Below are 55,707 nucleotides of genomic sequence, written 5' to 3'. Positions count from 1 at the left end.
CCGCTGGCCACGCCGCTCATCGCCGGGCCGGGCGCCATCGCGGCGATGATCCTGCTGAGCGGGGCCGCCGAAGACCCGTCGCTCGTCGACCGCCTGATGCCCCAGCTGGTGATGCTGGCCGTCATCGCGCTGGTCTTCGCCATGTTCATGGCCGCTGGGCTGATCGAGCGTCTGCTCGGCGCGACAGGCATCGAGGTCGTGACGCGCCTGCTGGGAATGCTCCTCGCCGCGCTCGCGGTGCAATTCATCCTGGACGGACTGGCCGATTTCGGCTTCGCCGCACCTTTTGCGGGCGCGGTCGAGGTCGCATATGGAAGGCCATGAGCGGATACGATGTCGGCCACGTCGCCTATCTGGTCCTGCTGCTGATCCTCGTCGGCGGCTGGCTGGCGACCCGTCGAACCAACCTTCGGCAGCTCCTCCGCCACGCATCGAGCTGGGCGGTGATCTTCACGCTCGCCATTGTCGGCGCCAGCCTCTGGACTGACATCCGCCGCGACCTGCCGAGCCAGGCGACGGTCACCCAGAGCGGCGCCATCGAGGTGGCGCGCGCCTATGACGGGCACTACTACCTGACGCTTGGCGTGAATGGGACACCCGTGAACTTCATGGTCGACACCGGCGCGACCGACATCGTGCTCAGCCGCCATGACGCCGAACGCGCGGGGATCGACGCCGACCGCCTGATGTTTACCGGACGCGCGGGCACGGCCAACGGCACGGTCGCCACCGCCCCCGTGCGGCTCGACGAGCTGACGCTGGGGCCGCTGGCTGACCACGACGTGCGGGCGCAGGTGAACGCGGGCGAGATGGACTTGTCGCTGCTCGGCATGGCCTACCTCCAGCGCTTCGCCCGCATCGAGATCACCGGCGACCGTCTGGTCCTGGAGCGCTAGCCCGACCCCCTGGTCGGTTCGAGCCAGAGTTCCAGCGTGCCCTCGCGCGGCTTGCCGCCGTAGTAGCCGGTGAAGTCCTCCAGACTGACCTCGTCTCGATAGCCGGCGTCGGCGAGGATGCGGTTCACGTCCGAGACCAGCCGCGCGGCTCGGTCGGCGTCCGAGTCGAAGAAGTAGCGGACCTCGTGCATCCCGGCTGCGACGGACGTCCGCTCCGCGCCCGGCATCGTGTACCCGATCTCGCCGAGCGCAGCCAAGATTTGCTCCGCCACGCCCCGCTCGACGCCCGCAAACTGGAGGTAGACCGTGCCGGACGCGCCGGCAGGCGCTTCACGCTCGGCAGGCGACGGGCTGTCTTGCGTGGAGCTCAGCTCGATATCCTCATAGGAGTAGAGCGCGAGGTCGTTTGGCTCCGAGCCGCCCACGCGGTCTTGCAGGTCACGGACGCTGGCGCTGATCTGGTCCATCCAGTTCGCGACGCGCTGCAGGTCGGCGGCAAGCACGTCGACGCTGCCGGCGCCGGCCACTTCCTGCTGGATCCGCACCCCGAGCGCCTCGAGCTGCGCCTCCGCTTCGCTTAGCGATTGCGTGATGCCTTCGAGTCGCTCATCTGTCGCCTGCGCGACGGCCTCGACCCGGCTCTGGTCCTGCGCAAGCCGGTGCTCCGTGGATACGAGAAGCTGCTGTCTCTGGCGCTGGAACTCTTCGGCGGCCGTCATGCGCGCGACCAGTTCGGATAGCTGCCGCTCGGCATCCGACGCGGCGCGGTTTGCTGCTTCGATTGCCGGTCCGACCTCGTCCCGCGCGATCTCTTCGGCGAGATCGTTGAGGCCCGCGATCACGTTGTAGCCGAAGAAGCCGAGCACGGCGAGGGCGACTGCCCACGCCACGCGGTAGAAGCGAAAGAGCCGGTCGCGCACCTGCCCCTCGACCCGTTCGGACAGCCGGCGCTCGATCAGTTCCAAGGAATTCTGGTCGACATCCATCCGCTCGGCTCCCAGGACACTGTCAGCCGGACCGGCCGGCACGCCCCTGCGCGAGTATACAGGACCGCAGCGAAGCGTCACCTCTCCCCGGTCACGCCCGGCGCCACTTGACGCTCCCTAGGGTCGACCCTCGACTGCCGCCGCCACCCTGCTTCACCCTGCGCCCAGTACTCCGCCGCGAGGCCCGCGGTCGTCAGGGATCGCCACTGTGCCCGCGCCGTCTCTACCGCCGCCTCGTCCGCGCCGTCGAAGAGGATGCACGTCCTCTCCAGCGTCTCCACCTCGTCGGGCGAAACGTCGGCCCCTTCGATCGTCATCAGGCAGGCGGCACGGTTCGCCAAGCCCCCGCCGACGGTCAGAAGCACCGGCTGGTCGTCGTCGTACGGACCGCCCGCCAGCCCGTGCGGTAGAAAGCTGTCCGCCGGATTCTCCCAGAGCATGCGGTCCAGCCGCTCCACCACCGCATCCGTCCGCCCCCTGACGACGACGCGCCACCCCTGACCCCGCGCCTTTTCGATCAGCGCGGGCAGCGTCGCCTCTAGGGGTGAGCGCGTCAGGTGATAGAAGAAGGCGGCGCCCATCAGCCTCCGAACCGGTCGCGCACCAGCCGGTCGAGGGTCATCACGCCCCAGCCGGTCGCGCCCTTGGGGCTGAACGGGCCGTCGGACGACAGACTCGCTGTGCCGGCGATGTCGATGTGGCACCAGGGCGTCTCGTCCTTGACGAAGCGCTTGAGGAACTGCGCCGCGGTGATCGAGCCGGCCGGTCGTCCACCCACGTTCTTCATGTCGGCCACGTTGGACTTCAGCGCCTTGTCGTAACCCTCGCCCAGCGGCAGGCGCCACGCGCCCTCGCCCTCGCCCTTCGCCGCCGCCAGCAGCGCGTCGCAGAGCCCGTCGTCGTTCGAGAAGACGCCCGCGTTTTCGTGACCGAGGCCGATGATGACCGCACCCGTCAACGTGGCGAGATCGATCATCCCAGCCGGCTTGAAGCGCTCCTGCGCGTACCAAAGCACGTCGGCCAGGACGAGGCGGCCTTCGGCATCGGTGTTGATGACCTCAATCGTATCGCCCTTCATCGAGCGCACCACGTCGCCGGGACGCTGCGCCCTGCCGTCCGGCATGTTCTCGACGAGGCCGACGAGTCCTACGACGTTCGCCTTCGCCTTCCTGAGCGCAAGGGTCTTCATGACGCCGGCCACGGTCCCGGCGCCGCCCATGTCCATGGTCATCTCTTCCATGCCCTGCGCCGGCTTGATCGAGATGCCGCCGGTATCGAACACGACGCCCTTGCCGACGAGCGCGAGCGGCGCCGCCTCGCCGCCGCCGTTCCAGCGCATTACGACCACCTTCGACGGGCTCTCGCTGCCCTGCCCGACGGCGAGCAGCGTCCGCATGCCGAGCTCCTCGAGCTGCGGCTCGTCCAGCACCTCTACCTCGAGACCCGTCTCGCGCAGCGCCTCGAGGCGCGTCGCGAACTCGGTGGTGGTCAGCACGTTGGCGGGCTCGGTCACCAGGTCGCGGGCGAAGAACACGCCCTGCGCCACCGCATCGATGTCGCGGCCTGCCTCGCGCACCTCGTCCGGCCTGCTCGCCATGACCGTCACCGCCGTCTCGCGCGGCGCCTCGTCGCCGGTCTTGTGGTCGGTGAAGCTGTAGGCGCGCAGGGCGACCCCCAGCGCGATCTCGTGGGCGTGGCGCGCCGAGCCCGCCAGGACGAGCACCGCCTTGCCTGCGGCGGCCTTGCCGACGGCGGCCCCGGCCTTGCGGGCGGCCTCTGCGCTGCCCTTTGCCTCGAGCCGCGCGACATGCACCGCCTCGGCCGCCATGCCGCCCGGCCAGGACAGGGTCTGCACATCGCCCGGCTTGGCCTTGCCCCAGGCCTCGCTCGCCAGCAGGCGCTCCAGCGCACCGCGCGTCAGGCGGTTGACTCGCCGCCCCGCGGGATCCAGCTTTCCGCCCTCGCCCACCAGGACAACGACGCGGCCCTCCCACCCGGCGAGCGCGTCGAGGTCGGTTTCGGCGTAGTCGATGCGGGCGGGCACGGTCATGCGGAGTCTCCTTCTGTGTCGCGTCGGCGTCTGTCTAGGACGGCCTCGCACCATTGGCCAGAACGCAGTTTTCCCGCCCGACCCGATCGGCTAGGGTCCCGGCCACGACCGATCCCTAAGGGCCCGAGGATGTCGAAGTTCGACCGGTACATGCTGTCGCAGCTGATGGTCGTCTTCGGCTTTTTCTCGCTGGTGATGGTGCTGGTCTACTGGGTCAACCGTGCCGTGCTCCTCTTCGACCAGCTTATCTCGGACGGTCAGACGGCGTGGGTGTTCCTCGAGTTCACGATGCTCAGCCTGCCGAATGTCATCCGCCTCGTCCTGCCGATGTCGGCGTTCGCGGCAGCGGTCTACGTAACGAACCGGCTGGCGTCGGAGAGCGAACTGACGGTGATGCAGGCGACCGGCTACAGCCCGTTCCGTATGGCGCGGCCGGTGCTGATCTTCGGTCTCATCGTCGCGGCGATGGTGGCGGCGCTGGTGAATGTCGTGGTGCCGCGCTCGCTGACGGTGCTGGAGGAACGGCGGGACGAGATCTCGGCCGACGTCACGGCGCGCTTCCTGCGCGACGGTCAGTTCCACCACCCGACCGAGGGCGTGACGCTCTTCGTCCGCGATGTGGCCGCCGGCGGCGAGCTGAGGGACGCGTTCCTCTCGGACACGTCCGACTCGGACCGGCACCAGACCTACAGCGCGAGCTCGGCGCGCCTGATCCGTTCTGGCGGCGAACCGTACCTCTTGATGTTCGACGGGATGATCCAGACGCTTGACGTGTCCGGCCGCACGCTCTCGGTCACCCGCTTCGAAGAGGCGACCTACGCGCTCAGCGCCCTCATGGCCGCGTCGTCCGACGGCAGCCGGCGCATAGGTGAACTCTCGACGCCTGAGCTGCTCTGGCCCTCGCAGGCGGTGATGGACGAGGTCGGGCGCTCGCTCTCGCGGATGCTGGTCGAGGGGCACGAGCGCATCAGCCAGGCGACCCTCACCGTCGTCGCGGCGCTCCTCGGCTTCGCGGTGCTGCTCGTCGGCGGTTTCAGCCGCTTCGGGATCTGGCGGCAGGTGCTCGCCGCGGTGGTCCTGGTGATCCTGGTCAAGACGGCGGATACCGCGCTCGTCGACCTCGCGCTCTCCGACCCTGCGCTCTGGCCTCTGGTCTACGGCGGCAGCGCCGCGGGCCTTACCCTCGCGGCCGCCGTACTCTGGATCGCCGGGCGGCCTCTGCGCCCCCTGGTCACGCGGAGGGCGGCCACCGCATGACGCTGCACTTCTACTTCGCGCGCCGCTTCCTCTTCACGTTCCTCGGTGTGCTCACGGCGTTCGCGGCAGTGCTGACGCTGATCGACCTCGTCGAGCACATCAGGCGGTTCGATGGCGACCAGGTGATGTTCGTCGAGATCCTGTCGCTCACGCTGCTGAACACGCCGGCTGGGCTCTACCGCATCCTGCCGCTCGTGGTGATCCTCTCGACGCTGGCGCTCTTCCTGTCGCTGGCGCGGTCGTCGGAGCTGGTCGTGACGCGGGCGGCGGGTCGGTCGGCGCTCCGCAGCGTGGCCGCGCCCGCGATCGTGGCGCTCCTGTTCGGCGCGGTGGCGGTCGTCGTGATGAACCCGATCGTGGCGGCGACGACCCAGCGCTACGAGACCCTGACGGAGACCTACCGCGGGGAGGACCCGGAAGTCCTCTCGATCAGTCGCGAGGGGCTGTGGCTGCGCCAAGGCGGCGCGGAAGGACAGACCGTCATCCGGGCCTCGCGCTCAAATCTCGACGGCACCGAGCTCGGCGACGTCAGCTTCCTGGGCTTCGGCCCGGGGGGCGTTCCCGACTGGCGCGTCGAGGCGGAGCGCGCCCGCCTCACCGAAGGCGCCTGGGAGCTGACAAACGCCAAGCGATGGAACTTCGGCGAGGGCGCCAACCCGGAAGCGGAGGCGACCGTCGAGGGTGCGATGCGCCTGCCCTCCAACCTGACCGAGGACCAGATCCGCGACAGCTTCGGCACGCCCTCGGCGGTGCCGATCTGGGACCTGCCGTCCTTCATCCGCCAGCTGGAGAATGCGGGCTTCGCTGCGCGCCGACACCGGGTCTGGCTGCAGATGGAACTCGCGACGCCGCTGCTCCTCTCGGCGATGGTGGTGGTGGCGGCCGCCTTCACCTTGCGCCATACCCGGTTCGGACGCACCGGGATCATGGCTCTGATGGCGCTCTTGATGGCATTCACGCTCTACTTCATCAGGAACTTCGCGCAGGTCCTCGGCGAGAATGGGCAGATCCCGATCATGCTCGCCGCTTGGGGTCCACCGGTCGCGACGCTTCTCCTGCCACTCGGCCTGCTGCTGCACCTGGAGGACGGATGATCCGCGTCCTCCTCGCCCTGCTCCTCATCCTGCCGACGTTCGCGGCGGCACAGACCGCGACGCTGGTCGCGGATCGCCTGCGGATCGAAGCCGATCGCACGCTGATTGCCGAGGGCGCGGTCGAGGTCTTCTATGGCGACACCCGCCTGCAGGCATCGCGGATCACCTTCGACGGGGAGACCGAGCGGCTGACGATACAGGGTCCGCTCACCCTGACCGAGGCGGGGCGCGACGTAGTTCTGCTGGCTGACGCCGCGGCGCTCGAGCCCGGGCTGCGCGACGGCATCCTGACCAGCGCCCGGCTCGTGCTCGACCAGCAATTGCAGCTCGCGGCGGACGAGATCGCGCGCGTCGGCGGCCGCTACACCCAGCTTACCCAGGCGGTCGCGTCGAGCTGCCGGGTCTGCAGCACCAGCGCCGTCCCGCTGTGGGAGATCCGCGCCGCCCGCATCCTGCACGACCAGGAGGAGCGGCAGCTCTATTTCGACCGCGCGCAATTCCGCGTGGCCGGCGTGCCGGTCATGTACATCCCGCGGCTGCGCCTGCCCGACCCGACTGTCGAGCGCGCGCGCGGCTTCCTCACGCCCTCACTGCGGCAGTCGAGCGAATACGGAAGCGGCATAAGAGCTCCTTACTTCGTGCCGCTCGGCCGCAGCGCCGACCTCACCTTCGCCCCCTTCGTCGCCACCGAGGCGCGGCTTCTCGAGCTGCGCTACCGGCAGGCCTTCGCCAGCGGCGACATCAGCTTCACCGGATCCGTGGCGGAGGACGGCTTCAGCGGCGAAGGGACCCGCGCCCACCTTTTCGGCGCCGGCGAGTTCGACCTGCCGCGCGGGTTCGAGCTGCAGTTCGGCCTGCAGCTGACATCGGACGACGACTATCTCCTCGACTACGGCTTCAGCAGCGCATCGCGGCTCGAGAGCGGTTTCGAGATCAGCCGCGTCAGGCGCGACGAGCTGATCGCCGGCTCGGTCGTGCACCACGAGATCCTGCGCCGCGGCCTGCTCCAGGGCGGCGACCGCTATCTCGTCGATGTCGGCCAGGCCGAATACGAGCGAAGCATCGGGACGCGCTTCGGCGAAGTGCTGCTGCGCTTCGATGCGACCGCACTCGGCCGCGAGAGCGACGACCCGATAGACGGGCGCGACGTCACCCGCTTCGGCACGTCCCTCGGCTGGCGGACGGATGCGGTGCTTGCCGGCGGACTCGATTTCGAAGCCGAGGCGGCACTGCGCGCCGACCGCTACGACATCAGCCGCGACCCGCGCTTCGACGACAGCGTTACCCGCGTCACGCCGGCCGTCGCCGCGACACTGCGCTGGCCGCTCGTACGTTCCGGCGCCGGCGGGGTGGACCTGATCGAGCCGATGGTCCAACTGGCGTGGGCCGACGTCGACGGCGGTGACGTGCCGAACGAGGACAGCCGCCTCGTTGAGCTCGACGAGGGCAATCTCCTCAGCCTCGATCGCTACCCCGGCCGCGACCGCACCGAAACGGGCGCGCGTCTGAACTTCGGCGTCGCCTATACGCATCTTGCCGCGTCCGGCTGGCACCTCGGCGCCACCGTCGGCCGGGTGATGCGCCTCTCGGACGAGGACCAGTTCGTAGATGGCAGCGGACTCGACGGCCGCTGGTCCGACTGGCTGGTCAGCGGACAGGTCGGGCTGGGCGACCGACTGACGGTCACCAACCGCGCGCTGTTCGACGACGACCTCTCGCCGGCCCGAAACGAACTCCGTCTCGACTATGACGGCGGGCGCGCAGAGTTCGCCACCGCCTATCTCTGGCTCGATGAGGCGGCGAGCGAGAACCGGCCGTTCGACGTGCACGAGCTGACTTTCGACGCCACCTGGCGCCTCGCGCGGCACTGGGTGGGCGCTCTCGACGGCCGCTACGACTTCGAGGCCGAGCGCGCGACGTCGGCCGGCTTCGGCCTGACCTATCGGAGCGAATGCGTAGAGGTCGATCTTTCCCTCTCGCGCCGCTTCGACGGCGCCGATAGTGTCGACCCGACCACTGAATACGGCCTCCAGGTCTCGCTCGTCGGCTTCGGCGAGGGAGGCGACGCCAGCTATCGCCGGACCTGCTCCGGCTGACCGACCGGAAGGAAAGAATGAGCCTCGCCCACCCGATCCGCGCCCTGATCGTCGCGCTCCTGCTCCTGCCGACCGCCGCAGCGGCTCAATCGCCCTTCGAGCCGGTGGCGCAGGTGAATGATCAGGTCATCACCCGCTGGGAGCTGGACCAGCGGACCCGCCTGCTCGAGGCGCTGCGTGCGCCGGGCAACGTGATCGACGAGGCGCTCGACGCGCTCATCAACGACCGCCTCCAGCTCGGCGCGGCGCGAAGTCTCGGCATCGAGGTGACCGAAGAGGAGATAGCCGAGGGCATGGCCGAGTTCGCAGGCCGCGCGAACCTCAGCACCGAGCAGTTCCTGCAGGAGATCGGCCGCGCGGGCGTCGACTCGCAAACCTTCCGCGACTTCGTCCGCGCCGGCCTCGCCTGGCGCGCAGCCGTGCGCGCGCGTTTCGGCCCTCAAGTTCAGGTCGGACCCGACGACATCGCCAAGGCACGCGAGCAGGTTGAACCAGACGCGGGCCTGCGCGTGCTCATCTCCGAGATCGTGCTTCCGGCCAACACGCCCGAAGCGCGGCAGCAGGCCGAGGCCCGTGCGGCGGAGATCCAGCGCATCACCAGCCTCGACGCCTTCGCCGCTGCCGCGCGGCAGTATTCCGCCGCGCCGACGCGCGAGCGCGGCGGCCGCGTCGACTGGCTGGACGTGGCGAACATCCCGGCTCCGGTCGCGAATGCGGTGCTCACGCTCAGGCCCGGCGAAGTGACGCCGCCGCTGCGCCTGCCGAACGCGGTTGCGCTGTTCCAGCTGCGCGCGATCGAGGAGACCGAGACACCGGCGCCGCAGAACGTCACGCTCGACTATGCGCAGTTCTTCATCCCCGGCGGACGCACCGAGAGCGCGTTGGCCGAGGCGCAGCGGCTGCGAGGCCGCGTGGACACGTGCGACGACCTCTACGCCGTGGCCCAAGGCGTGCCGGAGAACCAGCTCCAGCGTGACGAGCTGCCGTTGTCCGAGGTCCCGCAGGACGTTGCGCTGGAGCTCGCCCGGCTCGATCCGGGCGAGGCGTCGACCACCCTCACCCGCGGCAATGCGCTGGTCTTCCTGATGCTCTGCGACCGTGCCACCGCGGGCGCCGAGGCTCCGACCGACGTGGCCCTCGTCAACCGCCTGCGGAGCGAGCAGCTATCTGCGATGGCGGATATCTGGCTGGCCGAGCTGCGGTCGGAGGCCTTCATCGTCGGCGAGGAGTAGGACCGTCTCGGCTCTGCCCCCCATCGCGCTGACCTGCGGCGAGCCCGCCGGCGTCGGCCCCGAGATCGCCGTAAAGGCGTGGCGCGCGCTCGGGCCGCAGCTCCCGTTCTTCTGGATCGGCGATCCGTCGCATCTGCCCGCGGAGGCGCCGCACAAGGTTATCGTTGATCCGGCCGACGCGCTTCATGTCGCGGCGACCGCGATGCCGGTCCTGGCGCACGACTTTCCGGCTCGGGCCTTGCCCGCGTGGCCTGACCCAGCGAACGCGCCCGCGGTCGTTCGGGTCATCGCGCGGGCGGTGGAACTCGTCCAGGCGGGGAAGGCATCGGCGCTCTGCACCGGACCGATCCACAAGAAGGCGCTCATGGACGGCGCCGGCTTCGCGCATCCCGGCCACACCGAGTATCTCGCGGCGCTGGCCGAGGTCGATCGCGTGGTGATGATGCTCGCATCCGATCTGCTCCGCGTCGTGCCCGCGACAATCCACATCCCGATCGCCGGGGTGCCCGCGGCCCTGACGCGGGAGCTACTCTACGATACGCTTCAGATCACCCATGCGGCCCTGAGGCGCGACTTTGGGGTGGACGTTCCGCGCATTGCGATCGCCGGCCTCAACCCCCACGCGGGCGAGGGCGGCGCGATGGGGCGGGAGGAGATCGAGACCGTGATCCCCGTCGTCGAGGCGCTGAAGGCCGAGGGGATGGCGCTTGTCGGGCCGCTCTCGGCGGACACGATGTTCCACGAGGCGGCGCGACAGCGTTACGACGCCGCCGTCGCAATGTATCACGACCAGGCCCTGATCCCGATCAAGACGCTGGACTTCGCGGGCGGCGTCAACGTCACGCTCGGCCTGCCCTTCATCCGTACTTCGCCCGACCACGGGACCGCTTTCGACATCGCCGGGACCGGACGCGCGGACGCGACGTCGCTCATCGCCGCGCTGCGCATGGCCGACGGCATGGCCCGCGCCCGCGCCGCGCGATGAGCGCCATCGACGACCTGCCGCCGCTGCGCGAGGTCATCGCGGCGCACGAGCTCAGGGCGCGCAAGTCGCTGGGTCAGAACTTCATCCTCGACCTCAACCTCACCGCCAAGATCGCCCGACAGGCCGGCGACCTTGCTGGATCGGACGTGCTCGAGATCGGGCCGGGCCCGGGCGGCCTGACGCGCGGACTGCTAGCCGAAGGCGCACGCCGTGTGCTCGCCGTTGAGAAGGACGCACGCTGCCTGCCGGCGCTGGCTGACATCGCCGCGGCCTATCGGGGCCGACTGGAGGTGGTAGAGGGCGACGCGCTCGCGCTCGATCTGGCCGCGCGCCTGAATGCGCCGGTCCGGATCGTGGCGAACCTTCCCTACAACGTCGGCACGGAGCTCCTCACGCGCTGGCTCGACCCGCCCGAATGGCCGCCGTTCTGGACCAGCCTGACGCTCATGTTCCAGCGCGAGGTCGCGCGGCGCATCGTGGCGCAGCCGGGCAGCAAGGCGTACGGGAGACTCGCGATCCTGAGCCAGTGGCGGAGCGAGCCGTGCATCGTCATGGAGGTGCCACCCGACGCCTTCACGCCAGCGCCCAAGGTCTGGTCCTCGGTGGTACATCTGCGGCGGCTCGACGAGCCGCGATTTCCGGCCGACGCGGCGACGCTCTCGCGCCTGACCGCCGCAGCCTTCGGACAGCGGCGCAAGATGCTTCGCTCGTCGCTCAGGGGAATTTCGCCGGACATCGAAGGGCATCTGCGGGCAAGCGGCATCGCACCGACCGATCGCGCCGAAGACGTGCCGCTCGAGCCATTCTGCACGCTCGCCCGCGCGTTGGCGGCCGAGCGCGGCGCGTAGGCCCTACTCCGCCGCTTCCTGCGAATCCTGCGACTGATCTGGCCCGGCGTTACCGCCTTCGTCTTTCGACTGCGCTGTTTTGCGCGAGCGGCGCCGAGGCTTGCTTGGGCGGCTTTCGGGCGTCTCGACGAGACCGCTGTCGCCCTCGCTCGGCACGTCGATCACGTCATCCGATGCCGTCTGGCGCTCGTCATGCTGGCGCTCGCCTTGCGCCTGAGCCTCGGCCGGCTGCCGTTCGTCCCCGCGCGACTCGTCATGGCGGACGTCGTCGTTGCGGGTTTCGTCCGACCGATGATCGTCGTCGCGGCCATTGCGACCCTGCTGGCGGTCGCGGTTCTGCGCCTCTTGCTGCTCGCGCCGCGCCTCCTGCTCGCGCATCGCCTCGCTCAGCATCCGCATGTAATGCTCGGCATGCTGCTGGAAGTTCTCCGCCGCGACGCGATCGTTGCTCAGCTGGGCATCGCGCGCGAGCTGGTTGTACTTGTCGATGATCTGCTGCGGCGTGCCGCGCACCTTCCCCTCGGGGCCCGAGGAGTCGAACACGCGGTTGACGATGTTGCCGACCGCACGGCTGCGGTTCGATTTCGACCGCGATCGTGACTTGGAAGATCTCATGTAAACTCTGGTTCAGCCTTGTCTGGGCATTCGCGTGCACATCCGCCGCTCTGGGCGATCGCAATCCGCGATGTCTGGGCAGTGTCGTGGCGACGCAAGCGGGCGTCCACCAACCGCATTCCGAATATGCACGCGATCGCCCCCGAAGCAAGGCAAAACTGCGATCCGGCACGGCAAATCCCCGCTCAAGCGCCCTTTCTCGCCGTCACCGCGCGGTCCTGTCCGTCGAGATCCGCATGGACCGCGATCTCCGTCAGCCCGCGCTCCTCGAGCAGCGCCGCGACCTCGTCCGCCTGCGTGGTGCCGATCTCAAGGATCAGGCGCGCACCCGGACAAAGGCGCGAGACTGCTCCGATGGCAATGCTGCGATAGGCGTCGAGCCCGTCGCCGCCTGGCGTCAGCGCCAGCCAAGGTTCCCACTGCCTCACTTCGGGCTCGAGCGCGGCAAGCTCGTCGTCTGCGATGTAGGGCGGATTGCTCACGATCAGGTCCCACACGCCGTCCACCCGTTCGAACCAGTTCGACAGGCGCAACTTCGGCGAAAGACGCAGCGCGGCCGCATTCTCCCGTGCCACCGCGAGGGCCTCCCGAGACACGTCTGTCCCGATGCCCCGCGCCTCAGGCCGCTCCGCCAGCAGCGTCAGCAGCAGGCACCCGCTCCCCGTCCCTAGGTCCAGCACGTCACGGAACGGCTCGCGGAGGGCGAGATCGACCAGCAGCTCGGTCTCGGGGCGCGGGTCCAGAACGTCGGGCGTCACGCGGAACCGACGCCCGTAGAAGTCGCGCCAGCCGACGATCTGCGACACCGGCTGGCGGCGGACCCGCGCGGCCAATGCACCTTCGAACCGCGCCGCCGCGTCGTGCCCGACATCCTCGCGCGCCATCAGCGTCAGCCGGTCCGATGGCACGTCGAGCGCATGGGCAAGCAGCCGTCGCGCGTCTCGTGCAGGGTTGGCGACGCCGGCCTCGGCCAGCCGGCGGCTGCCGGCCGCCAGCGCCTCGCTAACCGTCACAGGCCGCTTTCAGCGAGCAGTCGCGCACGGTCATCCGCCGCGAGCGCATCGATGACCTCGTCGATGTCGCCCTGCATGATCTCGCCCAGCCGGTAGAGCGTCAGCCCGATTCGGTGATCGGTCAGCCGTCCCTGCGGGAAGTTGTACGTCCGGATCCGCTCGGACCGGTCGCCGCTGCCGACCTGCGCCTTGCGGTCCGCCGCCCGCGCCTCGGCGGCGCGCCGCCGCTCGGCATCGAATAGCCGCGCCCTCAGCACCTGCATCGCGATCGCCCGGTTCTGGTGCTGCGATTTCTCGGACGATGTCACGACGATTCCCGTCGGGACGTGCGTGATCCTCACCGCGCTGTCGGTCGTGTTCACATGCTGTCCGCCGGCACCCGATGCGCGCATCGTGTCGATCCTGAGGTCCGCCGGGTCGATCTGTACGTCCACCTCCTCGGCCTCCGGAAGCACCGCGACCGTCGCGGTCGAGGTGTGGATGCGTCCGCCCGACTCGGTGGTCGGCACCCGCTGGACGCGGTGCACGCCGGACTCGTATTTCAGCCGCGAGAACACGCCGTCGCCGGTGACGTTTGCCAGCACCTCCTTCACGCCGCCCAGTTCCGTCTCGGCCAGATCGACGATCTGGAACCGCCAGCCCTTCGCCTCGGCATGGCGCTGGTACATCCGCAGGAGGTCGGCGGCGAAAAGGGCCGCCTCCTCACCCCCCGTCCCCGGCCTGATCTCGAGAATGGCAGGCCGCGCGTCTGCGGCATCGCGTGGCAGCATCGCGAGCTTCAGCGCCTCCTCGACCTCCGGCAGCCGCGCCCGCAACGACCTCAGCTCCTCCTGCGCAAGGTCGCGCATTTCGGCATCGCCCAGCATCACCTCGGCCTCGCGGATGCCGTCAGTGATCCGGCGCCACGCCTGAACCTGCTCGACGACCGGACGCAACTCGGCATATTCGCGCCCGAGTGCGGCGAGGTCGCCGCAGCCCTCGGCCATGCGCGCCTCGATGAACTCGAAGCGCTGCGTGATGTCGACCAATCTGTCGCTGAAGCCCATGCGCGCGGTTTCGCCGAAGGGCCGCACTCGGTCAAGGTGCGGCCTCTTGCGCACCAGGCCGGTCGTGGCAGTATAATCTGATCATGGAACGGTTCGCCCTTATCCTCGGGCTCTTCGCGCTCCCTGCCGCGGCGGCGGACGTGCCTCCGCCGAAGCCCATCGAGCTCTACTGTACCGACGGCGACGGCCGGCGTGTCGAGCTCGGCGGCGTGATCTGCATCCGGGCCAGTTGCCAGACCTGGCTGGCGCGATGCGAGATGTCTCTCAACAACGTGATGTGGCGCAAGCTGCAGGACGGCTGCCCCGGCGTCTCACTCCAGTCGGACGAGCCAGCGCTCGATCCGCGCCCGGTTGACGCCGAGATCCGAGCTGCCGAAGCGCGCCCGTCCTAGCAGGACAGGCCGCGCACCCTCGCCGTCGGCGATGGCGGCGACGGTGGTGAAGTCAGGAAAGCCGAAGATGCGCGACCTGCTCTCGTAGGTCATCCGCCCCTCCTCGACCGAGCCTGCAATACGCCGCGTCCGCGGCTCCGCCAGCGCCGCCCTGTCGATCGCTGCAAGAAGTTCGGCTAGCGACACCGGGTAAGCGGGTGAAACCTGGTCTCCGCCCTCAGGCCGCACGAGCCAACCGCGCCCGCCGGGCCGCTCCGCCGTCAGCGGATCCACATGCCATACCGGCGGGTTTGCCGGCGCAAGCCTCACCCACCCGGCCAGCCCCACCGCAACACCGAGCGCCACCAGACCAGTCCACCACATAGCGCCATCACCTAGCGGTGCCGGACGCCGGAACCAGCCCAATCACCGCCGTGTCCAGCACCAGAGGCAGAGGATCTCCATCGCCACGTGTGCCCCGGCAATGGCGGTGGCGCCGGTCGTGTCGTAGGGCGGCGAAACCTCGACCACGTCGCCGCCGACCAGGTTGATCCCGGCGATGCCGCGCAGGATTGCCGCCGCCTGCCAGCTGGCCAGCCCGCCCCAGACCGGCGTCCCCGTTCCAGGCGCGAAGGCCGGATCAAGCGCGTCGATGTCGAAGCTGAGATAGACGGGCCGGTCGCCCACGCGGGCGCGCACCCGCTCCGCCACCGCGTCGGGCCCCAGCCGATGCACCGCCGGCGCATCGATCGCCTCGATCCCGCGCATGTCCGGGTTCTCCGTCCTGATCCCGACCTGGATCGAGGCGGCCGGATCGAGGATCTTCTCCTGTACTGCCTTGTAGAACATCGTGCCGTGATCCAGCCGGCCGGGATCGTCGTCCGTCCAGGTGTCGGAATGCGCGTCAAACTGCACCAGCGCCAGCGGCCCGTGCCGCGCCGCGTGAGCCCGCAGCACCGGCAGGCTCACCGAGTGGTCGCCGCCGAGGATCAGCGCGCCCGCGCCGGCGTCGAGGATGCTCCCGACATGGGCCTCCAGCGCCACCGGAAAGTCCACGAGGCGCCCGTAGTCGAAGGCAAGATCGCCATGATCGGCGATCGCGAACTCCTCCAGCGGATCGAAGCCCCAGCCGTAGGGTGGGTCGTAGGGCTGCAGCGTCGACGCCTCGCGGATGGCGCGCGGACCGAAACGGGCGCCCGGCCGGTTCGTCACCGCCTGGTCAAACGGCACTCCGGTCACCGCCAGGTCAACGCCGGTGAGATCCTTCGCATAGGTCCGCCGAAGGAAAGACGTCGCCCCGCCGAATGCGTTCTCCCACGACCGTCCGCGAAAGCCCGTGCGCGTCAGCGCCGTGTCGACCTGCGTCCTTGCATCTTCCAGTGCCATCGCAACCTCCGTGCGGAGCCGAGGGAACCGCCCCGCCTCTCCCCAGTCAACCGTCTCGCCCCCGCCAGGTATAGGCGCCCGCGCGACAGCGCGACGCGCGCCGAGGCCACCCCCGCGCAGCGGGGGTGTTCGAGGCGTGCGTCCCCCGTTACCGGCCCGAGGACATGGGCAGCGCCCGCTCGACCAGTCGCGCGAAGAAGGTCGCTCCGACCGGCGCCACCGCGTCGTTGAACTCATACCGCGGGTTGTGGAGTCCCGCTCCGTCTCCCTGTCCGAGGAAGAGGTAGGCGCCCGGGCGCGCCCGCAGCATGTAGGAGAAATCCTCGGCCCCCATTTCGCGGCCTGATTCGTCGTCCACCCGCTCGTCCCCGGCAACCTCCCGTGCGACCTCGGCCGCGAAGCGGGTCCGGCCAGGATCGTTGTACGTTGCCGGATAGCCGACCTGGTAGTCGAGCTTCGCCGTCGCGCCGAAGGCCGCGGCCTGTCCGGCGACGATCTCCTCGATCCGCGACATGACCATCCGCTGCACGTCTTCCGAGAAGGTGCGAACGGTGCCGCAGATCCAGGCGCGGTCCGGCACGATGTTGTCGGCCGAGCCGCTGTGGATCTGGGTCACCGAGATCACCAGGTCCTGGTCGTTGCGATGGTTGCGGCTGAGGATCGTCTGGATTGCCTGCACGATCGCCACCGCCGGCATGATCGGGTCCACCGTCTCGTGCGGCATCGCCCCATGGCCGCCGCGTCCGACGACGTCGATCTCGAAGGTGTCCACCGCCGCCATCAGCGGGCCCGGGCTCGTGGCGAAGGTGCCCTCCGCCATCCCCGGCGCATTGTGGAGCGCGTAGACCTGAGCGATGTCAAAGCGATCCAACACCCCTTCGTCGACCATAACGCCGGCGCCGCCGCCGCTCTCTTCCGCCGGCTGGAATATCAGAGCGGCTCGCCCGGCGAACTTCCGCGTCTCCGCCAGGTAGCGCGCCGCGCCGAGCAGCATCGCGGTGTGCCCATCGTGGCCGCAGGCGTGCATCCGGCCGTTCACGCGGCTCGCGTGCGCCAGTCCCGTCTCCTCCTGCATCGGCAGCGCATCCATGTCTGCGCGAAGGCCGATGGTCGGTCCCGACGACCGGCCTTCGACAATGGCCACGATCCCCGTCTGCGCGATTCCCTCGTGCACCTCGTCGACCCCGAACTGTCGCAGGCGCTCCGCGACGAAGGCCGCCGTCGCGTGACAGTCGAACCCGATCTCGGGGTTGCGGTGCAGATGGCGGCGCCATTCCGCCATCTCGGGGGCGAAGTCGGCGATGCGGTTCAAGATGGGCATATGGACGTTCCCTCTCGCGATCGGCTAGCCCGTCCGCAGCAATTGCCGATCCGGAAAGGGGCTGCAATGACCGATCGTTCCGCCGCAAGCGCGATGGCAAGTCTCATCGAGATCATGGCTCGGCTCCGCGATCCCGACGGCGGCTGCCCCTGGGACCTCGAGCAGACCTATGAGACGATAGCCCCCTACACGATCGAGGAGGCCTACGAGGTCGCCGACGCCGTGCAGCGCCGCGACTGGGACGATCTGCGGAGCGAGCTCGGCGACCTTCTCCTGCAGGTCGTCTACTTCGCGCGCATGGCCGAGGAGGACGGGCACTTCGACTTCGAGGCGGTGGCGCGCGGTATCGGCGACAAGATGGTGGCGCGCCACCCGCACGTCTTCGGGAACGAGGGACGCGGCAAGTCCGCCGAGCAGCAGACCCGCGACTGGGAGGCGCAGAAGGCCGCCGAGCGGCGGCGGGCCGGTGCGTCGGGCACGCTCGATGGCGTCGCCTTGGGCCTGCCGGCGCTGACGCGGGCGCTGAAGCTTCAGAACCGCGCCGCGCGCGTGGGCTTCGACTGGGACGAGGACGCCGACGTCGCCGCCAAGGTCGCCGAGGAGGCGGCCGAGTTGGCCCGCGCGCGCGGCAGCGGCAAGGTCGATGACATCGAGGACGAATTCGGCGACCTGCTCTTCACCCTCGTCAACCTCGGCAGACGCCTTGAGCTCGATCCGGAGGCGGCCTTGCGCCGCGCGAATGCCAAGTTCCAGCGTCGGTTCGAGCGGATCGAGCAGGCGCTGGACCGCGAGGAACGGACGCCGGCGGAAGCGACGCTCGCCGAGATGGACGCGCTCTGGAACGCTGCGAAGGTGGAAGAGTAGTCCTTGACAAGGTGTCAATGTGCGGCGGGTACGCGAGACCCCGACGCTGACGACCACGCTCAACCGGCCGGCGGCTTGCCGAGATGCTTGCGCAGGCGCGACGGCGTCGACTTCCTGCGGTTCTTGTAGGGGTTGCGGTCCGCCTGACTGCGGAAGGTCAGGCGGATCGGCGTGCCGGGCATGTCGAAGTCGTCGCGCAAACCGTTGACCAGGTAGCGCGCGTAGCTCTCCGGCAGCTTCTCGGGGTGCGAGGCCATCACAATGAAGCCCGGCGGCCGTGTCTTCACCTGCGTCGCGTAGCGCAGCTTGATACGTCGTCCGCCCGGCGCCGGCGGCGGATGCGCGGCCACCATGTCTGCCAGCCAGCGATTGAGCTGGGCCGTGGTGACGCGGCGGTTCCAGATCTCGTGCGCGCGGATGACCGCCGCCTGCAGCCGGTCCATGCCCCGCCCGGTCAGCGCCGAGACGGTGACGAGTGGCGCGCCTCGAAGCTGCGGCAGCAGCCGTTCGAACTCCTCCTTCAATTCACGCAGCTTTGCTTGCCGGTCGTCCTCGAGGTCCCACTTGTTGACCGCAACCACGACCGCCCGGCCCTCGCGCTCGGCGAGGTCGGCGATGCGCAGGTCCTGCTGCTCGAACGGGATGGCGGCGTCGAGCAGAACGACCACCACCTCGGCGAACTTCACCGCCCTGAGTGCGTCGGCGACCGACAGCTTTTCGAGCTTCTCCTGCACCCGCGCCTTCTTGCGCATTCCCGCGGTGTCGAACATCCGCACGGATACGCCGTCCCAATCCAGAAGAACCGAGATCGCGTCGCGGGTGATGCCGGCCTCCGGCCCCGTCAGCAGCCGCTCCTCGCCCAGCAGGCGGTTGATCAGCGTGGACTTTCCGGCATTCGGCCGGCCGACGACGGCGACCTGCATCGGGCGCGACGGTAGGTCCGGCGCCTCGCCCGCCTCGTCGACGTCCACGTCAGTGACGGGTTCCTCTTCCGGTGACGCCTCCTCGTGCGCGTCGATCAGATCGGCGAGCATAGCGGCCAACTCACCGAAGCCCTCGCCGTGCTCGGCCGAGAGCCGCAGCGGCTCGCCGAGACCCAGCGTCCAGGCCTCGATTACGCCACTGTCCGCCGCGCGGCCCTCGCCCTTGTTGGCGGCCAGGATCACGTGCTTCGACGCCCGGCGCAGGATGTCGGCCACGGTCTCGTCCACCGGCGTGACGCCGGCGCGGGCGTCGATCAGGAAGAGGCAGGCGTCGGCCATCTGCACGGCGCGCTCGGTCAGGCGGCGCATCCGCCCCTGCAGGCTGTCGTCCGTCGCGTCCTCGAGGCCGGCAGTGTCGAGGACCGTGAAGCGCAGATCGCCCAGCCGCGCCTGTCCCTCACGCAGGTCGCGGGTCACGCCCGGCTGGTCGTCGACCAACGCCAGCCGCTTTCCAACGAGCCGGTTGAAAAGGGTCGACTTGCCGACGTTGGGCCGGCCGACGATGGCGAGGGTGAAGGGCACGGAGCGAACCTCCCGAAGGCTTCAGACCGCCCCGCCTACACCAAACCGCGGCGCCCCGAAAGCACGATGCCGCGCCTAGCGATAGGCGTGGAGCCGTCCGTCCCTCGTGACGACGTAAAGCGTTCCGCCCGCGATGGCCGGATTGCTGGCCGCGCCGCCCGGAAGCTCGGCCGTGGCGACGAGGGCGCCCGTGGCTGGGTCGAAGCTGCGGATCACGCGGTCGTCGCTCGCCACGATCAGCCGGCCGCCGGCCAGCACCGGACCATAGTGGGCGTGCACCGCCTTGCGACGGCGAAGACGCTGGTTGACGAAGCCCGGCAGTTCGGCCGCCCAGACGCGGGCGCCGGTGACTGCGTCCAGACGGACGAGCTCGTTGGTATCGGAGACGACGAAGACCGCGTTCTGCGTCACCACCGGCGGGCTCATCGCGCCCTCGCGCGCCGTCCAGAGCCGCTCGCCACTCGTCGCGTCGAGCGTCACCGTGCGCCCCGATGGATTGCCGACCACGACGCGATCGCCGGCGATCACAGGGTCGCCGGTGATGTCGTCGATCACGGCATAGGCGCGGCCGGCGCGGCGGCCGGTGATCGGCGCGGTCCAGACCCGCGTGCCGCCCTGCCGAAGGGCCGCCACCAGCTCGCCCGATGCCATCGGGAAGAGGGCGAGGCGCTCGTCCACCGCCGGCGATGCACCACCATCGACGCCGATTGCGCTTGGTACGCCCGAAAGCTGCCACAGGACGCGGCCCGTTTCGACGTCGAGCGCCCAGCCGCGACTGTCGCGCGAAACCGCATAGACGATGTCACCGACCACCGTCGGCGCCCCGGTCGCCACGGCGTCCAGGTCCTGCTCCCAGAGCGTCCGCCCGTTCGATGCGTCGAGAACCAGGAGCTTTCCGAAACCCGTCGTGACGAAGACACGTCCGCCGGTGGCGGCCAGGCCGCCGCCCGAGGCGTCGCCGCTGCGGTCGGCCCGCGGGGTCAGATCGCGCGCCCAGAGTTGCGCGCCTCCGGTCGAGTGCGCCGCCACACGTGCGCGGCTGTCCAGCGTGAAAACTCGCCCACCATCGACCACCGGATCGGCGCCGATCCGGTGTTGACGCCCGGCACCCTGGCCGATGTCCACGCTCCAGACCCGGGTGAGAGACGCCGACAGCGCTGCATGCGGCGGATCATGATCCGGTTGGCCCGCCTTGTGCGTCCAGGAAGCGAGCGCCTGCGGGGGCGCCAAGCTCAGAGGACCTGCACTAGCGACGGGCTCCTCGCGCTCGGGCCGCAGTTCCAGCCGCTCACCCGGCAGGATCTCGTCGCCGCCGCAGCCGGCGAGCGCCAGCAGCGCCAGAACGGTGAGGCAGGCCGCGCGTCTCATGGTCTTGGTCCCCGTTCCGTCCTTCGCACCGGCATCACGCAAGCCGCCCCGTCGCTCGTCATTCCGGCTCCGGCGCGCCCTGCAGCGCGACCATCAACTGCGAAACCCTTGCACGCAAGCCCTCGCTCACCTGCTGGTCCGCCAGCGCGTCCCGCAGCACCGCCACAGCCTGCTCGGTCTCGCCGGCCTGGGCGTGGGCGAGCGCGATAGCCTCGAACGCGAGCAGACGGTAGGGCGCACCGGCCGCGGTCATCGGCTCAAGCGCCGCTATCCGCTCCTCCGGCGACATCGCGTCTTCGGCAAGCACCAGCTTCAGCCGTGCAAGTTCCTGCCATCGCGGCTCAAGCGACTCCGCTCCGGCCACGGCGGCCAGTGGCGCAGTAGCGGCGTCGCCCGGCGCCTCGGCCGCCCGCAGAAGATCGACGAGCGCGGCGCGCCCTCCCTCGGCCTCGATCTCGGCCAGCGCTGCGGCGCGAGCCTCGGCCGTATCGGCATCAAGCGCGGTCACGATCGCGTCCCCGAAGGCCTGCGCCTCCGCCGCATCACGTGCCTTGCGCCATTCGTTCCAGGCGGCGCCGCCGACGACGATCAGCACGACGGCCAATGCCACCCACCACCATCGCCGGATGAACCGGAAGAAACGGTCGCGCCGGACCTCCTCGGTCACCTCTTCGATGAAACTGTCGCTCTGGCTCACCCGATATTCCCATTCTGCTCGGGCGTGACATACAGGCGTGCTTCTGGCATGCCAAGGTCCTGCAAGGTGCGGGAAACGTCACCTCGCCATCGCTGATGTGAACGATTTAGTTTAGCATTAGGGTTCCAAGTTTACGGACCATCTCTAATTGACAGGCTGCCGGCATGGTCGCCGCAGCCACATTGGCCGAGAGAACGAACTAAATGCGACCGATCCCGATCCTGACCGCAATCGTGGTCATGCTGTCGCTCTATCTGCTGGTGTTCGAGCGCAACGGCGTCATGGCCGTCGCACAACGTGAGACGGCCGAGGCTACCGTCGACGCTCCGGTGGAAGAGGAGCCGCACGCTGTCCGCGTCGTGGCGATCGCGTCGCGCGCCCGGGACGTGGACAGCAGCGTCCTCATTCGCGGCCGGACCGAGGCCGCGAGACAGGTCGACGTGCGGGCCGAAACCAGCGGCAGCGTGATCTCCTCCCCGCTTTCCAAGGGTGCGTCGGTAGAGGCGGGCGACCTGCTCTGCATGCTTGACCCCGGCACCCGCGACACCGCCCTGGCAGAGGCCGAGGCGCGCGCGCCCGAGGCGGAGGCGCGCCTGTCGGAGGCCGAGGCGAGGCTCGTGGAGGCCGAGATCAACAACCGTGCAGCCGCGCAGCTGAGCGAGGGCGGCTTTGCATCTGAGACGCGGGTGGCGTCGGCGCAGGCCGCGGTGCAGTCGGCGCGCGCCGGTGTCGAGGCGGCGCGTGCGGGCGTGCAGTCGGCGCAGGCGGCGGTGGCGGCCGCGCAGAAGGAGATCGAGCGGCTGGAGATCCGTGCGCCCTTCCCCGGCCTGCTCGAGACCGACGCGGCGGAACAGGGGTCGCTCCTGCAGCCGGGCGCGCTCTGCGCCACCATCGTGCAGCTCGATCCGATCACGCTCGTCGGGTTCGTCCCCGAGACCGACATCGACCGGGTGGAGCCCGGCGCGCCGGCCGCGGCACGTCTCGCCTCGGGCCGGCAGGTGGTGGGCGAAGTCGTCTTCGTCAGCCGTTCGGCCGACGAGACGACCCGCACCTTCCGCGTTGATGTCCAGGTCGAGAATGGCGACCTCTCGATCCGCGACGGCCAGACTGCCGAGATGATGATAGAGGCCGAGGGCGAGACCGCACACCTGCTGCCACAGTCGGCCCTGACGCTTGACGACGAGGGCCGCCTGGGCATCCGGACCGTGGCCGCGGGCCGCGCGGAGTTCCTGCCGGTGTCGGTCCTGCGCGACACGATGGAGGGCATATGGGTCACCGGGCTCGGCCCTGAGGTCGACGTCATCGTGGTGGGACAGGAATTCGTTACCGACGGAGTCCCGGTTGAACCGACCTACCGGGAAAGTGCGGGATGACCCGCGTCGTCGACTGGGCGGCATCGCGCGCCAGGATGATCCTGGCCTTCGTCGCGCTGTCGCTGGTCGCGGGCGGCTTCGCCTACGCGAACCTCCCGAAGGAGGGCGAACCCGACATCGAGATCCCGGCGCTCTTCGTGTCCGTCCCCTTTCCCGGCATCTCGGCTGAGGACGCCGAGAAGCTGCTCGTCAAGCCGATGGAGACGGAGCTCTCCGACCTCGACGGCCTGAAGTCCATGCAGGGCACCGCGGCCGAGGGATATGCCGGCGTGGCGCTGGAGTTCGAGTTCGGCTGGGACAAGACCAAGACCATCGCCGACGTGCGCGACCGGATGAACAATGCCGAGGCGAGTTTCCCCGAGGGCGCCGACCAGTACTCCATCAACGAGATCAACTTCTCCGAGTTTCCGATCATCATCGTGAACCTGTCTGGCGCGGTGCCGGAGCGGACGCTGCTGCGCGTGGCCTCCGACCTGCAGGACCGGCTGGAGGGGCTGGAGCCGGTGCTGGAGGCGCCGCTGGCGGGGCACCGCGACGAGATGCTCGAGGTGGTGATCGACCCGCTCAGGCTCGAGGCTTATAACGTCACGGCGGGCGAGCTGATCTCGACCGTGGTCAACAACAACCAGCTGATCGCCGCGGGCGAGGTCGAGACCGAGACCGGCGCGTTCAGCGTCAAGATCCCCTCGTCCTTCGACGACCGCACCGACGTCTACAACCTGCCGGTCAAGGTGAACGGCGACCGCGTCGTCACCCTGGGCGACCTCGCCGACATCCGCCTGACCTTCGAGGACCGCGACGGCACCGCCCGCTTCAATGGCGAGGCGACGGTCGCGATCCAGGTCGTCAAGCGTAAGGGCTTCAACATCATCGACACCGCCGCCCTCGTGCGCGAGACGGTGGAGGCCGAGCGGGCGAGCTGGCCGCAGGAGCTGCGCGACGCGATCAGCGTCGGTACCTCGAACGACCAGTCCCGCACCGTCGCCTCGATGGTGAGCCAGCTCGAGGGCTCAGTCCTCACCGCCATTGCGCTCGTGATGATCGTCGTGCTGGCTGCGCTCGGCACGCGCTCGGCGCTGCTCGTCGGCATCGCTATCCCGACGTCCTTCCTGATGACGTTCGCCCTCTTCGCAGTGATGGGCGTGACGATCTCCAACATCGTCATGTTCGGCCTGATCCTCGCCGTGGGGATGCTGGTCGACGGCGCCGTGGTGGTGGTGGAGTACGCCGACAAGCGCATCTCCGAAGGGTCCGGCCCGATGCACGCCTATACCGAGGCAGCCAAGCGGATGTTCTGGCCCATTGCCGCCTCGACGGCGACGACCCTCTGCGCCTTCCTGCCCATGCTGCTCTGGCCGGGCGTTCCGGGCGAGTTCATGGGGATGCTGCCGGTTACGATGATCTTCGTGCTGACCGCGTCCTTCATCGTAGCGATCGTGTTCCTGCCGGTCCTGGGCGGCGTGGCTGGCCGCACCTCGCGCATCTTCGGTCGCGCGTCGGCGGCGCTGCGGCGCTCGCTGCCGTGGGTGGCGCGCGCGGCGCTGGTGCCGCTTGCCTGGATGCTGACTTTCGTGGGCGCGATGCAGTGGCTCAACCCCGGCTACATCTTCGGCGGGACCATTTCGCCGCTACCGGGGGCGCTGGCGATCTTGCCGGGGCCACTGATGTTCTTCGCCGGTTTGGTATCGAGCTCGATCGCGCTCGGCGCCGCGCGGTGGGAACGGCGGCCGCGGCGCATCCGCGCGGGCAAGCGGCGCACGGTCTTCGGACACTTCATCGCCTTCATCGCCGGCAACCCGGTGATGCCGCTCGTCGCCATTGCCGGGGTGATCGCCTTCGTCCTCGGGACCTTCACCGTCTACGGGCAGAACAACAGCGGCGTGGAGTTCTTCGTCGACTCCGAGCCGGAGCAGGCGATCGTCTACGTCCGCGCACGCGGCAACCTCAGCCTGGTCGAGAAGGATGCGCTGGTCGACGAGGTTGAGCGGGTCGTGCTCGATACCGAAGGCATCGAGAGCGCGTTTGCCTTCGCCGGCGAGGGCGGGCTCAACTCCATGGCCGGGTCCGAGGCGCCGCTCGACGCCGTCGGTCAGGTCCAGATCGAGCTGATCCCGTGGGAGGATCGGCCCGCCTACGCCGCCCGTAACGGACTGAACGCCGAAGAGCTTGACGGGGACCTGATCCTCGACCGGCTGCAGGCCGAACTCGACATGATCCCCGGTATCGCAACCGAAATCCGCGACCTCGCCATGGGCCCCGGCTCTGGCAAGCCGGTCCATCTGCGGTTGAAGGGCGAGAACTGGAATGAACTTCTGGCCGCCACCGCCGTCGCCCGGCAGAAGTTCGAGAGCACCGAGGCGCTGATCGAGGTCGAGGATACGCGCCCCCTGCCCGGCATCGACTGGCAGATCGACGTCGACGTCGAGAAGGCCGGCCGCTACGGCGCCGACGTGGCGACCGTGGGTGCGATGGTGCAACTGGTGACCCGTGGCATCCTGCTCGACACGATGCGCGTCGAGAGCTCGGACGAGGAGATCGAGATCCGCGTGCGCCTGCCGGAGGAGGACCGGGTGCTGTCGACGCTCGACTCGCTCAAGGTGCGGACGGCGGACGGCCTGATCCCGCTCTCGAACTTCATCACCCGCCAGCCGGTCGAGAAGCTGGGCCAGATCGACCGCATCGACCAGATGCGGTTCTTCGACGTGAAGGCCGACGTGCGGCCGGGCCTGACCAACGCCGAGGGTGTGGCCATCAATCCCAACGAACGGATCGCCGTCCTGACCGAGTGGCTCGAGACCGATCCGCTCCCGGCGAGCATCGACTGGGCGTGGACCGGGGACCAGGAGGAGCAGGAGGAGTCGGGCCAGTTCCTGATGACCGCCTTCGCCGGCGCGCTGGGCCTGATGTTCGTGATCCTGCTCGCGCAGTTCAACTCGTTCTACAACGCTGTCCTCGTGCTGTTGGCGGTGGTGCTGTCGACCGCCGGCGTGCTGGTGGGGATGCTGGTGATGAACCAGCCGTTTTCGATCATCATGACCGGGACGGGCATCGTGGCGCTGGCGGGCATCGTCGTGAACAACAACATCGTGCTGATCGACACGTACCAGGAGTACAGCCAGTACATGCCGCGGATCGAGGCGATCGTGCGAACTGCGGAGTCGCGGCTGAGGCCGGTCCTGCTGACCACCATCACGACCATGGCCGGCCTGACGCCGATGATGCTGGGCATCAGCCTCGACTTCTTCGGCGGCGGCTATTCGATCGACAGCCCGACCGCGCTCTGGTGGAAGCAGCTGGCGACGGCGGTGGTCTTCGGCCTCGGCATCGCGACGGTGCTCACGCTGATCTTCACGCCGTCGATGCTGGCGCTCCGGATCTGGTCGCGCACCATCGCCAACTGGATCGGCTCGGTCGTTGCCGCGCGGTCCTTCGGCCGCGGCAGCCGGGCGGCGCGCGACCGCGCCCTCGCGCGGGCGGTTGGAAAGTTGTCGCTGCCGGAGATCATCTGGGACGTGGAGGTCCCGCGCGATCATCTGGCGGGAGCCCAGACGTCGCTGAGGGCCGCCGAGTAGCGTCACGCGAGTCGCCCGTTTACTTCGCGAGGACGCGCCGCCAATCTCGCGCCCATGAGCCCGCGCAAGATCATCATCGACACCGACCCCGGCCAGGACGACGCCGTGGCCATCCTCACCGCGCTCGCCTCGCCTGAAGAACTCGAGGTGCTCGGAATCACCGCCGTCGCGGGCAACGTACCGCTGGCTCTGACCCAGAAGAACGCCCGCATGGTCTGCGAGCTTGCCGGGCGCCCCCGCGCCCGCGTCTTCGCGGGCTGCGATGCGCCGCTCGCGCGACCGCTCGTCACCGCCGAGCACGTCCATGGCAAGACCGGACTCGACGGAGCCGAATTGCCGGATCCGGCATTGCCGCTCCAGGACGCGCACGCGGTCGACTTCCTGATCGACACGCTGAGGGCCGAACCAGGAGGCACGGTGACGCTGTGCCCACTCGGGCCGCTGACGAACATCGCCTGCGCGCTGCAGAAGGCGCCCGACATTGCGGGGCGCATCGCCGAGATCGTGCTGATGGGCGGCGCCTACTTCGAGGTCGGCAACATCACGCCCGCCGCCGAGTTCAACATCTATGTCGACCCGGAGGCGGCCGCGGCCGTCTTTGCCTGCGGCGCGCCGATCACGGTGATGCCGCTCGACGTGACGCACAAGGCGCTGGTGACGCCCGAGCGCAATCGCGCCTTCCGCGACCTCGGCACCCGCGTGGGCGAGACGGTGGCCGCCTGGACCGACTTCTTCGAGCGGTTCGACAAGGAGAAGTACGGCAGCGATGGCGCGCCGCTGCACGACCCCTGCGTGATCGCCTATCTCCTGAAGCCGGAGCTCTTCAGTGGCCGCCACGTGAACGTGGAGATCGAGACCGCGTCCGACCTGACGCGCGGCATGACCGTAGCGGACTGGTGGCGCGTGACAGACCGGGCGCCCAACGCCACCTTCATGGGCGATCTCGACGCTGATGGCTTCTTCGCGCTCCTGACCAAGCGGATCGGCCGGCTCTAGCCGCCACTGGCGGGCAGGCGCCTCCGGCCCTACCTAGCCCTCATGGACTTGCGGATTTCCTTCGACAACAGCTACGCCCGCCTGCCCGGCCGGTTTTATTCGCGCCTTGCGCCGACTCCGGTGGCCGCGCCGTCGCTGATCCGGCTCAACGAGCCGCTCGCGCGAAGCCTTGAATTCGACGTGGAGGCGCTGCGGTCGGACGATGGCGTGGCGATGCTGGCGGGCAACCTCGTGCCCGAGGGCGCCGAGCCGCTGGCGCAGGCCTACGCGGGCCACCAGTTCGGCGGGTGGGTGCCTCAGCTGGGTGATGGCCGCGCGATCCTGCTGGGCGAGGTGCTGGGCGAGGACGGGCGGCGCGACGTGCAACTCAAGGGCTCCGGCCCCACCCCCTTCAGCCGTATGGGCGACGGGCGCGCCTGGCTTGGGCCGGTGCTGCGCGAATACGTGGTCAGCGAGGCAATGCACGCGCTGGGCATCCCGACGACCCGCGCCCTCGCCGCGGTCTCCACCGGCGAGGAGGTGCTCCGCGAGGCGCGCCTGCCGGGCGCGGTCCTGACCCGTGTGGCCCGCAGCCACGTCCGCGTCGGCACGTTCCAATACTTCGCCGCTCGTCAGGACGTGGAGGGGCTGCAAGCCCTGACCGAGCATGTCCTCGCGCGCCACTATCCCGACGCCGCCGGTCCGCTGGGGCTGCTGCAGGCGGTGGTCGCGGCGCAGGCCGAGCTGATCGCCGCCTGGATGAGCGTCGGCTTCATCCATGGCGTGATGAACACCGACAACATGAGCGTAGCGGGCGAGACGATCGACTACGGGCCCTGCGCCTTCATGGACGCCTACCATCCCGACAAGGTCTTCTCCTCAATCGACCGCTTCGGCCGGTATGCCTATTCGGCGCAGCCGCAGGTAGCGGTCTGGAACATCGCGCAATTCGCGACCTGTCTCATCCCGCTGATGGGCGAGCGCGAGGCGGCGATCGAGGCCGCGACCGAAGCGGTGCACGCCTTCCCCGAACTCTACCAAGCGGCGTATCTGCGGCGCTTCCGCGTCAAACTTGGCCTGCGCGGCTCCGAGGAGGGGGACGCGGCGCTGATCGGCCGCCTCCTTGACGTGATGGCCGCCGAGGGTGCCGACTTCACCGCGACCTTCCGCGCGCTCACCGAAGACCGGCTCGACGCGCCTTTCCGTGTCTGGCGCGGCGAATGGCTTGCGCGGCTTGAGCGAGAGGGCGCGGACATTTCCGCGGCGCAGGACGCGATGCGACGAGCAAACCCGGTGCTGATCCCCCGCAATCATCGCGTCGAGGAGGCGATCAGTGCCGCCGTCGCAGGAGATTACGCGCCGTTCCATACTCTTGCCGAGGCGACGGTCCGCCCTTGGAAGCCCGAGGCGCGGCATCTGCCGCTGGCCGACCCGCCGGCGCCGGGTCAGGAGGTTCGCCAGACCTTCTGCGGCACCTGAAACGCGCGCGAGCAGCCTTGCCGACGTCGCGTTACGGGTCCAGAAGGTGCCTTGGCGCATCCGGTGAGCTTCATGACCACGCATCAAAAAACTCCCTTCTCGCCGTACCAGGACCCGCGGCTCGGAGCACTTGTGGCGACCGGGCTGGTGGGCTCGGCGCGCGAGCAGGATTTCGACGACATTGTCGCCTATGTGGCCGAACTCTGCGAGGCACCAGTCTGCCTGATCTCGCTGGTCGAGGACGAGCGGCAGTGGTTCAAGGCGACCCATGGAACCGAGCTTCGCGAGACGCCGATCAGCCAGTCGATCTGCCTCCACGCGCTGACGGAGGACGAGATCCTCGAGATCCCTGACACCGCGCTTGACCCGCGCACAGTTGACAACCCGCTTTGCCAAGGACCAGAGGCCTTTCGCTTCTACGCCGGAGCGCTGTTGCGGCTTGAGAACGAAATTCCCCTCGGCACGCTTTGCGTTCTTGACCACAAGCCGCGGCACCTCACTTCGCACCAGCGGCGCACGATCCTCCTCCTCGCCCGACAGGTCGTGAGGCAGATCGAACTGCGCGAGGCGCTGGCGATGCAGAAGCGTCTGCAGGCGGAGATCGACCACCGTGTCAAGAACTCGCTCCAGATGGTTGCCTCCTATCTCAGGATGCAGCGCCGCGGTGCGAGCGAGGAGGCCTGTCAGGTGCTGCTCGACGCGGAGCAGCGCGTGGCCGCGATCTCGGCGCTGCATGCGGCAATCAACGACACCGGCGGCGGCAGCGTTCCGCTGGCGCATTACCTTGGCCGGATCGCGCAGCTTCTCGACGAGTCGCTGCCGAAGAACGTCAGCGTTCGCGTCGCCGTGGAGGAGGCCTACGTGCCGCCCGAGCGGGCGGCGGCGCTGGGCCTGATCGTGAACGAGTTCGTCACCAACTCCGTCAAGCACGCCTTCCCGAACGAGCGTGTCGGAAGCGTCACCCTGACTGGGCAGCGGAACGGCGGGCTCTACCGACTGGTCCTCGCCGACGACGGCACCGGCTTCTCCGAGGTGACAGAGACACCGAGCCTCGGGCTGAAGATCATCGGCGCGGCCAGCCGGCAGTTGCAGGCCAAGGCCGCGTGGTCGCAGGATACGGAAGGCACCTGCCTGACCCTCTCCTTTTCCGCGAGCGAGGCTCTCCCCGCGAACTGATGCAGACAGCCCTCACCCGCCGGGCCTTTTCGCATCCGAGGTTGCCCGAAGTCTGCCCTTGTGGCAGCCTTCGCGCCACATAGCGCGGTCAACGCGCACGGGCAGAATGAGGAAATCGAGCATGTTTCGCATCGCAGCATTGGCTCTGGCCATGACCCTCCCGACGCTGGCGCAGGCCGGCTTGGTCGAGAACGCGTGCCTCAGGTCCGACCGCGGACCCAGCAGGTCGCTCTGCGGCTGCATCCAGCAGGTGGCCAACGCCACGCTTGACCGGCGCGACCAGCGCCTTGCGGCGAGCTTCTTCGCCGACCCGCACCGCTCGCAGGTGGTCCGGCAGTCAAGCCGCCGCTCGGACGAGGTCTTTTGGCAGAGGTACAAGCGCTTCGGCGCTACGGCCGAGGCGCACTGCGCGCGCCGCTAGGTTCCCGTGAGGGCGCGTCGGATTGTCATCCTGACCGGCGCGGGGATCTCGGCCGAGAGCGGCCTCGGCACCTTCCGCGACGCTGGCGGCGTCTGGTCCCGGTACGACCTCGTGGACGTCGCCACGCCCGAGGGCTTCGCCCGCGATCCGGCGCTGGTGCATGAGTTCTACAACGCCCGACGTGTGTCGGCGCGGGCAGCGCAGCCGAACGCGGCTCATCACGCTCTGGCGCGCCTCGAAGCGCGGGGTCCCGAAGTCACCTTGGTCACGCAGAACGTGGACGACCTGCACGAGCGGGCGGGGTCGCGCCGCGTCCTGCACATGCACGGGCGGCTGGACGGCGCGCTCTGCGGCGCATGCGGTCACAGATGGGACGCGGCAGAGACGATGGCGCCGGGAGAGGCTTGCCCCTCCTGCGCCGCTGGCGCGGGACGGCCGGACGTCGTGTGGTTTGGCGAGATGCCGTACCACATGCCGGAGATCGAGGCGCTTCTGGCGCGTTGCGACATCTTCGTGGCGATCGGCACATCGGGCAACGTCTACCCCGCCTCCGCCTTCGTAGAGGAAGCGGCGATGGCCGGCGCGCACACGCTGGAACTCAACAAGGAGCCGTCAGAGGTCGCGCGCGCGTTCGGTGAGACGCGGTACGGTCCCGCCAGCCAGGTCGTGCCGGCGTGGGTGGAAGAGTTTCTGGGAGGCTCTCGCCACGGCTGAGCTTCAGTGGCCGGCGTGCCCGTCGCTCATCCCCACCGTCAGTGGCACATCGAGCCGAACCTCGCCGGCCCGCTCAAAGATCAGCGTGACCGCAGCCGTCTCCGGCAGCGGCCGCTCCAGCCCCATGAGCATGACGTGCGCGCCGCCGGACTCGAGCGTCAGGACCTCGCCCGCTGCGACGGGGAGGCCGTCCTCGACGGGCGTCATGCGCATCACCCCGCCAGCGTCCTGGGCCGACACGTGCAGCTGCGTCTCGGCCGCCGCATCGCTGCGCGCCGCCAGTAGCCGGTCGTCTTGGCCGGTCTCGTTGAAGATGCGCATGTAGAGGGCGCCGGCTTGGGCAGCGGGAGTCGCGATGCGCGACGCCGCATCCTCTACCCGCATCTCGGCCGCTGCCGCCGTTCCGGCACAAAGCACCAGTGCGGTGAGCGACGCGCGCAGCATCGTCCGCACCTCAGGCCGTAGCCACGGCCTTCTGCACGTCGCGCTTGATCTTGAGCGCCGTGTCCGACAGCTCCCCGTCACGCGTGCTGAGCAGATAGCTGTCGAGACCGCCGCGATGATCAACCGTGCGCAGTGCCGAGGCCGACACCTTCAGGCTGAACGTCCGGCCCAGCGCCTCGGACATCAGCGAGACGTCGTTGAGGTTCGGCAGAAAGCGACGCTTGGTCTTGTTGTTGGCATGGCTGACGTTGTTGCCGACCATCGGCCCCTTGCCGGTCAGTTCGCAGCGGCGCGACATGTGCTCATCCTCGTCTTGTGGGTCGAAACCGCCCGGACGGCGGGTCCGCCAATGAGAAAGGGCACCGCCACGGCAGCGCCCGGAAATCCGTCCGCGGCTCTTAGTCCCCGTCGCCGCCCGCGTCAAGCGACAAGGGCGGCAGCGCATCCAGCACCTCGGCCGCCGCCGCTCCAGGCGTCCGGCGGCCCGCCTCGACCTCAGCGCCCAGCCGCGACAGAGCCTCGGCCGTTGCGGGATCGGCCGAGAGTCGCGCCAGCAGGCCTTGACGAACCTCGTCCTCGAACCATCTGCGCGCCTGCTCCGCCCGCCGCCGGTCCCAGTGCGAGTGCTCCCGCCGCCAGTCACCGAGCCGTCGGACGCGCTCCCACGCCTCGTCCAGCCGCTCCTCCTGCAGCGCGGAGACAGTCAGCGCCGCGGGAATGCCCTCCGGGTCGCCCTCGCGCCGCCGCAGCAGCCGCAGCGCACCGGCATAGTCGGCCCGCGTCCGCTCGGCCGCCGCGGCGAGGTCGCCGTCGGCCTTGTTGACCAGGATCAGGTCGCAGGTCTCCATGATGCCGCGCTTCACGCCCTGCAGCTCGTCGCCGCCGGCCGGTGCCATCAGCAGCACGAACACGTCGGACATGCCGGCGACCAGCGTCTCGGACTGCCCGACGCCCACCGTCTCGATCATCACCACGTCGAAGGCCGCCGCCTCGCAAAGCGCCACCGCGTCGCGTGTGCGCCGCGCGACGCCGCCCAATTCCGCCTGCGCCGGCGAGGGGCGGATGAAGGCCAGCGGCTCGCGCGCCAGCCGTTCCATCCGCGTCTTGTCGCCGAGGATCGAGCCGCCCGACCGCGCCGAGGACGGATCCACCGCCAGCACCGCCACCCGCATGCCGCGCGACGTGAGCATGGTCCCGAAGGCCTCGATGAAGGTGGACTTGCCGACGCCGGGCGTGCCCGAGAGGCCGATGCGCAGCGCCTGCCGGTCAGTCCCGACCCGCTCCAGCAGCCGGGTCGCGGCGCGGCGGTGGTCCGTGCGACCGCTCTCGATCAACGTGATCGCCCGCGCCAGCGCCCGGCGGTCCCCCGCCCGCACCCGCTCGGCCAGTTCCTCGGTCTCCATGCCGCCCCCGCACACGTCATCGTCATGCCGGATCGGCCGGCTGCGGGTGTCTTGCCCGTTGCGGCCAGCCTATGTCTAGGCCGTGCCACCGACCCGGAGCCGCCGATGCGCATCATACTGATCCTGCTCACGCTTCTGCCGGGCCTCGCGGCCGCGGCGCCGTCGCAGGGCACGTTCGACGTTTACATCCGCGGCCTAAAGGCTGGAACGCTCGCATTCGCGGGCGAGGAGGCCGGAGGCACCTACGCCGCGAGCGGCAAGCTGGAGTCCCGTGGCCTGCTGGGGCTGTTGCGGCGGGTGCGCTACGACGCTGCGGTCAGCGGGCGGATCGTCGGCGGGCGCTATGTGCCTGCTACCTATCGCGAAACAACCGATACCAGCCGCCGGCAGAGCTCGGCCGTCATGGAGTACCGCAGCGGCGTTCCGCAGCTCAAGCGGTACTCGCCGCCGCGCGAGCCCGACGAAGACGACCTGGACCCGTCGGGGCAAGGCGGCACCGTGGACCCGATGACCGCAATCTGGGCGCTCCTGCGCACCGTTCCTCAGGATGAGGCCTGCGGCTTCGCCGCGCCCATGTTCGACGGCGCGCGGCGCAGCTGGATCGGCCTCGGCGAGCCACAACGGCAGGACGGCGCCATCCTCTGCACCGGCGAGTATCGCCGTGTGGCGGGCTTCAGCGATCGGGAAATGAGGGAGAAGTCGCGCTTTCCGTTCCGCGTGACCTACCGACCTGTGCCCGGCGGCCTCTGGCGCATCGAGCGGGTGGAGATGGACACGCTCTTCGGCACCGGCGTCATGGTCCGGCGCTGAGCCGGCGTTGACTGCCGGCCGAGGCTGAGCCACTCCCGACGGGCCAGCGGAGGAATTGCCCGTGACCCGCCTGCCCGTCGAGGACGCGCTGCCGGAGTTCCTGTCCGCGCTTGCCCGCGCGGGTCGCGCGGTGCTGCAGGCGCCGCCGGGCGCGGGCAAGACGACCCTCGTGCCCCTCGCCATCCACCACGCTAGCCTCTCGCCGGGCCGCATCGTCATGCTGGAGCCGCGCCGCCTCGCCGCACGAGCCGCCGCCGAGCGTATGGCCGAAATGCTGGGTGAGCCGGTCGGGCGCACGGTCGGCTACCGGATGCGCGGCGCGACGAAGGTCTCGCGCGAGACGCGGATCGACGTGGTGACCGAGGGCGTCCTGACGCGGATGCTGCTCGCCGACCCCGGTCTCGACGGCATCGGCATGCTGATCTTCGACGAGTTCCACGAGCGCTCGCTCAACGCCGACCTTGGCCTTGCGCTGGCTTGGGAGGTGCGGGGCGCGCTGCGGGACGACCTCAAGCTCCTCGTCATGTCCGCCACGCTCGACGCCGCGCCGGTCGCGGCAATGCTCGACGCCGCGCCGGTCATCACGGCGGAAGGGCGCGCCTATCCGGTCGAGACGATCTGGCTCGACCGCCCCCTGCCCCGCGAGCGCCGTCTCGAGGACGCGGCGGCCGACCTGATCCGCCGCGCGCTCTCCGAGACCGAGGGCGGGGTGCTGGCGTTCCTGCCCGGCGCGGGCGAGATCCGCCTTACAGCCATGCGCCTCGGCGATCTGCCGGGCTGCGCCGTCCGCCCGCTCTACGGCGCGTTGCCGCCGGCCGTGCAGCGCGCCGCGATTCGGCCGGACCGGGAGGCGCGCAAGGTGGTGCTGGCGACCTCCATCGCCGAGACGTCGCTGACCATCGAAGACGTGCGCGTCGTCGTCGACTGCGGCCTCGCCCGGCGGCAGCGGCACGATGCGGCCTCGGGCATGGCGCGCCTCGTGACCGAGCGCGTCACGCTCGCCGAGGCGGACCAGCGGCGCGGCCGGGCGGGTCGAGTGGCGCCCGGCACCTGCTATCGCCTCTGGACACGGGGCGAGGAAGGGGCGCTGGCGCGCTTTCCGCCGCCCGAGATCGCGGTCGCCGACCTTGCGCGGCCGGCGCTCGACCTCGCGCTCTGGGGCGCGCGGGACGGGACAGCTCTCGCTCTCCTCACGCAACCGCCGGCGGCTGCGCTGGCCGAGGCGCAGGCACTGCTCCTCGAACTCGGAATGATTGAGACGGATGGCGCGCCCACGGAGCACGGCCGTCGCGCCGCCGAATTGCCGCTGCACCCCCGGCTCGCGCACATGGCCACCGTTGCCGGAGACGCCGCGGCGTCCGTTGCGGCGCTGCTTTCCGAGCCACCCCCGCCCGGCGCGCCGACCGACCTCGTCGCCCGCCTCGCGGCTCTGCAGCGTGGGGAGGAGGGGTATCGCGCCGCGCGCACCCAGGCGCGCCGGCTGGCGCGTGCGTTGCCGCAGGTGGATGCCGCACTTTCTTTGGGGGCGATGGTGGCGCTCGCCTACCCCGACCGTGTCGCGCTGCGCCGCCCGGGCGACGCTCCGCGCTACCTGCTGTCGGGGGGCAAGGGCGCCGCGCTGCCGCCCGACGACCCGCTCGCCCACCTGCCAATGCTGGCGGTTGCCGAAACGGACGGCCATCCGCGCGAGGCGCGCATCCGGCAGGCCGCCGTTTTAATCGAATCCGAACTGCGCGATCTCTTCCCGGACCGGATCCACACCGAGCGGATCTGCGAATGGTCGCGCCGCGAGGGCCGCGTGCTGGCCGTGGAGCGGGAGCGTTTCGGTGCGCTCGTCCTCGTCGAGCGGCCGTGGCGCGACGCGCCCGACGAGGCGGTGACGGCTGCGATGCTGCAGGGCGTCCGCACACTCGGCCTCGGCTGGAGCGCGACCGCCCGCCGCCTGCGCGCCCGCATCGCCCTCGCCAGTGCCGAGGGACATGACCTGCCTGACGTTTCCGACGAGGCGCTGACCGACCGGCTGGAGGAGTGGCTGGCGCCGCACCTCTCCGGAGTCCGCACGGCTGCGGCGTGGCAGGCCTTCGATCTGACGCCGGCGCTGGAGGCGATGCTCGACTGGCCGGCCCGGCAAGCACTCGACCAGGCTGCGCCTTCGCATTACGGTACGCCCACCGGCCGCTCGGTCGCGATCGATTATTCGGGCGAGGCGCCCGAGGTCGCCGTGCGGCTGCAGGAGATGTTCGGGGTCACGTCGCACCCGGTAGTCGCGGGCCGTCCGCTGCGCATCACGCTGCTCTCTCCGGCAGGCCGTCCCTTGCAGACGACGACGGACCTGCCCGGCTTCTGGTCCGGCAGCTATGTCGACGTCCGCAAGGACATGCGCGGCCGCTATCCGCGCCACCCGTGGCCCGACGACCCGACCGCCGCCCAGCCTACCCTGCGGGCGAAGCCGCGCGGCTGACGCTTTCTTCGACGCAAAACGCGTCGATCGAATGGCACCGTTCTGCTACGGTCGCCTCATTGATTGACCCTACGTCATTGGAAATCGCATCATGCGACCTCGTATCCTTTGCCTCGTCCTCTCGCTCGCCACCGTATTCGCGCAATCGGCCTCGGCGTTCTGCCGCGGTGAGATGTCCCGCGCCGAGTTCTTGCGTCTGCTCAGCACCAACGCGACCCCGGCCAGCGTGTCGTGGCCCGAAGGGGTGTTTCCGCTGGGCCACCCGATGGACCTCGTCGTCAACACCGTGCCTCAGGAGCGGCTGACTTATCGGGTCTTCGCGGCACGTCAGGGCACGGACGGTCCTCCGGTCGAGATGCAGATCGCCACTGTCGCCCACGACACCTCGGCGGGCCGTACCGCCATCCGGGTCGGCCTCGAGCTGCCCGAACCGCACCGGCCGACCTTCGTGGCGCCGGTTTCCTTCGTCATCGTCGGCTGCCGGCCCCTCGGCGACCTCGACGCGCTGAAGGAAGAGACAGACGACCCCGAGACGGCCCTGCGGGCGGCACAGCTCATGCCGCTGCCCGACGAGCTGGTCACTTTCGCCACCGGCGAGCGCTCCGTCTCGACCGTCTGGATGGGCGTGATGGTGGCTGGCGCTGCACTGCTCGGCGCGGTGGCGATCGCGGCCGCCTCGGCGCGCGTCCTTGGCAAGCGCAAGGAGGAGCTGCTCGGCATCACCGGCGACCGCAGCAACTACGTCCGCGGCGTCAAGGCGCTCTTCGTCGACTACCGCAACCGGATCAGCCTTAGCCACTTCCAGATCTTCGTGTTCTTCTCGGTGGTATTCATTTCGGTCGCCTACGTCTTCGGCCGCACTCGCCAGCTCAGCGACCTCAGCGAGGACGTGCTCTACCTCCTCGGGATCTCGGCGGCGGGGGGCGTTGCGGGTAAACTCGCCGACGTGAACAAGAACCGCCTCGACTGGGAGAATTGGGCTTGGCTGAAGTATCAGCTCGACGCCTTCCCTCAGGTGACCGACTCGCGGCCGCGCTGGTACCAGCTCGTCAGCACGCAGGGCGAGTTCGACGTCTATCGCTTTCAAGCGCTCTGCTTCACGCTGCTGGTTGCGCCCGCCTTCGTCATCATGTCGCTTTACTCGCTGGGCGAATTGAGCATTCCGGCCGGCATCCTCGCGGTCCTTGGCCTCAGCCAAGTGACTTACATCGCCGGAAAGGTGACGGTTCAGCCGACGCTCGACGAGTTCAACAAGAAGGTGACCGATTTGCGCAACGACATCGAGGAGGGCCGGGAGATTACACCCGAGCGCGCCCACCTCTTCATGCGGCAGTTCGAGTCCGCGCTCGAGCTCAAGTGGAACCGCGACCACCCGCTGCACCCGATCCCTGCGCGACCAGGCCGGCAGCCCGGCACTGCGCAAACAACGACGACCGGCGCACCCTGAGACGGAACGGCCTCTTCAGGTGCCGAGGCACCAGCGCAGGATCGCCTTCTGGGCATGGAGCCGATTCTCGGCCTCGTCGAAGACGACCGAGTGGGGCCCATCCATCACTGCGCTCGTCACCTCCTCGCCCCGATGGGCTGGCAGGCAGTGCATGAAGACAGCATCCGGCGCAGCCCGTCCCATGAGCCGCTCGTCCACCTGATAGGGCCGCAGGAGGTTGTGCCGGCGCTCGCGCGCGGATTGCGCGTCGTGCATGCTGATCCAGGTGTCGGCAATGACGATGTCGGCGCCTTCAACCGCCCGGGCCGGGTCGCGCTCAATTCGGATGTCGCTGCCCTTGCCGCGCGCGAAGTCGACGAATTCGCGTCCGGGATCGAGCTGCTGCGGTCCGCTGAACGTCATGTCGAAGCCGAACTGACCGGCGGCATGCAGCCACGAGGCGCAGACGTTGTTGCCATCCCCCGTCCAGACGGCGCGTTTGCCCCGGATGGGACCGCGATGCTCCTCGTAGGTCATGACGTCGGCCATGATCTGGCAGGGATGGCTGCGGTCCGTCAGGCCGTTGATGACCGGCACCGTTGCATGGTCGGCCATCTCCTGAAGCGTCGCGGCCTCGAATGTGCGGATCATGATGAGGTCGACGTAGCGGCTCAGAACGCGGGCGGTGTCAGCGATCGTTTCGCCGTGCCCGAGCTGCATGTCGGCGCCGGAGAGCACCATCGTCTCGCCACCCATCTGCCGCACGCCGACGTCGAAGCTGACGCGGGTGCGGGTCGAAGGCTTCTCGAAGATCAGCGCGACCATCCGCCCCGCGAGCGACTGCTCGTCGTCCGGCGCACCCTTCGGACGGCCGTTCCGACGGTCTTTCATGGCGCGCGCTGCGTCGATCATTGCGCGCAGCGCCTCGGTCTCGGTGGTGTCGATGTCGAGGAAGTGCGGCATCCTCGCTCCTTTCAGGCGGTCACTGGTATGCGCGCACTCTGCCGCGCGAAGGAGAGGATCGGGACCATGGCCGGCCCTCGCCCATGAGCGCATCGGTGCGCTGGCAGATGGCATGTCCGCAGGGCAGGTGCCGTTTCGGGCCGATCATCACGTGCAGCCCACTTGGCTTCGAGCAGGCGGTCCGCCTCGACCTCTCCGATGTCGCAAGCCGGCCACTGGCGGGGGACGCGGGGCGCATTCCGGCAGCGACCAAGGCCCACGTCCGCGAGCGCCGGAAATTTGAGGTGGTATTCAGGCGGCGGCATCGGCCTTGACCGTGGTCGCGGTCCGGTCAAGCCGCTCCAGCGCCTGGCCGATGTCCTCTTCGCTGATGTTGAGTGGCGGCAGGATCCGCGCGGTATTTTCGGCCGCGGGCACCAGCAGCAGGTGCGCGTCGCGCGCGGCACTGACGACCTCTGCCACCGGCGCACGGCACTTGAGTCCCAGCATCAGCCCGCTGCCGCGCACCTCCTCGAAAACGTCGGGGTGCGCCGCGACGAGGCCTTCGAGCCGCTGGCGGAAGAGACCGGCCTTGCGGAGCACGTCGGCGAGGAAGTCGGGATCCGAGACGATGTCCATCAACGCCGAGCCCACGGCGCAGGCGAGCGGGTTGCCGCCGTAGGTCGAGCCATGGGTGCCCGCGGTCATTCCCCGCGCCGCCCGTTCGGTCGCCAGCACGGCGCCAAGAGGGAACCCGCCGCCGATGCCCTTGGCGATCATCATGATGTCCGGAGTCACCCCCGCCCATTCGTGTGCGAAGAGGCGACCGGTCCGGCCCATTCCGCACTGCACCTCGTCGAAGATCATGAGCGCGCCGGTATCGTCGCAGAGCTCGCGCAGACCCTTCAGGCACTGGTCGGGCACCTGGCGGATGCCGCCTTCGCCCTGGATCGGCTCGATCAGGACGGCGGCCGTGCGGTCGGTGATCGCGGCGCGCGTGCCGTGGTGGTCACCCCACGGCACGTTCACGAAGCCCGGCATCAGCGGGCCAAAGCCCTTGGTCATCTTTTCCGATCCCGCCGCGGCGATCGCGGCGGTCGAGCGGCCGTGGAACGCGCCGGCGAACGTCACGATCTCGTGCCGCTCCTCGCCCGCCTCGTACCAGTACTTGCGCGCCATCTTTACGGCGAGCTCGCAGGCCTCGGTCCCCGAGTTCGTGAAGAAGACCGTGTCGGCGAAGGTGGCATCTACCAGTCGGTCGGCAAGCTCGCGCTGCTGCGGGATCTCGTAGAGGTTCGAGACGTGCCAGAGCGCCTGCGCCTGCCGCGTCACCGCCTCGACCAGCGCCGGATGCGCGTGGCCGAGCGCGTTGACCGCGATGCCCGCGCCGAGGTCGAGATATCGGCTGCCGTCCGCCTCGACCAGCCAGCTGCCCTCGCCCCTGACGAAGGAGAGCGGTGCTCGGTTGTAGGTCGGCAGGATGGACGGGATCATGGACGCCTCCTCTGGCAATTGGAACCGATTTGGGCCGCGCGCGAGCGACATTGTCAATGTCGCGGGAGTTCAGGGCTTCATGCGGTAGCCGCGCTTGAACCAGTACCAGCAGAGCCAGAGCACCGCTGCCGTGGAGGCGAGGCAGACCACGAGACCGAGCCACGGCGACGAGTCGGACCGCCCGATAACGCCGTAGCGCACCCCGTCGATCAGGTAGAAGACCGGGTTGAGGTGGGTTAGCGTCTGCAGCCAGCCCGGCAGCCGCTCAATCGAGTAGAAGGTACCCGACAGGAACGACAGCGGCGTGACGACAAAGTTTGTGATCGCCGCCATCTGGTCGAACTTGTTGGCAAAAATTGCCGCTACGATTCCGAGCCCCCCGAGAAACGCACTGCCCAGAATCACGAAGACCAGCGCCAGGAACGGGTGCTGGACCTCGATCCCCATGAAGACCGCCACCACGACCCAGATCGCGACGCCGACAAAGAGCCCTCGCCCTATGCCGCCCGCGACATAGCCGATTACCAGCTCCACCGGCGACAGCGGCGGCATCAGCGTGTCGACGATGTTGCCCTGCACCTTTGCCACCAGGATCGAGGACGAGGTGTTGGCGAAGGCATTCTGGATCACCGTCATCATCAGGATGCCAGGCACCAGGAAATGGAGGAAAGGCACGCCCATCACCGGCCCGCGGCTCGGCCCGATCGCCAGCGCGAAGACGGCGAGGAAAAGTCCGGCAGTGATAAGCGGCGCGGCGAGCGTCTGCGTCCAGACGGCCATGAAGCGGCGCACCTCGCGCTCGACTAGCGTCCAGGTGCCGGTCCAGTTCCAGCGCCCGAAGCGGCGCACGCCCATGGTGGTGGTGTCGGCCATGTCTGCCCTTCCGATTCGCGGCGACCTTGTTTCGGCCGGCCGAATGACTAGACTAGACGGCTTGAAACGCAAGACGACGGGCGCCGTGCCCGAGAGGGGGTTCTCCGATGTCCTGGACCGATGAGCGTGTCGAGACACTCAAGCGGATGTGGAACGAGGGCCAGTCGGCCAGTCAGATCGCGAAGGAGCTGGGCAACGTCACCCGTAACGCGGTGATCGGCAAGGTCCACAGGCTGGGCCTTTCCAACCGTATTGGCGGCATGCCGACCAAGGCGACTGCAGACGAGGAACCCGCCGAGGAACTTGCCGCCCCGCAGCCCGAGCCGCAGCCGGCCCCCGAAGCGAAGGAGACGGCGCCAGCCGCCCCAACCCCGATGCGAAAACCCATTGTCCCCGCCGGACAGCCCCTGCCGCCCCAGCCGAGCGCGAACGAGATCAGCCCAGAGGCGCTGGCTTCGGTGCGCGAGGTTGAGAAGACCGCGCGCCGTATCAGCCTGATGGAGTTGACCGAGCGCACCTGCAAGTGGCCGATAGGCGACCCCGCAACCGACGACTTCTGGTTCTGCGGTCTCGCAGCACAGCAAGGCAAGCCCTACTGCGAGGCGCATGTCGGCGTCGCCTTCCAGCCGATGAGCTCGCGCCGCGACCGTCGCCGCTGAGCCGCAGGGCGGTGCCCTACCCGCCCACATCGACAATCCGAAGAGCGCCTCGGAGCGGGAGCGGCGCAGGTGATACTCACGCTGCTCCGCGCATTCGGCCGCGCTCGCCGCAAGGTGGGGCGTGACGAGGTTGCGGGACGGCTTGTCCGTTCGGGCCATGGGAGCCACCTGCGCGACTTCGTCTACGGCGGCATCGACGGAGCCGTCACCACCTTCGCCATTGTCGCGGGCGTCGAAGGCGCCGGCCTCGAGACGCGGGTCATCATCGCCCTCGGCATCGCGAACGTGCTGGCGGACGGCTTCTCGATGGCGGCAGGCGACTACTCCGCCACGAAAGCCGACCTCGACGAGCTTCGCCGCCTGCGGGCGCTGGAGGAGCGGCGCATCGACGCCGCACCCGCCAGCGAGCGGGACGATCTGCGCGAGATCCTGAGGGGAAAGGGTCTTTCCGGGGAAACGCTGGAGAGCGCGACCGAGGCGATTGCGGCGCATCGCGACAAGTGGGTAGAGATGATGCTTGTCGAGGGCTACGGCCTCTCGCCGGTCGACCCCGACCCGCTCCGCGCCGCGCTGGCCACGTTCGTGGCCTTTCTCGCGGCGGGCCTCGTTCCGCTGGCGCCGTTCCTTCTGGGCCTGCCGGACCCGTTCCTCTGGTCCATCCTTGCCACCGGTTCCGTCTTCGCGTGCATCGGAGCGCTCAAGAGCCGCTGGTCCCTGACGCCGTGGTGGGTCTCAGCGACCGAGACGCTGCTGATCGGTGGCGCGGCGGCGGCCATTGCCTACATCGTCGGCAGTCTATTCGAGTAGCGACGTGAGCCTGGCGGGTGGCGCGGGTGTTGGTGCGGCTGGATGCCTTCCTCGGCGAGGTCGACGACCGCAAAGGATGCCCGCCGCCGGCAAGGTCACACTCGTCGCCGTGTTGGGTAACGAGGATGGAGCCCACGCCTGTCAGGCCGCATGCTTTTAGGCGCTGGACGATGTCGGTTTCACCATCCCGGCGAATGGCGGGATCTGCTGGGCCGGCGAGGCAATACAGACGACGAACTACGTCGACCTCAAGACGGTGCCGGATGCGCTCGCCTCGACGCTGCGGACGTCTGCGTGCAATGCCGCCCATCTGGCCGACGTCTGCGGCAGCAGGAGTATCCAAGCGCCGACTGATCCCCCTCTGGACCTGGCCGCGGTTTGGCGCGAACGGTCGGACAGAGGCCGCGCGAGGAACATTTCCATGAAGCTCGAGACGACCGACGCTGGATTCACGATCGATGCTGTCGACCTGGCGCGGCTGCTCGATCTCGCCCCCGCCGAGGTGCGGCGCCTGATGGCCGACGGGCGGATAACCACGATCACGGAGCGCGGCGAGGGTGAGGACGCAGGGCGTCACCGCGTGACCTTTGTTCATGGCGGACGCCGCGTCCGGCTGACAATCGACGCAGCGGGTCACGTGCTGAAGCAGACCCGCATCACCATTCCTTCGGCCCCGCCACGCGCCTGAAGGGGTGAAAAATCGGCTCGGGATCAACAACCATAGCCGGGGATGTGAAGCTTGCGACGGACTGCGGAACAAACCTCTCAGCCCGCCGTTGCGTCAGGCAATGTTCAACCGTGACATGCATGATGGCAACCGCGACGGTGCGCTCTCCGAGATCCTCGACCAACTCGAACGGGACGAGGGTGAGGCCCGCGTGACGATCGGCGAGATTGCCGCTAGACTGGGGGAACGCTCGCTCGCGTCGCTGCTTCTGGTGCCGGCGCTGTTGCTTGTCTCGCCGCTCTCTTCGATCCCTGGGGCGCCGACGTTCACCGGCCTCGTGATCCTGCTGATCGCGGCCCAGATGATGATGGGGCGCCGGACGCTCTGGCTTCCGAGAATCGTCACGCGGCGAAGCGTGGCTCAGCGTCGAATGACGAGGGCGGTGGGCTTCCTGCGCCCGCCCGTCCGGTGGGCGGAGTGCGCGATTCGGCCCCGCCTCTCCCCCCTCACCTCGCGCCCGGCCAGCCTGATCACCCTCGCCACCTGCGTCTCGCTTGCCGTGCTGTTTCCGGCAATGGAGATCGTGCCGATGCTGTCATCGGTCGCTGCGCTCGCGGTCGCGCTTTTCGCCGTCGGTCTTATGGCCAACGACGGGCTCTTCGTCCTCTTCGGCTTTGGCATTGCCGGAACGATGGCGGCAGGCCTCGTCAGCCTTTTCTGAGGCTGCGCCACCGCGCCCGCCGCATGATCCGAGTCATGCAAGGGTGCCGCCAAGCCGCTGGCGCGCGATCGCCATGGCCTCGTCGAAGGCCGCCTCCAGTGCTGCGCTGGTGCCCCGACAGGCATCGACGACGCGGCCCGCCCCCTCCAGATATCGCTCGGCCGCCATCGGCTCCCACGCCTCGGGCTCCCGCGCGATGTCGCGCAGGTTCGACGTCTGGTCGGCGATCTTGATCATCCGCGCCTCCGCCGACGCCTGTCCCATGTGCTGCGCCTGTCGCAACTTCATCTCGATCTTCGGCAATTCCTCCCACTCGGGCGGGTTCGTCATCGCCTCGACCAGGCGGGCGACCTGCGGCCCGAAGGCTTCGGCGATCTCTGCGACAGTCGTCTCGCTATCCTCGACCACGTCGTGCAGCACCGCGGCGACGACCGTGTCAACATCCCCACCGGCCCAGGCCACCAGCTCCGCGACCTCGGCCGGATGGTTGATGTAGGGGATGCCCGCTTTGCCCTTGCGCGTCTGGCCGATATGCGCCCGCGCCGCCACGAGGAACGCCCGCGCCATACGCGCCACGTCACCCTGCGCCGCCTCAGTCATTCGCCCGGCTCGCGCCGTATTGCGTGCCTTCCGTGGTTGACGGGCACAGCGCGACGGACAGGCTAGACATTCCAGAAGCTCCTCGAGGTCATCGCGTGCGATGCTAGGAAGCGCCCGCCACCGCGGCAATCCCGGAGTGGCCGACGATTTGCGGCGGCGACCGAACGACAGGCTGGTTCGCCGCACGGCGATGCGCTACGCCCCGCCTCGTGACCGACACGCTGACCATCCGCCGCCCTGACGACTGGCACCTGCACCTGCGCGACGGCGCCGTGCTGAAGGCCGTCCTGCCGCACACCGAGCGGGACTTCGCCCGCGCCATCATCATGCCCAACCTCGTGCCGCCGGTGGTGACCGCCGCCGACGCCGCCGACTACCGCGACCGGATCCTCTCGGCGAAGTCGCAGGGGTCGCGCTTCCAGCCGCTGATGACCCTCTACCTCACCGAGGAGACGCAGCCGAAGGACGTGCGCGCCGCGGCCGAGATCGGCCTCGTCAAGGCGGTCAAGCTCTACCCGGCCGGCGCCACGACGAACTCCGCCTCGGGCGTGCGCGACATGGACCGGGTGATGCGGGTGCTCGAGACGATGGCGCAGGTGAACCTGCCGCTCTGCGTGCATGGAGAGGTGACGGACGCCGCGATCGACATCTTCGACCGCGAGGCTGTGTTCATCGACCGCGTGCTTGACCCGCTGCGCCGTAGGCTGCCGGAGCTTCGCATCGTGATGGAGCACGTGACGACCGCCGACGCAGTGGACTACGTCCGCGCGGCGGAGCGGCACCTCGGCGCCACGATTACCGCTCACCACCTGGTCATCAACCGCACGCACATGCTCGCGGGCGGGATCCGCCCGCACTACTACTGCCTGCCGATCGTAAAGCGCGAGCGTCACCGCCTCGCGCTCAGGGCCGCCGCCACCTCGGGCGATGCGCGCTTCTTTCTTGGCACCGACAGCGCACCCCACGTCGACGCGGCGAAGGAGAGCGCCTGCGGCTGCGCCGGCTGCTACACTGCCCCCGTCGCGCTGCCGCTCGTTGCGCAGGTCTTCGATGAAGAGGACGCGCTCGACCGGCTGGAGGCGTTCGTCTCGCTCAACGGCCCCGCCTTCTATCGCCTGCCGCCGAACGAGGACATGATCACCCTGCGCCGCGCGGAGGCCCCCGTACCGCCGGCGGTGGAGACGGCGCAGGGCTCGATCACCGTCTTCGATACCGGCCGGCCGCTCGCCTGGCAGGTCGAGCGGTAGAGCGCCCGAACCCGATCCGCCCTCCGAAGGAGCCCCGCGATGATCCCTACAAGCTGTCCCGACCGGGCAGAGACCGCCCGCCTCTCCGCCGCCATGCTGCTCGAGGTCGGCGCCGTGAACTTCAACGCGGCAGAACCCTTCACTTTCGCCAGCGGCCTGCGCGCGCCGACCTACATCGATTGCCGCCGCCTCATCGGCTTTCCCCGCGTCCGCGCGGCGCTCATGGACTTCCTCGCCGCCACCATTCTGCGCGATGCGGGCTATGAGGCGTTCGACGTCATCGCGGGGGGCGAAACGGCCGGCATCCCATTTGCCGCGCTGATCGCGGAGCGGCTGGCGCTGCCGATGGCCTACGTCCGCAAGAAACCCAAGGGCTATGGCCGCAACGCGAGGATCGAGGGCGTGATGGAGCCGGGCCAGCGGGTGCTGCTGGTCGAGGACCTCGCCACCGACGGCGGCTCGAAGCTCTCCTTCGTCGACGCGATTCGCGAGACTGGCGCGACATGCGCCCACACCGCCGTCATCTTCTCCTACGGCATCTTTCCCGAAACACCGCGCGTGCTTGGCGAGCATGGCGTCACCCTGCACGCGCTCTGCACCTGGCGCGACGTGCTGGTCGAAGCCGAGGCGCGGCAGGCGTTCGACGCCGAGACGCTGGCGGGAGTGCGCGCCTTCCTCGACGATCCAAGAGGCTGGCAGAAGGCGCAAGAAAGCGCGGCAACAGATTGATCTGCCGGCCAGATCGGAGTCATCAACAGCCCACACACAGGCTGTCCACCGAAAACATACATTTTGCCGAATCCGGCCAGCGTGACGTATTCGTGACGCACCGAAGGGGACCGAGATGAACGAGATCTCCCGCGTCGAGGGCAGACAGGCAGAGGACGGGGCCGCAGCGTTGCCCCACAACATCGAGGCCGAGCAGCAGTTGCTCGGCGCGATCCTGACGGACAACGACGTCTACGATCGCGTCGCGAACCTGATCTCGGCCCGGCACTTCTACGACCCCGTCCACGCCCGCATCTGGGAGACGGCCGAGGCGCGCATAACCAAGAACGCGCTGGCCTCGCCAGTCACACTCAAGCCGTTCCTCGAGGCCGACGAAGGGCTCAAGGAACTCGGCGGCCCGGCCTACCTCCTGCGCCTCGCCAGCGCGGCCATCGCCTCGTTCGCGGCGCGTGACTACGCGCAGATGATCCGCGACCTCGCCATCCGCCGCAGCCTCATGGGGATCGGGCGCGACATCTCCGCCCGAGCGGCCGAGGTCACCGCCGAGAGCGAGCCGCAGTCGCAGATCGTCGAGGCCGAGCAGGCGCTCTACAAGCTGGCCGAGTCGGGCGGCGCGGTGCGCGGCTTCCGCTCGTTCCTGAGCGCGGTGAAGGATGCGGTGCAGGTCGCGAACGCGGCCTACATGCGCGACGGCGGACTGGCCGGCCTCTCCACCGGCCTCGTCGACATGGACAAGAAGCTGGGCGGCCTTCACCGGTCGGACCTGCTGATCCTCGCGGGACGTCCGTCCATGGGCAAGACATCGCTCGCGACGAACATCGCTTTTAACGTGGCCAAGGCGTATCGCCGCGGCACGCTGCCGGACGGATCGCCGGGTGCCGTGGACGGCGGCGTCGTCGGTTTCTTCTCGCTCGAGATGTCCGCCGAGCAGCTCGCCGCCCGGATCCTCTCCGAAGCGGCCGAAGTGCCTTCGGAGCAGATCCGTCGCGGCGACATGACCGGAGTGGAGTTCCGCCGCTTCGTCGAGGCCGCCAAGCAGCTCGAGGCATGCCCGCTCTACATCGACGACACGCCCGCGCTGCCCATCGGCCAGCTCGCCGCCCGCGCCCGGCGGCTGAAGCGCGAGCACGGTCTCGACGTGCTGATCGTCGACTACCTCCAGCTCGTCCGCCCCGGCAGCGCCAAGGACAGCCGCGTCAACGAGGTCTCGGAGATCACGCAAGGCTTGAAGGCCATTGCCAAGGAGCTCGACGTGCCGGTCGTGGCGCTGAGCCAGCTCAGCCGTCAGGTCGAGAGCCGCGAAGACAAGCGCCCGCAGCTCTCAGACCTGCGCGAGTCGGGCTCGATCGAGCAGGACGCCGATGTCGTGATGTTCGTCTTCCGCGAGGAATACTATGCCGAGCGCGAGAAACCCTCAGACGACAAGCTCGACGAGATGGCGAAGTGGCAGGAGCGGATGGAGCGCCTGCACGGCCGCGCCGAGGTCATCATCGGCAAGCAGCGCCACGGCCCGATCGGAAGCGTCGACCTCAGTTTCGAGGGGCGTTTCACGCGCTTCGGCAACTTGGTGAAGCCCTGGCAACAGTCAGACGGGAATTTCGTCTGACGCGTCTTGATCGAAAGCGCAGCGGCGCCGGCCGCAGCTTAGGAAGAGACGCGGCTCACGCGCCCGCGCCGTTTGGAACGATTGTCGTTCCGTTCCCGTTGGTTCGGGAACAATAAGGTATGGGAGAGTGCTATGATGCGTACGAAACTCTGGATTATCGGTCTGGCCATTGGCGGCGCCGTCGCGGGCTGTGGCGACACGGCACTCGAACGTGGTGCCACAGGTGGTTTGATTGGCGCTGGCGTCGGTGAAGCCGTGGCGGGTGAGCCGGTGGCGGGCGCAGCGGTCGGCGCAGGCGCCGGCATTCTGACGAGATAATCTGCAGGACTGGCGGCCTCCTCAGGCCGCCTTCTCCTCCGCCGCCTGCCGCTGCCACATCGCGGCGTAGCGTCCGCCACGGGCGAGAAGTTCCTCGTGGTGGCCGCGCTCGCAGATGCGCCCCTCCTGCAGCACCACTATCTGATCCGCATCGACCACCGTCGAGAGCCGGTGCGCGATGGTGATGACGCTGCGCCCGCGGCCCATTGCCCGCAGCTCGTTCTGGATTTCGCGCTCCGTCTCGCTGTCGAGGGCGCTTGTCGCTTCATCCAGCAGCAGGATCGGCGGGTTCTTGAGCAGTGTGCGCGCAATGCCGACCCGCTGCTTTTCCCCGCCGCTCAGCTTCAGTCCGCGCTCACCCACCTGCGTGTCATAACCTGAGGGCAGGCGCACGATGAAATCGTGGATCTTGGCCGCCCGAGCCGCCGACTCGACCTCTTCGCGCGCGGCATCCGGACGGCCATAGGCGATGTTGTAGTAGATCGTGTCGTTGAAGAGCACCGTGTCCTGCGGCACGACGCCGATTGCGTCGTGCAGGCTGTCCTGCGTCACGTCGCGGACATCCTGCCCATCGATCCGCAGCGCACCGCCGGAGACGTCGTAGAACCGGAAGAGCAGCCGCCCTATGGTCGACTTGCCCGACCCGGTCGGCCCCACGATGGCCACCGTCTGTCCCGGACCCACCCGCAGGGAGACCCCCTTCAGGATCGGGCGCGCAGCCACGTAGCCGAAACGGACGTCGTCGAACACGACCTCGCCCGCCCGCACCTCGAGCGGCCGGGCTCCACGCCGGTCGACCACCTCCTGCGGCTGCTCCAGCAGGCCGAACATCTCCGCCATGTCGACGAGTGCCTGCCGGATCTCGCGATAGACGGTGCCGAGGAAGTTCAGCGGCATCGTGATCTGGATCATGTAGGCGTTGACCATGACGAAGTCGCCGACCGTCAGCGCCCCCGACTGCACCCCCATGGCCGCCATCACCATCACGATCACCAGGCCGGCCGTGATCAGCAGCGACTGTCCGAAGTTGAGGAAGGCGAGGCTGTAGCTCGTCAGCACCGCCGCCCGCTCGTAGCCCGCCATGGCGCCGTCATAGCGCTCCGCCTCGCGCCGTTCGGCACCGAAGTACTTGACCGTCTCGAAGTTCAACAGGCTGTCGATCGCCTTCTGATTGGCGTCCGTGTCCTGCGCGTTCATCTGACGGCGGATTTTCACGCGCCACTCTGTCACCTTGAACGTGAAGGCGACGTAGAGCGCGACCGTCACGGTCAGGACCAAGAGGTATCGCAGATCGAAGACGAAGGCGAGAATCGCGGCTGTCAGCACGAGCTCGAGGATCAGCGGCCCGACCGACAGCAACATGAAGCGCAACAGGAATTCGACGCCCTTGACGCCGCGCTCGATGATCCGGCTCAGCCCGCCAGTCCGGCGCGTGAGGTGGTAGCTGAGGCTCAGCCGGTGGATGTGGTTGAAGGTCTCCAGCGCCAGTTGCCGCAGCGCCCGCTGGCCCACGGCGGCGAAGAGGACGTCACGGAGCTGCTGGAAGCCGACGTTCAGCAGCCGCGCCACTCCGTAGGCAACGGTCAGGCCGATCGCCCCCACCGCCAGCATCCACGCAGAACCCGACGCCTCGCCGGAGAGCGAGTCCACCGCGCCCTTGTAGAGGAACGGGGTCGCCACCGCGATCAGCTTGGAGATCAGCAGCGCCACCATCGACAGCACGACGCGCCGCTTCACCCAGCCCATTCCGTCGGGCCAGAGGTAGGGCGCGACGCGCCGCATGGTGGCCAGGCCGCTCGCCTGCCGTTCCGTCCTGTCCAGTTCCTCGTCGCTCACCCGCCCGACTTAAGCTGCAGTCGAAGGGATGGCCAGCCGCAGGCTCAATCGGGCAGGCTGAAGACCTGACCCGGATAGATCAGGTCGGGGTCGCGGATGCGATCGCGGTTTGCCTCGAAGACGCGGACGTAGAGGATGCCTTCGCCGTAGCGGGTCGAGGCGATGCCCCAGAGGGTATTGCCCGGTTGCACGGTCACGAGCCGCACGAGCGCGCCGCTGGAACCCTGCGCGTCCAGCGAGGCGAGTTGGTCGGGGTCCTCGCGCCGGAAAGGCGTCTCGACGCGCGAGACGACGGTGCCGTCCGCGCCGATCTCGTCGATCCTGAGCGTGTGCACCCCCGTCTGGACCGCGGGCAGCGGGAGCCGCCACTGGCGGTCTACTCCGACCTCGGCGGTGCCGACGGCGCGGTCGTCGACATAGACACGAACCAGCCGGCCCGCGGCGGAACTGCGGCCGCCGAGCGCGACACCGCCGTTGCGGTCGTAGGCGATGCTGTCGAGCACAACGCTCTCCACCGAGGGCGCGTTGCCGCCGGATTGCAGAACGCGCACACCCTCCTCGTTCGCAAGCAGCACCGCCGGCGCATCAGGCGCCGGGCTCCCTGTGTCTGCCGCCGGCGATGCAGGCTCGGCACGCGGCGCTGGCTGCGGTGCGACGATGAGGCCGGCGGTCGAGGTCGAGGGCCTGCGGGCTTCCGGCAGGGGGCCGTTACCGTCCAAGGCGGTCAGCGCTGGTGTCTCGGGGGATACTTGCGCCCGGACCTTGGGCTGCTCCAGCAGGACGGTCGGTGCTGTTCCCCCGACATTCGCCTGCGCGCCAGCCTCCGCTGCGAGCGGTTGGGAGCGCAACGCCTCCGCCGACGGCGCGACGATGACGGTCGCCTCGTTCGTCAGGATCTGTCCCGACGGCTCGGTGCTGCGCAACGACATGAGGCGGGGATGCGGCGCGTGGTCTATCGCGACCACCTGCGCGAAGTGCCCCCCGACGTCGGCGTCTCCGCGTGCGATGACGTGGCCGTCGAGCAGGATCTCAACTGCGGCGCCGGGTCCGGCGCGGCCTGCGACGACGGCATGCCCATCCGCCTCGATCCGCACGATGTCGAATTGTGGCGGCCCGGGGTCCAAGGACAGCGCCGCTGGCGGTGCAAAGTCGACAAACGCTTCGGGCGCCGCTTGCGGCAAGACGGCCGCGGACGCTTCGGGTGCCGCTAGCAGCGTCGCCGGCTGACTGGCCTCCGATGAACTAGGGCCGTGACGGAACTCCTGAACCAGTACGAACCCGCCGCCAAGCAGCGTCGCAGCCGCCAGCAGAGTGATCCCGATCGCCTTCATGTAGCCGACGCTCCTGCGGCAAGCGCGCCGCACCCGGTGCGACGTCGCTCCCTCAGAAGACCATAGCGAGAACGCGTCAAGCGGTCAAAAAAGACCCGTCGTGGAAGGAGGCACGCTGTTCCAGGTTTGCGCGCCGCGTGGAGGTCTCAGGTTGCGCCGGTGCCGGGTGCGGCAGCGAGCGCGGCGGCGCGGCGCACCAGACGTTCCTCGCGCAGGCTCTCGATGGAGTAGAGCGCGAGTGCGGCCCAGATCGCCGGAAACGCCACCGCGTGCCAGACCGTCAGCGCCTCACCGAAGAAGCTCATCGCGACAGCGAATTGAACCGTCGGATTGAGGTACTGGATGAGTCCGACGGTCGCCATTCGCACCCGCCGGGCCGCATAGCTGAAGAGCACCAGCGGGATCGCAGTCAGCGGACCGGAAAGGATCAGGAACAGTGACGTCCGTATTTCCCCCATTTCCCCGCTGCCAGCGAGCGCCAGATACCCCACCGCCAAGGGCGCGAGAAGCGCAACCTCCACTGTCACCGACAGGACCGGACCCGCCGCTACCTGCCGCTTCAAAAGGCCATAGAGGCCGAAGCTGAACGCGAGCCCAAGGCTGATCCAGGGCGGCGCTCCCAATCCAACGGCCAGGACCGTCACGGCGGCGGCAGCCATGCCGACCGCGATCCATTGCCGCCGGCCAAGCTTCTCCCGAAGCACGAAGCGCCCCAGGAGGACGGCCACTAGCGGGAAGATGTAGTAGCCGAGGCTGGACTCCGTCACGCGGTCGACCTGCGTGGCATAGATAAAGAAGAACCAGTTGATCGAGATCACGATAGCCGCCGCGCCGCACACCGCCAGCGTGCGCGGGCGCGCAGCTATGCGAGCCACCTCGTCCATCCGCTTTCTCAGCACCATCCATGCGCCGAAGAAGGCAAGAGACCAGATGGTGCGGTGCGCCAACACCTCGAGCGGCGGCACGTGCTTGACCTGAGCATAGAATATTGGCGAGAGGCCCCAGATCAGACAGACGCCGACCATGGCGGCCACGCCTTTGGCGGCCTCTGACATGCCGTTGCCCTCTCGCCCTGATCGCTCATGCCGCTATAGGCAGAGAATGCAACGCTGGAAACAGCGTGCACGGCGGGAGCGCGGTAGATCGCGCTCCCGCAGGGTTCCCGGCGACGTGTCGTCAGGCGGCGTGGTCGATCTCGGCCTTCAGGATCTCCTGAATCTTGTCGATCGGGTGGTTTGTAAGCGTCTTGTCGACCTCCCCTACGACGCGCTGCGCTACCTCCTGGTGCATTTTGTTCCGTAGCTCCCCCAGGACGCGCGGCGGCGCGACGAGCACTATGCGCTTAAAGGCGCCTTCGTGTGCCCGCTTGTAGAGGATGTCCGCAATTTCGTCCGCGAAACGCTCCTTCTCCAGCTCGTGCCAGTCCGTCGGCTCGACTGTCGAACGCTGGGCGTGTCCTTCGGCACCAGCGATCCCGGCACGCTCGGGGCCGTCACTGAACCGTCCTGGGCGGTTGGCGCCCTGCTCGTGCGTCGGCGGGTTTTCGTGCTCTTCCTTCCGGCGAACGGTCAGGACCGGGTATTCCTCGTCCCCGTCGTTCACCAGGAAAAGCGCCTTCTCGCCATCGGCGACCAGCACCCAGGTCTCGTTGCGCAGATCCTTGATGGACATCAGGATTCCCTCTTGCCGGTCGAGCCTTCGGGCGGGTCGTTCGGCCGGTCGCCCTTGCGGACGCGCGTGACCCCTGCCGGCCGGTCCTCCGCGCGCTTCAGTTCGTCCCGCGTGCCGATGTCGCGCGACAGGTCGCCCCCGCCGCTGCTGGTGCCGCGATCCATGTGCTCGACTTTGCCCTTTTCGCCCAGCACCTTTTCCGTATCCCGGCTGCCGTCCTTGGATCTCTGGCGTTCGGCCATGTCTGCCTCCGTGCTGTTGTGTTGCCCGTTCAACCGGCAGGCGCGCTCCGGAGTTCCGACGCGGACCGGATCGACTGCGTCACTCGAGACGGACGTAGATGCACCCGTGTCGGAACCGCTTCGCAGCGTCCCGCGCTTTCCACGGCATCGGCACGAGGCAGGCAGGCGCATGTTCGACTGGATCACCGGCTTTCTCAACACGATCGGCTTTGTCGGCGTGGCGCTCCTGATGTTCACCGAGAACGTGTTTCCTCCAATACCGTCGGAACTCATCATGCCGCTCGCCGGCTTCAACGCGGCCCAAGGCAATGGCAATATCGTCGTCGTCATCATCGCGGGCTCGCTCGGCTCACTCGCCGGCGCGCTGATGTGGTTCTACGTCGGCCTCTGGATCGGCCGCGACCGGGTTCACCGGCTGGCAGCGCGGCACGGCCGCTGGCTGACCGTCTCGCCGGACGAGTTCAAGCAGGCCGAGGACTGGTTCGCGCGGCATGGCGGCGCGGCGGTCTTCATCGGCCGGCTGGTGCCCACCGTGCGGACGTTCATCTCCGTGCCCGCGGGAATGGCGCGGATGCCGATGGGTCGTTTTATGGCCTACTCCGCCCTCGGAACGGCGATCTGGACAACGTTGCTAGGACTCCTCGGCTATTTTCTCGAGAGTCAGTATGCGAAGGTCGAGGCGTGGATGAACCCTGTTTCGAACATCGTGCTCGCCGGGATCGTCGGCTGGTATGTCTGGCGCGTCGCGACCTACGACCGAAGGACCGCCGCTCGGCGAGCGGCAGACTGAGTCAGCGGCGCAGAATGTCCTCGAGGCGGACGTTTTCCACGTCGGACCGGGTAAGGCCCATGTCGCGTAGCGCGGCATCGTCGATCTCGCGCATTGCACGACGCTCGCGCCATGCCGCTTCGATGCTCATCACGAATTCGGCGAAGCGGATGTTCGGAAGTGCCGGGAGGATCGTGCGGCGGACCTGCTGGCTGTTCATGGCGATGACCCTTCTGGTGCAGGCGGCATCTGCTGCCGCAGCGTCAATCTGCCTGTTCCAGCCACCGCAGCCTATTCAGCCCTCCACCACTTGACGATCATGGATTCCGCTGTCCCGAATCATGCAGACGGCCCGGCTGACAGGCCGGGCCGCGTAGACGCTTAGTACCTTTCGGTCAGCCAGGCAGGCGGGATGCCACGTTCTCCCAGTTGACCAGCTTGTCGAGGAAGTTCTGCAGGTAGGCCGGCCGCTTGTTGCGGAAGTCGATGTAGTAGGAGTGCTCCCACACGTCGCACCCAAGCAGCGCAGTCTGGTCGAAGCAGAGCGGATTCACGCCGTTCTCGGTCTTCGTCACCTTCAGCGTGCCGTCCTTTTCGGCCACCAGCCACGCCCAGCCCGAGCCGAACTGGCCGGCGCCGGCCTTGGAGAACTCGTCCTTGAAGGCGTCAACGCTGCCGAAGGCGTCCTTGAGCCGGCTCTCGAACTCGCCCGGCATCTTGCTGTCGTCGGGCGTCATCATCTCCCAGAACTGGTTGTGGTTCCAGTACTGCGAGGCGTTGTTGAAGATGCCGTTCTGAGCCACCGCGTTGGGGTCGTAGGTGCCGCGGATGATGTCCTCGACCGGCTTGCCCTCCCACTCGGTGCCTTCGATCAGCTTGTTGCCGGTGTCGACATAGGCCTTGTGGTGCATGTCGTGGTGGTACTCCAGCGTCTCCTTCGACATGCCCTTCGAGGCGAGCGCGTCGTGGGGATACGGCAGGTCTGGAAGCGTAAAAGCCATCTGTCCTTCTCCTTTTCCGGCATTTGGTTAACGCTCAATGGAGCGCCGGGCCAATGCGCGTCAAGCCTGTGCGTCGGCCCCCTGGGGTGTCCAGTAGTCCACCCGCGCCTCGGGGTGCGCCGCGTCGGCCAGCAGGTCGAAGACGTAGTGGGCAACGGAACGGAAGCAGGCGATCTCGGCCGTTTCTCCGTCGCGTAGCCAGATTGCCGCGGCGACCTGCCCGACCCGCGACCGGCGCACACGGCCGATCGATAGGCCTGCGGGCGAGACGTCGGCCGGCGTGACCTTGGCCAACACGTCGCGGCAACCC

54 protein-coding genes (2 of these 54 only partly in view) are annotated in these 55,707 nt (G+C 68.9%); 27 read left to right on the top strand and 27 right to left on the bottom strand.

What is annotated here, in order from left to right:
• Positions 1 to 324 carry the end of a MarC family protein gene (locus JM664_RS07625; protein WP_227419323.1) on the top strand. The gene continues 342 nt to the left of window position 1, outside the view, so 324 of the gene's 666 nt are visible here — the last part of the coding sequence; the start codon falls outside the window, past its left edge; the stop codon is at positions 322 to 324.
• Positions 321 to 896, top strand: a complete 576-nt coding sequence (locus JM664_RS07620) for a retropepsin-like aspartic protease family protein (RefSeq protein ID WP_227419322.1) — start codon at positions 321 to 323, stop codon at positions 894 to 896. The genes JM664_RS07625 and JM664_RS07620 overlap by 4 nt, the downstream gene beginning before the upstream one ends.
• On the opposite strand, the gene JM664_RS07615 is transcribed toward JM664_RS07620, so the two are convergent.
• From JM664_RS07615 to JM664_RS07605, 3 genes are all read right to left on the bottom strand, one after another.
• Positions 893 to 1,882, bottom strand: coding sequence for a hypothetical protein (locus tag JM664_RS07615; protein ID WP_227419321.1), 990 nt, complete (start codon positions 1,880 to 1,882; stop codon positions 893 to 895). The two genes, JM664_RS07620 and JM664_RS07615, sit on opposite strands and share 4 nt — an antisense overlap.
• A gap of 77 nt (positions 1,883 to 1,959) precedes the next feature.
• On the bottom strand, positions 1,960 to 2,463 hold the full coding sequence (locus JM664_RS07610) for a DNA polymerase III subunit chi (protein WP_227419320.1): 504 nt from the start codon (positions 2,461 to 2,463) through the stop codon (positions 1,960 to 1,962).
• Positions 2,463 to 3,932, bottom strand: coding sequence for a leucyl aminopeptidase (locus JM664_RS07605; protein ID WP_227419319.1), 1,470 nt, complete (start codon positions 3,930 to 3,932; stop codon positions 2,463 to 2,465). The genes JM664_RS07610 and JM664_RS07605 overlap by 1 nt, the downstream gene beginning before the upstream one ends.
• Positions 3,933 to 4,061: 129 nt before the next feature.
• Between JM664_RS07605 and lptF the strand changes: the two genes are divergently transcribed.
• From lptF to rsmA, 6 genes are read left to right on the top strand one after another with little or no spacing between them, the layout of a single operon-like run.
• Positions 4,062 to 5,189 carry an LPS export ABC transporter permease LptF gene (gene lptF / locus JM664_RS07600; protein WP_227419318.1) on the top strand — a complete coding sequence of 376 codons (1,128 nt, stop codon included), beginning with the start codon at positions 4,062 to 4,064 and terminating at the stop codon, positions 5,187 to 5,189.
• Positions 5,186 to 6,283: an LPS export ABC transporter permease LptG gene (gene lptG, locus JM664_RS07595; RefSeq protein WP_227419317.1), complete on the top strand. Its 1,098-nt coding sequence runs from the start codon at positions 5,186 to 5,188 to the stop codon at positions 6,281 to 6,283. The genes lptF and lptG overlap by 4 nt, the downstream gene beginning before the upstream one ends.
• The gene (locus JM664_RS07590; RefSeq protein ID WP_227419316.1) at positions 6,280 to 8,379 is read left to right on the top strand and encodes an LPS-assembly protein LptD; all 2,100 of its coding nucleotides are present in this window, start codon (positions 6,280 to 6,282) and stop codon (positions 8,377 to 8,379) included. Before lptG ends, JM664_RS07590 begins: the two co-directional genes overlap by 4 nt.
• 17 nt (positions 8,380 to 8,396) lie before the next feature.
• On the top strand, positions 8,397 to 9,611 hold the full coding sequence (locus JM664_RS07585) for a peptidylprolyl isomerase (RefSeq protein ID WP_227419315.1): 1,215 nt from the start codon (positions 8,397 to 8,399) through the stop codon (positions 9,609 to 9,611).
• Between the two features lie 13 nt (positions 9,612 to 9,624).
• A complete protein-coding gene (gene pdxA / locus JM664_RS07580) occupies positions 9,625 to 10,596 on the top strand; it encodes a 4-hydroxythreonine-4-phosphate dehydrogenase PdxA (protein ID WP_227419414.1) in 972 nt (323 codons plus the stop codon).
• Positions 10,593 to 11,444 (top strand): 16S rRNA (adenine(1518)-N(6)/adenine(1519)-N(6))-dimethyltransferase RsmA, encoded by an 852-nt coding sequence (rsmA, locus tag JM664_RS07575; protein ID WP_227419314.1) that lies wholly within the window; start codon positions 10,593 to 10,595, stop codon positions 11,442 to 11,444. Before pdxA ends, rsmA begins: the two co-directional genes overlap by 4 nt.
• Before the next feature lie 3 nt (positions 11,445 to 11,447).
• Here the strand turns inward: rsmA and JM664_RS07570 are convergent, their stop codons facing one another.
• From JM664_RS07570 to JM664_RS07545, 6 genes are all read right to left on the bottom strand, one after another.
• Positions 11,448 to 12,059 (bottom strand): DUF4167 domain-containing protein, encoded by a 612-nt coding sequence (locus JM664_RS07570; protein WP_227419313.1) that lies wholly within the window; start codon positions 12,057 to 12,059, stop codon positions 11,448 to 11,450.
• A gap of 185 nt (positions 12,060 to 12,244) precedes the next feature.
• Complete coding sequence (gene prmC, locus JM664_RS07565; RefSeq protein ID WP_227419312.1) at positions 12,245 to 13,072, bottom strand: peptide chain release factor N(5)-glutamine methyltransferase; 828 nt, start codon at positions 13,070 to 13,072, stop codon at positions 12,245 to 12,247.
• Complete coding sequence (prfA, locus tag JM664_RS07560) at positions 13,069 to 14,118, bottom strand: peptide chain release factor 1 (RefSeq protein ID WP_227419311.1); 1,050 nt, start codon at positions 14,116 to 14,118, stop codon at positions 13,069 to 13,071. The genes prmC and prfA overlap by 4 nt, the downstream gene beginning before the upstream one ends.
• A gap of 311 nt (positions 14,119 to 14,429) precedes the next feature.
• Positions 14,430 to 14,873, bottom strand: coding sequence for a DUF1499 domain-containing protein (locus tag JM664_RS07555; protein WP_227419310.1), 444 nt, complete (start codon positions 14,871 to 14,873; stop codon positions 14,430 to 14,432).
• A 42-nt stretch (positions 14,874 to 14,915) separates the two neighbouring features.
• The gene (gene speB, locus JM664_RS07550) at positions 14,916 to 15,875 is read right to left on the bottom strand and encodes an agmatinase (protein ID WP_227419309.1); all 960 of its coding nucleotides are present in this window, start codon (positions 15,873 to 15,875) and stop codon (positions 14,916 to 14,918) included.
• 148 nt (positions 15,876 to 16,023) lie between these two features.
• Positions 16,024 to 17,196 carry a M20 aminoacylase family protein gene (locus tag JM664_RS07545; RefSeq protein ID WP_227419308.1) on the bottom strand — a complete coding sequence of 391 codons (1,173 nt, stop codon included), beginning with the start codon at positions 17,194 to 17,196 and terminating at the stop codon, positions 16,024 to 16,026.
• A 66-nt stretch (positions 17,197 to 17,262) separates the two neighbouring features.
• On the opposite strand from JM664_RS07545, the gene mazG reads away from it, so the two are divergent.
• The gene (mazG, locus tag JM664_RS07540; protein ID WP_227419307.1) at positions 17,263 to 18,060 is read left to right on the top strand and encodes a nucleoside triphosphate pyrophosphohydrolase; all 798 of its coding nucleotides are present in this window, start codon (positions 17,263 to 17,265) and stop codon (positions 18,058 to 18,060) included.
• Positions 18,061 to 18,119: 59 nt separating this feature from the next.
• On the opposite strand, the gene der is transcribed toward mazG, so the two are convergent.
• From der to JM664_RS07525, 3 genes are all read right to left on the bottom strand, one after another.
• Positions 18,120 to 19,565, bottom strand: a complete 1,446-nt coding sequence (gene der / locus JM664_RS07535) for a ribosome biogenesis GTPase Der (RefSeq protein WP_227419306.1) — start codon at positions 19,563 to 19,565, stop codon at positions 18,120 to 18,122.
• Positions 19,566 to 19,640: 75 nt separating this feature from the next.
• Entirely contained in the window at positions 19,641 to 20,933 is a 1,293-nt protein-coding gene (locus JM664_RS07530; RefSeq protein ID WP_227419305.1) for an outer membrane protein assembly factor BamB family protein, read from the bottom strand.
• 58 nt (positions 20,934 to 20,991) lie between these two features.
• Complete coding sequence (locus tag JM664_RS07525) at positions 20,992 to 21,630, bottom strand: hypothetical protein (protein WP_227419304.1); 639 nt, start codon at positions 21,628 to 21,630, stop codon at positions 20,992 to 20,994.
• A 203-nt stretch (positions 21,631 to 21,833) separates the two neighbouring features.
• Here JM664_RS07525 and JM664_RS07520 point away from each other — a divergent pair, with 203 nt between their 5' ends.
• The 7 genes from JM664_RS07520 (at position 21,834) to JM664_RS07490 (ending at position 31,340) form a co-directional block, all read left to right on the top strand.
• The gene (locus JM664_RS07520) at positions 21,834 to 23,003 is read left to right on the top strand and encodes an efflux RND transporter periplasmic adaptor subunit (protein WP_227419303.1); all 1,170 of its coding nucleotides are present in this window, start codon (positions 21,834 to 21,836) and stop codon (positions 23,001 to 23,003) included.
• Positions 23,000 to 26,575: an efflux RND transporter permease subunit gene (locus JM664_RS07515; RefSeq protein ID WP_227419302.1), complete on the top strand. Its 3,576-nt coding sequence runs from the start codon at positions 23,000 to 23,002 to the stop codon at positions 26,573 to 26,575. Before JM664_RS07520 ends, JM664_RS07515 begins: the two co-directional genes overlap by 4 nt.
• Positions 26,576 to 26,629: 54 nt before the next feature.
• Complete coding sequence (locus JM664_RS07510; protein ID WP_227419301.1) at positions 26,630 to 27,571, top strand: nucleoside hydrolase; 942 nt, start codon at positions 26,630 to 26,632, stop codon at positions 27,569 to 27,571.
• A 42-nt stretch (positions 27,572 to 27,613) separates the two neighbouring features.
• A complete protein-coding gene (locus JM664_RS07505; protein ID WP_227419300.1) occupies positions 27,614 to 29,029 on the top strand; it encodes a protein adenylyltransferase SelO in 1,416 nt (471 codons plus the stop codon).
• Positions 29,030 to 29,101: 72 nt separating this feature from the next.
• On the top strand, positions 29,102 to 30,205 hold the full coding sequence (locus tag JM664_RS07500; RefSeq protein ID WP_227419299.1) for a histidine kinase dimerization/phosphoacceptor domain -containing protein: 1,104 nt from the start codon (positions 29,102 to 29,104) through the stop codon (positions 30,203 to 30,205).
• Positions 30,206 to 30,326: 121 nt separating this feature from the next.
• Positions 30,327 to 30,626, top strand: a complete 300-nt coding sequence (locus JM664_RS07495) for a hypothetical protein (RefSeq protein ID WP_227419298.1) — start codon at positions 30,327 to 30,329, stop codon at positions 30,624 to 30,626.
• Positions 30,627 to 30,632: 6 nt separating this feature from the next.
• On the top strand, positions 30,633 to 31,340 hold the full coding sequence (locus JM664_RS07490) for an NAD-dependent deacylase (RefSeq protein WP_227419297.1): 708 nt from the start codon (positions 30,633 to 30,635) through the stop codon (positions 31,338 to 31,340).
• Positions 31,341 to 31,343: 3 nt separating this feature from the next.
• Here the strand turns inward: JM664_RS07490 and JM664_RS07485 are convergent, their stop codons facing one another.
• The 3 genes from JM664_RS07485 to meaB all read right to left on the bottom strand — a co-directional run bounded on the left by JM664_RS07485 (position 31,344) and on the right by meaB (position 33,187).
• Positions 31,344 to 31,784: a copper chaperone PCu(A)C gene (locus tag JM664_RS07485; protein WP_227419296.1), complete on the bottom strand. Its 441-nt coding sequence runs from the start codon at positions 31,782 to 31,784 to the stop codon at positions 31,344 to 31,346.
• 10 nt (positions 31,785 to 31,794) lie between these two features.
• The gene (rpmB, locus tag JM664_RS07480) at positions 31,795 to 32,082 is read right to left on the bottom strand and encodes a 50S ribosomal protein L28 (protein ID WP_227419295.1); all 288 of its coding nucleotides are present in this window, start codon (positions 32,080 to 32,082) and stop codon (positions 31,795 to 31,797) included.
• Between the two features lie 100 nt (positions 32,083 to 32,182).
• Positions 32,183 to 33,187: a methylmalonyl Co-A mutase-associated GTPase MeaB gene (meaB, locus tag JM664_RS07475; RefSeq protein ID WP_227419294.1), complete on the bottom strand. Its 1,005-nt coding sequence runs from the start codon at positions 33,185 to 33,187 to the stop codon at positions 32,183 to 32,185.
• A 105-nt stretch (positions 33,188 to 33,292) separates the two neighbouring features.
• On the opposite strand from meaB, the gene JM664_RS07470 reads away from it, so the two are divergent.
• The 3 genes from JM664_RS07470 (at position 33,293) to JM664_RS07460 (ending at position 37,905) form a co-directional block, all read left to right on the top strand.
• On the top strand, positions 33,293 to 33,997 hold the full coding sequence (locus JM664_RS07470; protein ID WP_227419293.1) for a DUF3108 domain-containing protein: 705 nt from the start codon (positions 33,293 to 33,295) through the stop codon (positions 33,995 to 33,997).
• Positions 33,998 to 34,058: 61 nt separating this feature from the next.
• Positions 34,059 to 36,458: an ATP-dependent helicase HrpB gene (gene hrpB / locus JM664_RS07465; protein WP_227419292.1), complete on the top strand. Its 2,400-nt coding sequence runs from the start codon at positions 34,059 to 34,061 to the stop codon at positions 36,456 to 36,458.
• A 91-nt stretch (positions 36,459 to 36,549) separates the two neighbouring features.
• Positions 36,550 to 37,905, top strand: coding sequence for a hypothetical protein (locus JM664_RS07460; RefSeq protein ID WP_227419291.1), 1,356 nt, complete (start codon positions 36,550 to 36,552; stop codon positions 37,903 to 37,905).
• Positions 37,906 to 37,920: 15 nt separating this feature from the next.
• Here JM664_RS07460 and argF read toward each other — a convergent pair whose 3' ends face one another.
• The 3 genes from argF to JM664_RS07445 form a co-directional block, all read right to left on the bottom strand.
• Entirely contained in the window at positions 37,921 to 38,847 is a 927-nt protein-coding gene (gene argF, locus JM664_RS07455) for an ornithine carbamoyltransferase (RefSeq protein ID WP_227419290.1), read from the bottom strand.
• Between the two features lie 291 nt (positions 38,848 to 39,138).
• The gene (locus JM664_RS07450; protein ID WP_227419289.1) at positions 39,139 to 40,320 is read right to left on the bottom strand and encodes an aspartate aminotransferase family protein; all 1,182 of its coding nucleotides are present in this window, start codon (positions 40,318 to 40,320) and stop codon (positions 39,139 to 39,141) included.
• Between the two features lie 69 nt (positions 40,321 to 40,389).
• A complete protein-coding gene (locus JM664_RS07445) occupies positions 40,390 to 41,193 on the bottom strand; it encodes an ABC transporter permease (RefSeq protein WP_227419288.1) in 804 nt (267 codons plus the stop codon).
• Between the two features lie 107 nt (positions 41,194 to 41,300).
• Here JM664_RS07445 and JM664_RS07440 point away from each other — a divergent pair, with 107 nt between their 5' ends.
• The 4 genes from JM664_RS07440 to JM664_RS07425 all read left to right on the top strand — a co-directional run bounded on the left by JM664_RS07440 (position 41,301) and on the right by JM664_RS07425 (position 44,047).
• The gene (locus JM664_RS07440) at positions 41,301 to 41,852 is read left to right on the top strand and encodes a GcrA family cell cycle regulator (protein ID WP_227419287.1); all 552 of its coding nucleotides are present in this window, start codon (positions 41,301 to 41,303) and stop codon (positions 41,850 to 41,852) included.
• Between the two features lie 69 nt (positions 41,853 to 41,921).
• Positions 41,922 to 42,659 (top strand): VIT1/CCC1 transporter family protein, encoded by a 738-nt coding sequence (locus tag JM664_RS07435; RefSeq protein WP_406675777.1) that lies wholly within the window; start codon positions 41,922 to 41,924, stop codon positions 42,657 to 42,659.
• A 421-nt stretch (positions 42,660 to 43,080) separates the two neighbouring features.
• Positions 43,081 to 43,347: a DUF6522 family protein gene (locus JM664_RS07430; RefSeq protein WP_227419286.1), complete on the top strand. Its 267-nt coding sequence runs from the start codon at positions 43,081 to 43,083 to the stop codon at positions 43,345 to 43,347.
• A gap of 100 nt (positions 43,348 to 43,447) precedes the next feature.
• Entirely contained in the window at positions 43,448 to 44,047 is a 600-nt protein-coding gene (locus JM664_RS07425) for an exopolysaccharide biosynthesis protein (protein WP_227419285.1), read from the top strand.
• Between the two features lie 33 nt (positions 44,048 to 44,080).
• Here the strand turns inward: JM664_RS07425 and JM664_RS07420 are convergent, their stop codons facing one another.
• Positions 44,081 to 44,647 (bottom strand): HD domain-containing protein, encoded by a 567-nt coding sequence (locus JM664_RS07420; protein ID WP_227419284.1) that lies wholly within the window; start codon positions 44,645 to 44,647, stop codon positions 44,081 to 44,083.
• Positions 44,648 to 44,856: 209 nt separating this feature from the next.
• On the opposite strand from JM664_RS07420, the gene pyrC reads away from it, so the two are divergent.
• The 3 genes from pyrC to JM664_RS07405 all read left to right on the top strand — a co-directional run bounded on the left by pyrC (position 44,857) and on the right by JM664_RS07405 (position 48,229).
• A complete protein-coding gene (gene pyrC / locus JM664_RS07415; RefSeq protein WP_227419283.1) occupies positions 44,857 to 45,894 on the top strand; it encodes a dihydroorotase in 1,038 nt (345 codons plus the stop codon).
• Positions 45,895 to 45,933: 39 nt separating this feature from the next.
• Positions 45,934 to 46,623 carry an orotate phosphoribosyltransferase gene (locus JM664_RS07410; protein ID WP_227419282.1) on the top strand — a complete coding sequence of 230 codons (690 nt, stop codon included), beginning with the start codon at positions 45,934 to 45,936 and terminating at the stop codon, positions 46,621 to 46,623.
• 115 nt (positions 46,624 to 46,738) lie between these two features.
• Positions 46,739 to 48,229 (top strand): replicative DNA helicase, encoded by a 1,491-nt coding sequence (locus tag JM664_RS07405; RefSeq protein WP_227419281.1) that lies wholly within the window; start codon positions 46,739 to 46,741, stop codon positions 48,227 to 48,229.
• Positions 48,230 to 48,568: 339 nt separating this feature from the next.
• Here the strand turns inward: JM664_RS07405 and JM664_RS07400 are convergent, their stop codons facing one another.
• From JM664_RS07400 to JM664_RS07380, 5 genes are all read right to left on the bottom strand, one after another.
• A complete protein-coding gene (locus tag JM664_RS07400) occupies positions 48,569 to 50,329 on the bottom strand; it encodes an ABCB family ABC transporter ATP-binding protein/permease (protein WP_227419412.1) in 1,761 nt (586 codons plus the stop codon).
• A gap of 98 nt (positions 50,330 to 50,427) precedes the next feature.
• A complete protein-coding gene (locus JM664_RS07395; protein ID WP_227419280.1) occupies positions 50,428 to 51,714 on the bottom strand; it encodes a LysM peptidoglycan-binding domain-containing protein in 1,287 nt (428 codons plus the stop codon).
• Between the two features lie 146 nt (positions 51,715 to 51,860).
• Positions 51,861 to 52,769, bottom strand: a complete 909-nt coding sequence (gene rarD / locus JM664_RS07390) for an EamA family transporter RarD (RefSeq protein WP_227419279.1) — start codon at positions 52,767 to 52,769, stop codon at positions 51,861 to 51,863.
• A gap of 121 nt (positions 52,770 to 52,890) precedes the next feature.
• A complete protein-coding gene (locus JM664_RS07385; RefSeq protein ID WP_227419411.1) occupies positions 52,891 to 53,379 on the bottom strand; it encodes a baeRF12 domain-containing protein in 489 nt (162 codons plus the stop codon).
• Positions 53,380 to 53,384: 5 nt separating this feature from the next.
• Complete coding sequence (locus tag JM664_RS07380) at positions 53,385 to 53,627, bottom strand: hypothetical protein (protein WP_227419278.1); 243 nt, start codon at positions 53,625 to 53,627, stop codon at positions 53,385 to 53,387.
• A gap of 169 nt (positions 53,628 to 53,796) precedes the next feature.
• Here JM664_RS07380 and JM664_RS07375 point away from each other — a divergent pair, with 169 nt between their 5' ends.
• On the top strand, positions 53,797 to 54,417 hold the full coding sequence (locus JM664_RS07375; protein ID WP_227419277.1) for a DedA family protein: 621 nt from the start codon (positions 53,797 to 53,799) through the stop codon (positions 54,415 to 54,417).
• A gap of 1 nt (position 54,418) precedes the next feature.
• Here the strand turns inward: JM664_RS07375 and JM664_RS07370 are convergent, their stop codons facing one another.
• The 3 genes from JM664_RS07370 to JM664_RS07360 all read right to left on the bottom strand — a co-directional run.
• The gene (locus JM664_RS07370) at positions 54,419 to 54,616 is read right to left on the bottom strand and encodes a DUF1127 domain-containing protein (RefSeq protein ID WP_227419276.1); all 198 of its coding nucleotides are present in this window, start codon (positions 54,614 to 54,616) and stop codon (positions 54,419 to 54,421) included.
• Positions 54,617 to 54,791: 175 nt separating this feature from the next.
• The gene (locus JM664_RS07365) at positions 54,792 to 55,397 is read right to left on the bottom strand and encodes a superoxide dismutase (RefSeq protein WP_227419275.1); all 606 of its coding nucleotides are present in this window, start codon (positions 55,395 to 55,397) and stop codon (positions 54,792 to 54,794) included.
• A gap of 60 nt (positions 55,398 to 55,457) precedes the next feature.
• Positions 55,458 to 55,707: the end of a sarcosine oxidase subunit gamma gene (locus tag JM664_RS07360; RefSeq protein ID WP_227419274.1), read on the bottom strand. 332 nt of this gene lie beyond the right edge of the window; 250 of the gene's 582 nt are visible here — the last part of the coding sequence; the start codon falls outside the window, past its right edge; it ends in the stop codon at positions 55,458 to 55,460.

The sequence above is a fragment of the Roseitranquillus sediminis genome (genome assembly GCF_016918935.1).
GTDB lineage: Bacteria > Pseudomonadota > Alphaproteobacteria > Rhodobacterales > Rhodobacteraceae > Roseitranquillus > Roseitranquillus sediminis.
The sequence above is the reverse complement of the archived record's forward strand: the minus strand, read 5'-3'. Positions and strand labels throughout refer to the sequence as shown.

Bases quoted from the DNA above. Each gene is read 5' to 3' on its own strand.
- JM664_RS07620 (WP_227419322.1), top strand. From the start codon at position 321: ATGAGCGGATACGATGTCGGCCACGTCGCCTATCTGGTCCTGCTGCTG.
- JM664_RS07615 (WP_227419321.1), bottom strand. From the start codon at position 1,882: ATGGATGTCGACCAGAATTCCTTGGAACTGATCGAGCGCCGGCTGTCC.
- JM664_RS07610 (WP_227419320.1), bottom strand. From the start codon at position 2,463: ATGGGCGCCGCCTTCTTCTATCACCTGACGCGCTCACCCCTAGAGGCG.
- JM664_RS07605 (WP_227419319.1), bottom strand. From the start codon at position 3,932: ATGACCGTGCCCGCCCGCATCGACTACGCCGAAACCGACCTCGACGCG.
- lptF (WP_227419318.1), top strand. From the start codon at position 4,062: ATGTCGAAGTTCGACCGGTACATGCTGTCGCAGCTGATGGTCGTCTTC.
- lptG (WP_227419317.1), top strand. From the start codon at position 5,186: ATGACGCTGCACTTCTACTTCGCGCGCCGCTTCCTCTTCACGTTCCTC.
- JM664_RS07590 (WP_227419316.1), top strand. From the start codon at position 6,280: ATGATCCGCGTCCTCCTCGCCCTGCTCCTCATCCTGCCGACGTTCGCG.
- JM664_RS07585 (WP_227419315.1), top strand. From the start codon at position 8,397: ATGAGCCTCGCCCACCCGATCCGCGCCCTGATCGTCGCGCTCCTGCTC.
- rsmA (WP_227419314.1), top strand. From the start codon at position 10,593: ATGAGCGCCATCGACGACCTGCCGCCGCTGCGCGAGGTCATCGCGGCG.
- JM664_RS07570 (WP_227419313.1), bottom strand. From the start codon at position 12,059: ATGAGATCTTCCAAGTCACGATCGCGGTCGAAATCGAACCGCAGCCGT.
- prfA (WP_227419311.1), bottom strand. From the start codon at position 14,118: ATGGGCTTCAGCGACAGATTGGTCGACATCACGCAGCGCTTCGAGTTC.
- JM664_RS07555 (WP_227419310.1), bottom strand. From the start codon at position 14,873: ATGTGGTGGACTGGTCTGGTGGCGCTCGGTGTTGCGGTGGGGCTGGCC.
- speB (WP_227419309.1), bottom strand. From the start codon at position 15,875: ATGGCACTGGAAGATGCAAGGACGCAGGTCGACACGGCGCTGACGCGC.
- JM664_RS07545 (WP_227419308.1), bottom strand. From the start codon at position 17,196: ATGCCCATCTTGAACCGCATCGCCGACTTCGCCCCCGAGATGGCGGAA.
- mazG (WP_227419307.1), top strand. From the start codon at position 17,263: ATGACCGATCGTTCCGCCGCAAGCGCGATGGCAAGTCTCATCGAGATC.
- JM664_RS07530 (WP_227419305.1), bottom strand. From the start codon at position 20,933: ATGAGACGCGCGGCCTGCCTCACCGTTCTGGCGCTGCTGGCGCTCGCC.
- JM664_RS07520 (WP_227419303.1), top strand. From the start codon at position 21,834: ATGCGACCGATCCCGATCCTGACCGCAATCGTGGTCATGCTGTCGCTC.
- JM664_RS07515 (WP_227419302.1), top strand. From the start codon at position 23,000: ATGACCCGCGTCGTCGACTGGGCGGCATCGCGCGCCAGGATGATCCTG.
- JM664_RS07510 (WP_227419301.1), top strand. From the start codon at position 26,630: ATGAGCCCGCGCAAGATCATCATCGACACCGACCCCGGCCAGGACGAC.
- JM664_RS07505 (WP_227419300.1), top strand. From the start codon at position 27,614: ATGGACTTGCGGATTTCCTTCGACAACAGCTACGCCCGCCTGCCCGGC.
- JM664_RS07500 (WP_227419299.1), top strand. From the start codon at position 29,102: ATGACCACGCATCAAAAAACTCCCTTCTCGCCGTACCAGGACCCGCGG.
- JM664_RS07495 (WP_227419298.1), top strand. From the start codon at position 30,327: ATGTTTCGCATCGCAGCATTGGCTCTGGCCATGACCCTCCCGACGCTG.
- JM664_RS07485 (WP_227419296.1), bottom strand. From the start codon at position 31,784: ATGCTGCGCGCGTCGCTCACCGCACTGGTGCTTTGTGCCGGAACGGCG.
- rpmB (WP_227419295.1), bottom strand. From the start codon at position 32,082: ATGTCGCGCCGCTGCGAACTGACCGGCAAGGGGCCGATGGTCGGCAAC.
- meaB (WP_227419294.1), bottom strand. From the start codon at position 33,187: ATGGAGACCGAGGAACTGGCCGAGCGGGTGCGGGCGGGGGACCGCCGG.
- JM664_RS07470 (WP_227419293.1), top strand. From the start codon at position 33,293: ATGCGCATCATACTGATCCTGCTCACGCTTCTGCCGGGCCTCGCGGCC.
- JM664_RS07460 (WP_227419291.1), top strand. From the start codon at position 36,550: ATGCGACCTCGTATCCTTTGCCTCGTCCTCTCGCTCGCCACCGTATTC.
- argF (WP_227419290.1), bottom strand. From the start codon at position 38,847: ATGCCGCACTTCCTCGACATCGACACCACCGAGACCGAGGCGCTGCGC.
- JM664_RS07450 (WP_227419289.1), bottom strand. From the start codon at position 40,320: ATGATCCCGTCCATCCTGCCGACCTACAACCGAGCACCGCTCTCCTTC.
- JM664_RS07445 (WP_227419288.1), bottom strand. From the start codon at position 41,193: ATGGCCGACACCACCACCATGGGCGTGCGCCGCTTCGGGCGCTGGAAC.
- JM664_RS07440 (WP_227419287.1), top strand. From the start codon at position 41,301: ATGTCCTGGACCGATGAGCGTGTCGAGACACTCAAGCGGATGTGGAAC.
- JM664_RS07430 (WP_227419286.1), top strand. From the start codon at position 43,081: ATGAAGCTCGAGACGACCGACGCTGGATTCACGATCGATGCTGTCGAC.
- JM664_RS07425 (WP_227419285.1), top strand. From the start codon at position 43,448: ATGTTCAACCGTGACATGCATGATGGCAACCGCGACGGTGCGCTCTCC.
- JM664_RS07420 (WP_227419284.1), bottom strand. From the start codon at position 44,647: ATGACTGAGGCGGCGCAGGGTGACGTGGCGCGTATGGCGCGGGCGTTC.
- JM664_RS07410 (WP_227419282.1), top strand. From the start codon at position 45,934: ATGATCCCTACAAGCTGTCCCGACCGGGCAGAGACCGCCCGCCTCTCC.
- JM664_RS07405 (WP_227419281.1), top strand. From the start codon at position 46,739: ATGAACGAGATCTCCCGCGTCGAGGGCAGACAGGCAGAGGACGGGGCC.
- JM664_RS07400 (WP_227419412.1), bottom strand. From the start codon at position 50,329: ATGCGGCGCGTCGCGCCCTACCTCTGGCCCGACGGAATGGGCTGGGTG.
- JM664_RS07395 (WP_227419280.1), bottom strand. From the start codon at position 51,714: ATGAAGGCGATCGGGATCACTCTGCTGGCGGCTGCGACGCTGCTTGGC.
- rarD (WP_227419279.1), bottom strand. From the start codon at position 52,769: ATGTCAGAGGCCGCCAAAGGCGTGGCCGCCATGGTCGGCGTCTGTCTG.
- JM664_RS07380 (WP_227419278.1), bottom strand. From the start codon at position 53,627: ATGGCCGAACGCCAGAGATCCAAGGACGGCAGCCGGGATACGGAAAAG.
- JM664_RS07375 (WP_227419277.1), top strand. From the start codon at position 53,797: ATGTTCGACTGGATCACCGGCTTTCTCAACACGATCGGCTTTGTCGGC.
- JM664_RS07370 (WP_227419276.1), bottom strand. From the start codon at position 54,616: ATGAACAGCCAGCAGGTCCGCCGCACGATCCTCCCGGCACTTCCGAAC.
- JM664_RS07365 (WP_227419275.1), bottom strand. From the start codon at position 55,397: ATGGCTTTTACGCTTCCAGACCTGCCGTATCCCCACGACGCGCTCGCC.